Here is a 57,149-nt window from a genome sequence, read left to right as displayed (position 1 = left end):
ATGCGGGGGTTGCCGCTCTCGGTGCGTAGGAAGTCGCGCAGGGCGCCTCGGGCGTCGCCGGTCAGGGTGAGGAGCCGGTCGGTGACGACCAGGGCGCCGGCGTTGACGAAGGGGTTGCGGGGGATCCCCTGCTCGCGTTCCAGCTGGGCCAGGGAGTTGAAGGGCGAGCCGGAGGGCTCCTTGCCCACCCGGGTCCACAGCGCGTCGCCATCGGCGGCCAGCACCAGGGCCAGGGTGAAGACCTTGGAGAGGGACTGGATGGAGAAGGGCTCCCGCCAGTCGCCGGTGCCGCGGGTCTTCAGTCGCGGGTTGGCCTCCGCGATGGCGAGGCCGAACCGGCTCGGGTCGACGGAGGCCAGGGCCGGGATGTACTGCGCGACCCGGCCGTCGGTCAGGGCGGGCTGGACGGCATGGGTGATGTCCTCGAACAGCATTCGGTAGTCCATGCCACCCCCGGAGCGTGCCGCCGTCGTCACCGCCTGGGTCCAGCATCGGGCGGAGCGCGGGATGCCGGAAGGGCCAGGACGCGGGGTTCATGCGCACGCTATGGTTACGCTGAGAGCTTTCTGCACAACCGAGAGTGATAATGGGATGATGGACCAGGTCAGCCCGGATGACGACGCCACCCCCACCGGACCGCCGGGCGCGCCGACCGCTCAGGTCGCGGACGAGGTGACACCCAACTCCGCAGTGGTCAAGTGCATGGGCCGCACCTACGGGACCATCCCCTTCCAGGGCGCGGTGGTCGTCACCGACATCACCGACATCACCTGCCCCGTGCCACTGGGCGACGCCCTGCCGAACAGCGACGGCGCCTGGGAGGTCCGGAGCGTCGGCGGGAGGAGCCTCGCCCCGGCCCGCGACCTGCTGCACGCCGTCGCCGTCCTGCACGAACTCGGCCGCCGGCCCCGCAACCGGCGCTGACCCGGCAGCGCCGGCCGGGTCGCAGTTCCGTCCGGCCCCTCTCGCTCCGACGCGTTCCACAGCCTGCCGGACCCGCACGGCGCATTCCACGGGAAGACCCGCCCGGGATCTCCCAGTCCGGACCGGAGCGCGCCCGGAGGCGGGGCCCCGCCGGCGTAGTGGCTGAGTACCAGGGCCTGCTACTTCGCGCAGAGCCGGTTCAGGTCCATGACGTCGATCTTGACACGTGGCGTGTCGGCGCGGCGCCTTGAGCTTCAGTTCACCCGAGCAGGTGGATCTGGATTGTCTGGACCCCCTCAACAGCCGACCGCGTCCCCCGACATCGGTGCCAGGCAGAACGAGCATCGGATGCCGGTGACAAGTGCGGCGAGCAGCCGGTGAAACCCAGCGCGCTCCTACCGCCGGTCTCGCCCAGGTCGTCCGCGGACCAGCGGCCGCCCCGAACCGGCTCCGGCCGTCAGGCCGTACGGGTGTCGCGGTTGCCCGCCTTATCGCATCTCCCTCCCCGATGGCGGCCATAGTGGGCATTTCCGTCATTTACGGATGGGAGGTGGCTGATTTGAACAAACAGCTCATCACCGATGGTGACCATGTGGGTACTGTGTGCATCGCATCGCGGTAGGACGTATACGGGCCTTGGAAGCTCCGGCCCGCGTCATCGCTCCGCCCGAAGCGCTCCTCCCGCCAGTTCGCACCAGCACTTCCAGTCATGCCGCCGACGGCCCCTCGCCCACGGGCGGCAGGAAGGAACTCGCATGCCCCTCCCCTCGACACTGCGGCGCTGCGGCGCCGCAGTGGCGGCCGCGGCGCTCTTGCTGCTCGTCCCGACGCCGGCGTCGGCTGTCGACTTCGGCCTCGGCGGCAACGTATCCCTCGACTGGTCGGTCCCCAACGCTCCCTCAGGGCATCTGACCAACATCACCTTCCCGATGGCGATCAACCCGGCGAGCGAGCAGACCGGCCTCTACTACGCCCAGCAGTTCGGCGTCGCCAACGGCAAGACCGGCTATACGGGCCTGCAGCCCCAGCCGACCAGCGGCAACACCCAGAAGTTCCGCGCCGTCTTCTCGGTGTTCGCCTCCGGCGGCGCCGGCACCCCCGCAGACACCTCCAGCAACGACGCCAACTGCAAACCGGGTGCCGACGGCGGCGCCGGCCAGTCGTGCTCCGTCCTCTTCAACGCCGAATACGGCCACAGCTACTACCTCGCGGTGAAACGGGAGGCCAGCACGTCCACCACCAGCACCTGGACCGGCGACGTGTTCGACGACAGCAACCTCCGGTCGTTCGTTGCCCACATCGGCAGCTGGACGGTGCCGAGCGGTCTGCTCAACTCCTCGGGCAGCGGGTTCGTCGAGTACGTCTACTACGACGCCGCCGGCCGCTGTGATCAGAACACGGTGTCCGATGCCTACTTCGGCGGCCCCAGCAGCACGGACGCGGGCGGCCTGTCCGGCGTGGTCAACAACGTCCGCGAGTACGGCAGCTGCGCGGGGCAGGCCAACTTCGCCAGCACCCCCTGGGCGGGCTCGGGCCAGCACATCGTGCGCGGCTTCACCAGCACCAGCCCCATCAAGGGCTCGGCCTCCGGTCTCTGTCTGAACTCGCCCAGCCAGGACCCCGAGGGCGCGCAGGCGAACATCGTGGCCTGCGACGGCACCACAAAGCAGCTCTGGAACTTCCGGCCCAACTCCCGGAGCGCGTCCTCCTCCCCGGTGACCTACAGCCCCCTCAGCCCCGAGGGCTTGACCCAGGGCTTCCTGCGCTTGGAGGCGACGGACCCCTTCTACCACTACATGTGCCTGGACAACAACGGCGAGAGCGCTCCGGGCGGCAAGGTGACCATCCGGAGATGCCGCTCCCGTGACACCAACCAGCAGTGGCGGCTCGCCCCCGACGGCACCCTCCGCACCACGGACTCAGACCTGTGCATCGATGTCGCGGGCGGCGCGACCGGCAGCGGCAGCCTGCTCGTCCAGCAGACCTGCAACGGCGGCAACAGCCAGAAGTGGGTCCGGCAGGCCAACCCCTGATCCCGGATGATCCCGGAGCGGCCGAAGCCTGACGGCGTCGTCGACGCCTGAACCGCGCGCGTACGCATAGACGGCGCCCTTGCCCTGATGAGGGCGGGGGCGCCGTGGTGTGCCGGGGAGGGGCGTCTACGCCGTCGATCACCGCCGTCCTCCTCGTCCCCTCCCCGCTCCCCACCCTGGACGGCCACTGGCACGTCCACGACGGCCACCTCCCCACCGCCATCACTGTCCTGCGGTAACCGGTCACCGAGAAGCGGTTCCCACCACCGGTCGCACGGGAAGTCCTTCAGGAAGAGCGGAACGGCGTCGCGTTCGTCCGGGAACACCTCTGCCCGCTTCCGGCGAACGCCGCCGGCCCTCGTCACCCGCCGACTCACCCCTCGCACCCGGGAGATCGCGATGACCGACAACCCGTCCGCGCAGCACGGCGTCCCGTCCTCACTCGACCCTGACCCGCTCCGTGACGAGCACCCCGGGATCGTGGACGGCGCGGCCGTCGACGGGAACATTCATGTCGGGTACTGGGACAGCCCGGCGGACCGACGGTCGCTCGACCAGGCCACCGACCGGCTCACCGACCTCGTGGCGGGGCGGCTGGCCGCCGCACCCGGCCGCAGTCTGCTGGATGTCGGCTGCGGAACGGGACGGCCCGCGCTGCGCATCGCCCGGGCCACCGGTGGCCAGGTGTCAGGAATCTCGGTCAGCGCCGAAGACATCGCCCTCGCACGGACCCGGGCGGATGCCGCCGGGCTCACCGACCGGGTGGATTTCCGGTACGCGGACGCCTGCGCGCTGCCTTTCGAGTCCGCGTCCTTCGACGGTGCCTGGGCGATCGAGTCCATGATGCACATTCCCGACCGGACCGCCGCCCTCACCGAGATCGCCCGGACTCTGCGGCCCGGCAGCACGCTGGTCGTCACCGACGTGCTGCTCCGGTCGCCGGTGACCGGTGAGGCCGCGGAGACGGTCCGCCGGACCTGCCGGGCGTTCGGGTCCCCTGCGCTCCCCGAGCCGGCGGAGCTCCGCACGGCCCTCGACCGCGCCGGTCTGGAGGTTCTGGAGTTCCAGGACATCGGGGAGCACGTCCGGCGCACCTACCAGGCGTTCGCCGATGCCTTCGCGAGTGTCACCCCCTCCGTGGACGACCCGCACTACGAGTTCTTCGACTTCGCCCGTTCCCTTCCCCGGTTCGGTGCCCTCGCGGAGATCGGCTACGCCTTCGTGGTCGCGCGCCGCCGGTGAACGGAGGCGCCGGCCGGTCCGGCGGGGCCGGAGGACGGCATCGCCAGGACGCGAAGGGCGGCCGATCCGGCCAATACAGTTCCATCACGATCCGTCAGCGGTGGCAGGAAAGAATCGCTCAAGAATCCGCTGCCGGAGCCCCGTCGCCATGCAGCAGGCGGACCGGGCCGATACCGGACCGTGCGCGGACAAGGCCCCGCCCCGGCGATTCCGCCGGGGCGGATCCGCGGCATACACCGGGAGGCAATCCCTCAGCACGCGACCGTTCGCCGTGTCAAGTGGAACTCAAGGCGCCCCGAAGAAGTTCGTCATCGCACCTGTTCTCCGGGATTCGGCTAACCTCGCGGAGTGGAGATGCAAGCTTCAGGTCGTTCATTCTCCAGTTCGAATCCAGACCGCTTCGTCCCGCCCCGACCCCGCCGTTCGGACCGCTCGACCCCCCGCCCTTTCGACCGTTCGTACGGGAATACTGATTCCGAGCCCCCGTGCCCGTCCGAGCGCGACGGGGGACCCTCATGACCGGGGCAGCCCCGCCCCGACCGGTGGTGGGCGCACTGATCCGTGATCCGGCCGGCCGGATCTTCGTCCAACGCCGCTCGGCCGACCGCTCCCTCTTCCCCGGTTGCTGGGACGTGGTCGGTGGAGCCGTGGAACCAGGGGAGTCCCTCCTGGACGCGCTCCGCAGGGAGATATCGGAAGAGACGGGGTGGCGGTTGCGCCGCGTTCTCGCCCGGGTGGCACACACGGAGTGGACGGGGGACGGCATACGACACATCGAGTCGGACTACCTCGTCGAGGTGGACGGAGACCTCTCCTCGCCCGCACTCGAACGGAACAAGCACACCGAGTTCGCCTGGCTGGCCGCCGAGGACGTCACGCTGCTCGACGAGAACACACTGCGCAGCGGCAGCACCTTCATCAAGGACGTCGTGACCGCGGCACACGCTTGGCGCGCCGACCCTTCGGGGAGCCGCACGGCTCTCTGAACCGTCTGCGGACACGTACGTCCGATCCGGGCTGAACAACCCTTTCCCGACTTCCCACGTCATCGTCGAGCGGTGTTCTGCGAGGGGAATATTCTGCATGCCCGGCGACAGGCTGAAGGACATCCGTCCGCGACCACGAGTGCTGATGATCGGATTTGCCGGGCATCAAGGAAAGGAGTACCTGCCAATCGTACAGGAGATTGCCGATATCGTCGGCGGCGTCGACTCCGCCCCGCCCGCCGGGCCACTCGCCGACGAATGGGGATTCCCGTACTACGGGAGCCTCGACGACGCACTGAAAGCCGTCGACTTCGACGCCGCAGTGGTCACCGTGCCTCACGGCGAGCATTTCCCGGTCTGTACGCGGCTGCTGGCGCACGGCCGGCACGTCATCAAGGAGAAGCCGTTCGCGGTCACCGAACCTGAAGCGCGCCAGCTGATACATCGCGCGCAGCAGGCCGACCGCAGCGTCTTCACACTGCTGCAACGGAACTTCGACCCGGTGTTCCGGTTCGCCCGGGACAACCTCGCGCGGATCGGGAGGCCCTACTGGTTCTCCTACGACTACCACTTCAACCTGGCTCGTCCGACCACAGGTTGGCGCGCGTCCCGGGCGCAGGCAAGGGGTGGTGTGCTCCTCGACATGGGCTACCACCTCGTCGATGTGCTCAACGGGATGTTCCCCGAAACCCCCCGGGTGCACTCGGCCTTCGTGCACCAGTACCAGGAGACGCGGGATCGCCGGCTGGAGGATCTGGTCGCCCTCCTGTGCAGCTACCCGTCGAGGGGGCTGGCGGGCTCGCTGCGCATCTCGCGCCACAGCCTCGCGAAGACCGAACAGCTCTGCGTGCTCGGTTCGGAAGGCGCGTTGACCGTCGCCCCCGGGACGGCCACCCTGCATGCCGTCGGAGGGGCCCCGTTGGAACGCTACGCCCCGGAAGGATCCAGGACCGACATCACGCGCTCCATGTTCATCCACTATCTGGACCGCCTGGAGGACCGCGACTACCGCCGGGACCACCTCCTGCGTCAACTCGCCACCGTTCGCACGATCGACGGAATCTACCGGGCCCGATCGGGCGGGACGAGCGGACTCACCGACCGATGCGCCTGACCCACCCCGCAAGGACAGGAAGAGAGCACATGAGCACCGACGAACGGCTCGCCCTTCTCGGGGGCGCACCCGCCATCTCGCGGCCACGGCCCCACGAGGTGTGGCCGCCCCCCGCGGACGAGGCGGAGCTGTCCGAGCTGGCCGCGCAGCGGAACACCGACATCTCCATCAAGGGCAACAGCGGCCCCATCGGCCGGCTCGAAGCCGACTTCCTCGCCTTCCTGGACGGCGGCGCCCGCTACGCGGTCACCTTCAACTCCGGCACCAGTGCGCTCCTCGCCGCCTACTTCGCCCTCGGCGTGCGCGAGGGGGTGGATGTCGTGGGACCGGCGCTCACCTACCACGCCGCGCTGAGCCCCGTCTTCGCGCTGCGCGGTGACGTGGTCCTCGCCGACATCGACCCCGACACCCGCGGCCTGGACCCCAAGGCACTCCAGTCCGCGCTGACCGAGCACACCAAGGTCGTCACCGTCGTCCACCAGTGGGGCCACCCCTGCGACATGGACGCGATCCTGCCGATCGCCGAACGGCACGGGCTGCGCGTCCTGGAGGACTGCTCCCACGCCCACGGCAGCCGCTACAAGGGCCGGCCGGTCGGCACCTTCGGCGACGCCGCCGTCTTCTCCCTCCAGGCCAACAAGGCCGTCTACGCCGGAGAAGGCGGCATCCTCGTCACCAACGACCCCGGGGTCCAGGACCGCGCCACCCTCCTCGGGCACTACCGGGACCGCTCCCGGGACGCTGTCCTCGACGAGGACCTGCGGGCCCACTGGGTCACGGGCTTCGGACTCAAGCTGCGCATGTCGCCGTTCAACGCCATCGTCGCCCGGCATGCCCTCGCCGCCTTCCCCGCACGCAAGGAGGCCCGGCACCGGTGCCTGCGGCACCTCGGCGAGCAGCTCGCCGACGTGGAGTACCTGCAGCAGGTCCATGTCGCCGACCACGTCGACATGGGCGCCTGGTACGGCTACAAGCCGCTCTACCGGCCCCAGGCGCTGGGTGGCGTTCCGCGTTCGGTGCTCATCCGGGCGCTGCGCGCCGAGGGCATGGAGGTCGGCGCCCCCTCCGGCCCCCGGCTGTCCACCCTGCCGCTCTACGCCCGCACCGAGAACCCTCTCTTCCCCGGAGTCCCGAAGAAGGCCACCACGCCGGGGGCCGACTCGCAGGCCGAGTACGTCGAGCAGCACGCGCTCTCCCTGCCGACCTTCACCGCCTGGCCCGACGACACGGTGCTCATCGACCAGTACGCCGAGGCATTCCGCAAGATCGGCCGTCACCGCGAAGCGCTGGTCCGGTACGCCGCCGAGCTGCCCCGATGACCGGAACCGCACCGCCGAAGAGGGAGTGGGCATGACTGTCGAAGAGTCGCCGGAGGACGTGGCGAGGGCCCTGCAGCACGCTCTCGCCGGTGACGACCTGCCGGACACCTTCACCCTGCTGGGACGGGAATGGAGCCTGCACCGGGGTGTCTGGCCCAGCACGCTGAGCGCGGCCACCGAGGTGATGGCCTCGGTGGTGCCCTATCCCCGGGACGGCTCGTTCCTGGAGGTCGGCTGCGGTACGGGCGTCATCGCCGTCACCGCCGCACTCAGCGGCTGTGCCTCCGTCACCGCACTGGACATCAACGAGAAGGCCGTCGCCAATACCGTCGCCAACGCCGAGCGGCACGGTGTGGGCGACCGGGTCCGCGTCCTCCACAGCGACATGTACTCGGCGCTCGATCCCCTGAGCCGCTTCGACACGATCTTCTGGAACGTGCCCTGGACCTATGTGGAGGACGGCTTCGCCCTCTCCAGCGACATCCACACCGCCGTCTTCGACCCGGGCTACCGGGGCCAGGCCCGCTACCTCGCCGGGGCGCACGAGTACCTGACCGACGGCGGCCGGCTGCTGCTGGGCACCGCCCACCTCGGGGACCGTGAACGGCTCGACGTGCTCGCCGGTGAGGCCGGTCTGCGGATCGACATGCTGCGCAAGGTCCGCCGGATCGAGGAAGTGGGCGTCATGGAGTACCACCTGCTCGAACTGCGGACGAGGTGATCCGGTGACGCCGCCCGTGCCACCGGAGGACGACCTCGAACTGGCCCTCCGTCTGGGCGACCTCGCCGACGGGCTCACCGTCCGCCGCTTCCACGCCCTCGACCTGCGGGTCCGGGAGAAGCCGGACCGTACACCCGTGACCGACGCGGACACCGCCGTCGAGACGGCCGTCCGCGCGGAACTGCGGTCCGCCCGCCCCGATGACGCGTTCGCCGGGGAGGAGACCGGCGGCTCCGTCTCCTCCGGACGCACCTGGCTGGTCGACCCCATCGACGGCACCAAGAACTTCCTGCGCGGCGTACCGGTCTGGGCCACGTTGATCGCCCTGCTGGAGGACGATCGCCCCGTCGTCGGCGTGATCAGCGCCCCCGCCCTGCACAGCCGCTGGTGGGCGGCGGCGGACCGGGGCGCCTGGCTGCGCCGGGGACCGGCCGGCACCACCCCCGTGCGCTTGGGGGTCTCCGGCCGCACCCGCCTCGACCAGGCATACCTCTCCACCACCAGCACCCGGACCTGGGACGTCTTCCACTCACGTGCGGCCTATCTGCGGCTGGCCGAAGCCTGCTGGGAGGACCGTGCCTTCGGCGACTTCCTCCAGCACTGCATGGTCGCCGAGGGAACGCTCGACATCGCGGCCGAACCGGTCGTCAACCCCTGGGACATCGCCGCGGTACAGGTTCTCGTGGAGGAGGCCGGCGGCCTCTGTACCGACCTCCTGGGCACCTCGCCCCGGAACGGCACCGGCGCCCTGTCCGCCAACCCGCGGTTGCACCGACTCGCCCTGAAGGCCCTCTCCGCGCCGCCCGCAGCACCCGGGCCGCCCGGACCCTGAGCCCGCCCCGAACCGTCGGACGCGGAACCCACCGAGAAACGGACCATCATGCTGATTCTTTCCCTCAAGGAAGGCCATGACGGGGCGATCGCGGCCGTCGACGACGGCAGGCTGCTCTTCTCCCTGGAAGCGGAGAAGGACTCGTTCCTCCGCTACAGCAATCCGACGGCCGAACTGTTCGCGACGGCGGCGGACCGGCTGGACAGGCAGCCCGACGTCGTCGCCGTGAGCGGCTGGATCAAGGGCACCCAGTGCACCGACCAGGCTTCGCGCGCCGGGTACTTCGGTGTGGGCGCATCCGCGATCACGGACGAGGCCGGCCGGTTCTTCGGCAAGGCCGTGCGCGTCTTCTCGTCCACCCATGAGCGCTCCCACATCATGACGTCCTACGGCATGTCGGCGCTCCGCCGGGACCAGCCCTTCTACAGCCTGGTGTGGGAGGGGAACATCGGCTCGTTCTACCGGATCGACCAGCACGGGAAGGTGACCCATCTCAAGGAGGTGCTCAACTACCCCGGCAACAAGTACTCCTACGGCTTCGCGCTCGCCGACCCGAAGTTCAGTCCGCACCAGGAGTTCGTCCGGTTCCAGGACGCGGGGAAGCAGATGGCCCTGGCCGGATTCGCCGAGAACCGGCCGGCGACCCGGGCGGAACAGGACGTGATCGACTTCGTCCTCGGCCAGAAGGAGGTCATCACCGGAAGCCTGAAGGACCGGATGACCGATTCCCCCTTCCACAACGTCGGTGTGGAATCGAGCGCTTACAAGAACCTGGCGGCCCGGCTCTCGGACGCCATCTTCGACCGCTTCCACGCGTACGCCCGGGAGTACCTGACCGAGGGAATCCCGCTGCTCATCTCCGGGGGCTGCGGGCTCAACTGCGAGTGGAACCGGCGCTGGCGCGAGTGCGGGCTGTTCCCCGCCGTCTTCGTTCCACCGTGTCCCAACGACAGCGGATCCGCGATCGGCACCGCCATCGACGCCCAGCACTTCTACACCGGGTCGGCCGACCTGGAGTGGGATGTCTACGCGGGCGGCGAATTCGTGGAGGACATCGAGTTCGACCCGCAGCGCTACGAGATCCGCCCGCTGGACCACGGCGAGGTCGCCCGCCACCTCCGCGACGGGAAGATCATCGGCTGGGCGCGGGGCCGCTGGGAGATCGGCCCCCGCGCCCTCGGGAACCGGTCGATCCTGGCCGCTCCCTTCACCGAGGAGACCACGGCCAGGCTCAACAGGATCAAACAGCGCGAAAGCTACCGCCCCATCGCCCCGATCTGCCTGGAGCAGGAAGCGGGCCGCTGGTTCGGCGGTGGCCTCTCCGACCCCTACATGCTGTACTTCAGCCGGGTCGAATCCGCCGACCTGCGCGCGGTGACCCACGTCGACGGAACGGCCCGCACCCAGACCGTCGACCCGACCGCGAACCCGGCCATGGGCGCACTGCTGACCGCCTTCGGCGAACTCACCGGATTCAGCGTCCTCTGCAACACTTCGCTCAACTATTCGGGACGCGGGTTCATCAACCGGAGCAGCGACCTGATCGCCTACGGCGAGCTGCACGGACTGGACGGGTACGTCGTGAACGACGTCTTCGTCACACCGCGACGCTAGGGCCTGTGTGATGTAGTGATCAATCTTCGGGTTCTGCCCCCTGCTCCGGGGCAGAACCCGGTAGGAATGTTGGCTGTGACGCGCAGACAACTCACCGACGAGCAGTGGAGTTTGATCGAGCCCTATCTGCCGATCGGCAGGTTCGGGCCCTCGAAGTGCTGTTCGGTCCGGCGGTGTGCCGTTCCAGGGCGCCCGCGGATGCTGTAGGAGAAGGCTGGCTCCTCTGTTCATGGGGTCGGTCGGGTGGTGTCACGGCCGTATTCCGGGACTTCTCCGTCACGCGAGCCGGGCCCGCCACCGCCGGCGAGACGGTGGCGGGCCGGTGCGCGGTGGTGCTGCCCCGGTGGTTCAGCTCCAGGGCTGGGCGACCAGCCAGCTGGTGTCGGCGGCCCAGCTGGTGCCGCTGTCCCAGCTGTTGGTGCCGCCGTTGCTCGCTATGTAGGCCGTGTAGTGGTAATGGCGGAGGTACTTCGTCGGGAAGTTGACGGACTGGAAGGAGGTGCCGACCCCACTGTTGCCCGTGGTGGGGCAGAAGGTGGCATCCAGGGCGAAGGCGCCGGCCCCGTTGTCGGTGTCCAGGTAGAGCTCGTAGTTGTAGTGGTGCAGGAACTGCCCGGACTTGTTGACGGACTCGAAGGAGAGGCAGGAGCTGTTGGCCAGGCCGGCGCGGACGATCCAGGTGGCGTCGGCCTTGTCGGTGGCCGAGCTCGAGGAGTCGGTCCCGGAGATGACGACCTTGTTGTCGGCGTCGTCGTGGCGGAGGTAGTGCGAGGTGCAGCAGGGTGCGGTGGTGGCCCGCAGTGAGATCCGGGAGCCCGGGGTCAGCGTGCCGGTACCGGTCGAGCCGCTGTCGTAGCCGGCGGCGGTGATGTTGGCCTGGACGGCGTTCTCGGTGGCGTCCGACGGGTAGCCCTGGGTCATGACCCCTTCGTAGAAGGTGCCTTGGGCCCACTTGCTGTTGTCACCGCCGATGCCGAGGATGATCGCGCCTTCCTTGTGCATCGGGTTGTAGCCGGTGGCGTTGGGGCGTGCGCCGTTGTAGAAGGTGGCGAGACCGCCCGACCGGGCGTCGCCTCCTCGGAGGGCCCACTGGTTCGGGCCGCCCTTGAGCATGGCGGTCAGGAATCGGTTGTTGACGCTGGGGTCATTGGCGTTGGCTCCGCGGTTGACCCCGGAGAACAGGCCGTTCTCCAGGTCGGCCATGACCCAGGGGCCGTTGCCGCTGCCCGAGCCCCAGGCCTTGTTGTTGCCGAAGTAGAGGGCCTCCATGTGGCCGTTGCCGGTGTCCAGGTTGTTGGTCTCGGCGTTGCCGTAGTCGAAGCAGCAGCCGTCGTTGAAGTGCGTGCCGTCGAAGATGGCGTACATGCCCTCGGGCTGGTCGCCGGTGGCGATGCCGTTGGTGTTGTTGTTGCGGTAGCCGGTCCCGGGGGCGACGTAGACGCCGTACGCCTTGTGGCCGGCGACGGTGACCGGCGCCTCGAAGGCGTTGGCGAGGTTGTCCGGCCCGCCGGCCGCCCCGCCGGCAGGCGCCTGGGTGAGGTGGTTGCCCTTTCCGGACTGGTCGTAGAGGACGGTGATGACGCAGCTGGTGCCGGCGCAGAAGGAGTCCTGCGCGGCGGCGTCGGCGTAGCCGCCGGCACTCAGCAGGCCGATGTCCCTGGTCGCGTTGTCGACCGCGCGCCTGACCTGGTACAGCGGGCCGTTGTACGCCCCGTACAGGGCCCGGGTGGTGCTGTGCGCCGCCACGCACGGCGTGCCACCGGCGAGGTAGATGTCGCACGGGCCCTGGGCGGCCGCCTGCGAAGTCCCGGCCGTGGCGGTGAGCAGGCCGGCGGAGAGCGCGGCGGTCGCACCGACCGCGAGGAGGGCGCGCCTGAACCTGCGGATCGACGATTTGATCATGAAGTACTCCGTTCACAGGGTGGGGTGTGAGGTGAGCGGTCCGGTCCGGTGCGGCTCCGTCCGTCGTCGCCACCGAAAGAGATTGTTAGCGTTAACAATTCTGTCGAAGAGAGGGTCACAGGAGCGGAGCAGGACGCCCTGGCCACACCGGAACCGGCCATCACTATGTCCACCTGCCGATGCACCGTCAAGACATCGCGCAGGAAGGCGGCGGGGCCCGAACGCCCGTGCGGGGGTGTGCGGGGCTCCGCGTACTGGGGCCGGCCGGTCAGGCCGGGTACGCCAGCTCGGCCTCGGTGGTGCCGGCCGGCCGGGTGTGCAGGGGCGCCGTCCGGGCCGCCGATGCGCAGCTGCCAGGGGTGTGGGCTGTCGGTGGTCACCCGGAGGCGGTCGCGGTGCGGCGCAGGTGGAAGAGTGCGGTCTCGCCGGAGTTCAGCTCCCAGAAGTGCCGTCGAGGTCGGTGGCGCGCTGGTTGTCGGAGTAGGGGTAGCTCACCTCCCGCAGCATCAGCGGACTCGTCGCGGACGCGGCCGGGTGGCGCACCACCTACCTCGCGGTCGCGGCCGCCGCCGCCCTCTTCGCCGTACTGCTCCGCCGCGCCATCCCGCCGCTCGCCCCCAAAGCCCACCGGCCCTACCCGCGACTGCCGCTCTCGGTCTGGCATGCCTCCGGCAGCACCGCTCGGCACCCCGGACCCTCCTGCTCGGCGCCATCGCCTTCGGCGTCTACCCAGTCGGTCAACTGGGCGGAGACGACCGGCTCCGCGAACTCGGTCGGCGTCTCCGTCTCCGCGAGCTACAAGTTCTCGCAGGTCTTCGAAGCCTCCATCCAGGCGACTTACAACCACACGTGGAAGACCTCGAACACCCTTCGGCGAAACCGACGCGGTGACCATCACCCCGGGCGGGTCGGGTGGATCGAGCGCGGCACCGCCAAGCAGGAGGCCACCGGCTGGTACGAGATCCACTTCGGCACCGCTACTACGGCCACTACATCTGGTACGTCCACGACTACACCGAGTCCGGCCCAACGCGAACGCGCCCAGGGCTACGTCAACACCCAGCCCCGCCCGACGTCCTCCGGCGAGCGCTGGGCCCACTGCCACCGCTGAGCAACACCCCCGACCGCCTGCCGCCCGCCCAGCCCTCCCCGGGGCGGGCGGCAGGCCCTCCTGATGTAGAAGGCCATGACGGCACGAACGAGGGCGCGGTGCTGCGGCTGGACGCTTCGGCCACCCGCGAAGGAGGGGGAACCCCAGCCGACGCACGGCTGGGGTTCCGCTGGGCGGTGAGGGTCGGTCAGCGGGTGGAGTTGCCTGCGGCGTGAACCGCTCGTCCACGCGTCGGCAGGCCGCACCTGATCGCGGTCACCGTGGATCAGGCAGGGTCAGCGCTGGAGGGTGAGGACGCCGGGCCGCCACGGCAGTTGGTCGTAGGGGCCGGTCGCGGTGGGGGACTTGCCCTGGTAGAGGAACTGCAGGTTGCAGGGGTCGATGGTCATGGTCTGGTCGGGGTTGTCGCGGACGAGGTCGCCGTGGCTGATGTCGTTGGTCCAGGTGGCGCCGCTGTTGGCCTTGCCGGCGAAGGGGTTGCTCTCGGTGGCGGCCTGCGGGGTCCAGGAGCCGTTCAGGCTGGTGGCGGTGAACGAGCGGAAGTAGCGCTGCTCGTTCGCGCCCCGGGCCTCGACGATCATGAGGTACTGGTTCTGGCCCTGGACCTTGTAGACCTGCGGCGCCTCGAACAGGTTGTTCGCCGTGTCGCTCATGACCGTCGTGTAGGAGGAGCCGAAGTTGCCCGGGAAGTTCCCGATCGGCATGCTCGCCCGGTAGATGCTGCCGTTGTCGCCGGCGAAGAACAGGTACATGTTCTGGCCGTCGGCGATCAGGGTCTGGTCGATCGGGCCGGTGCCGGAGCCGGGGATGCTGCCGGTGAACAGCGGCTGCGGCGCGGACCAGCCGTTGGGGTTGGTCGGGTCGCTCGAGGTGCGGTAGACGAAGGGCCACTGACCCCACTGGTACGCGAGCACCCAGGTGTTCTTGGGCGCGAAGTAGAACAGCGTGGGCGCCACCGCGTTCTGGTTCATCCCGGTCTGGGGGGCCGAGGCCATGTCCGACCAGTTGGTGAACGGGGCGAAGGCCATCGAGCCGTACGAAGACCCCGACACGTCCGACGCGTAGACCAGGTGCTTGCCGTTGTAGACGACGTCGGTGAAGTCCTTCACCGACGCCCACCCGTTCGCCGGCTGCGCCAACGCACCCGTCGACGACCAGTGGTACGTCGACGGCAGAGCGCACTTGCCGCCCGTCGTCGGCGCGGGCGAGCTGAAGTTCCAGTGCTGGTTGGCGGCGCCCCAGGAGTCCCAGATCTGGACGGCGGTGCCGTTGGCGGTCTGGTTGCCGGGCGTCTCCAGGGCCCGGCCGCTGGCGACGTTGGTGAGGGTGTACGAGCCGTCGCTGTTCCGGGCGGCCTTCCAGTGCTGGTTGGCGGCGCCGGTGGAGTCCCAGACCTGCATCCGCGTTCCGTTGCCCGTCTGGTTGCCCGGCTCCTCCAGGACCCGACCGCTGGCGACGTTGGTCAGGGTGTAGGAGCCGTCGCCGTTCCGGTCGGCCCGCCACTGCTGGTTGGCGGCGCCGCTGGCGTCCCAGACCTGGAGCGGGGTGCCGTTGCCGTTCTGTCCCGCGTACTCGTCGAGCACGCGTCCGGCGGCACCGACGGCGGAGAGCGTGTAGACCGCACCGGAGGTGATGCCCGCGCCCGGCGTGCCGCCGCTGCCACCGCCCGGCTTACCGCCGCCGGCGCTGCCCAGGGTGGTGAGCACCGAGCCGTAGGCGGGTTTCTTGTTGCCGTTGCCGTCGAACAACAGCGGGTTCTCGCCGCCGCGCCAGGAGTCGCTGTCGCGGATGCCCCACAGGGTGATGCCGGTGCAGCGCGCGACGTTGAGGCAGTCCTTGACAGCGTTGGTGTAGGCGGTGGTGGACGCCTGGGCAATGTCGAGTTCGGTGATCTGGACGTCCACGCCGAGCGCGGCGAAGCTGGACAGGGTGGTCTGGAAGCTGGCCGGCGGGCCGCCGGCACCGAAGTGGCTCTGGAAGCCGACGCAGTCGATGGGCACGCCGCGGGCCTTGAAGTCCTTGACCATGGAGTAGACGCCCTGGGTCTTGGCGTCCGTCCAGTTCTCGATGTTGTAGTCGTTGTAGCAGAGCTTGGCCGAGGGGTCGACGCCCCGGGCGGTGCGGAAGGCCTCCTCGATGAAGCCGTTGCCCAGCACGTCCTGGAACACCGAGCTGCGGTGCTGACCGCTGCCGCCGTCGGCGAAGGCCTCGTTGACCACGTCCCAGGCGTAGATCTTGCCCTTGTAGTGAGACATCTCCTGGGTGATGTGGTTGTTCATCACGCTGCGCAGCGTGTTCGCGTCGGTGGTCGAGCGGACCCAGCCCGGCAGCTGGGAGTGCCAGACCAGGGTATGGCCGCGCATCTTCTGGCCATGGGCGGAGGCGTGGCTGACGATCGTGTCGCCGGGCCCGAAGTTGAACGACCCGCGGGACGGCTCGGTGCTGTCCCACTTCATCTCGTTCTCCGGGGTGACCATGGTGAACTCCCGGTCGAGAATGCCCGAGTACGTCGGGTCCCCGAGCCTTCCCGCGGCCACCGCCGTACCGAAGTAGCGGCCGCTGCCGGCCGCCGCCGCACCCAGCGTGGTCGGTGCGCTGGGATTCGACGTGAACGCGGCCTGGGCCACCAGCGGTACGGCCGCGCCCACGGCGGCGAGCGCCACGGCGACGGCGATCACGCGGCGGGTGGGCGGACGGCGGCGATGAGAGCGGTTCTGATCTGGCAAAGGCTTGTCCTTCTGGCGAAGGGGGCCCTGGTCTCGGCCCCGGTTACCCGTCAGTTGCCGCCGCGCCCAGGAAGGTTGCCGTTCGGGAAAGGAGATCTTTTGTCGAGCGGATGGGCGTGGCCCTCATCCCGTCGGGGCGAGGCCGGCCCGGGCCGCGAGGGCGCCTGCGGCGGTCCCGGCGTCGGCGCGGTCGGTGTCATCCTCGGCGTCCCGTCCGCTGGTGGCGTGGTCGTACCCGCCGGCGAGGACGTGCTGTCCGGGCGGCACCACACGGCCCGGCTTGAGGACCCAGCGGTAGACCAGCGCGCCGATCTCCTCCCGCACGGCGACGGTGAAGTCGTCCGTGGGCGGGGCTTGCCGGGCTTGCCGGCTGCCGGCGCACTGCACGCCGCCGGTCGCGTCACGCCTCCCTCATGCCCGGCGGAATCGGCGACGATGACGTGCGTGGACAGAGCCACTTGATGAACCGGAACCGGCTACCGATTGGTACGCTGCCGCTCCCCCGCTTTCGGATGTGAGCGCCAGCAACGCACTGAGAGGTTGCCGACGGACATGCTCTTCGATGATGCGTCCGCGGACTTCCATGGATTCTTCGAACGCCACTACGCCGAACTTGCCCGTTTCGCCCACCTTCTGACCGGCGAAGCGGATACGGCCGACGACCTGGCGGCCGATGCGCTGCTCGCCTTGTGGCGGCGATGGGACCGGCTGCGCGCCGCGGCCGACGCCGGCCGAGAAGTCCGCAGGCCGGCCAGGAGAACGACTGTGGCCCCACCGAAGAGGTGGGGCCACGGTCGTAGATTCGCCTACTTGAGCGCTGTACCGCCCGAGTTGTGGTACGCGATCGTCTTGTTGATCAGGTTTCCGCCGTCGGTCTCGGGCGTGGTCTGTTCCTGCTGCCCCGAGCCGAACAGCAGACCGGCGATGTGCGCGTTGGCCACCTGGTCCATGTGCGCGAAGAACCAGTCGACCTTGTCGTCCTTGTAGTGGTTGAGGGTGTTGTTCTGCGCCATGTTGCCCACGGGGATCTGCCACAGGACCACCGGCTTGCCCACGGACTCGGCCATCGTCTTGTAGAACGCCAGTTGGGCGGCGGCCGTCTGGTCGGTCCAGAACTTGTTGAGGCCGCCGTGGGCGGGCTGCGCGTACCAGCCCGCGTCGCGGTCCGACACGTCGGTGGCCAGGAAGTCGGCGTTCTGTGCGCCGAGGTGGGCGTAGTCCTTGACGCACTGCGGGGTGTTCTGCTGCCAGTCGAAGCACGACAGGTGCATTCCCACGGCGGTGTTCGGCGCGTACTTGTGCGCCATCGAGATCAGGCACTGGGCCAGGCCGGCGGCGCTGTTCTCCTGCGAGCCGCAGTCCGTCGGGTTCGCGGCCTTGACCTGCGCGGCGACCTGGCGCGGGTCACCGAGCGACCGGACGTAGCCCCAGAAGTCGGGCTCGAGGTCGATCATGTCGTGCGAGGTGCCGATCTTCTGGAGGAAGAAGCGGTAGTCGTTCAGGTACCGGGTGAGCAGGTCGGCCCTGTTGATGGCCTGGACCTCGCCCGGACCGTCGCCCTGGCCCGCCGCGTCACCGAGGTCGCGCAGCGAGTACCAGGTCCAGAGGAACTTCTGCGGGCGCGGCTTGCCCTGGTAGGTCTCCTGGGCCGCCTTGGCGTCCCGGTAGGTCACGTACGTGCCGGGCGCCGTGGTACTGCCGGTCCAGCAGCCCCACCAGCCCGACCACCCGTCCTGGCAGCGGGCCGCCGTGTAGTAGTCCGACGAGGGCGCGGGCTGGCTGTGCACGTAGGCGTACTGCGCGTCGAACGGCGCGGCGCTCGCCGAGGCGTCGGACATCGAGCCGCCGACGAGGATCGTGCTGCTGCCCATGAAGCTCTTCGCCGAGCCGCCGCCGCCAGCCGTCGGGGACGCCGGCGGCGCCGACGTCGGGCGGGTACCGCTCGTGGCCTGGCTCGTCGGAGCACTGCCGCCCGGCGTGACAGGGGTGGTGGGCTTGGCGGGCAAGGTGGGCGCGGCGCTGCTGCCGGAGCTCCCCGTGTTCCCGGTGCCGCTGATGCTGCCGGCCGGGACGAGCTGCCACTGCTGGTTGGCGCCGTTCCAGTCGTGGTACTGGGCGATCTGGCCCCCGTCGGTCTTGGAGCCGAGCGGGACCTCGACGGCCTTGCCGCTGAAGGTGTTGATCAGACGCACGTAGCCGTCCGACGACTTCTCCAGGTGGAACTGCTGGTTGGCGCCGTTCATGTCGTGCCACTGCCCCACCTGGGAGCCTTCGGTCTTCGACCAGCCGTAGTCGTCCAGCACCTTGCCGGAGTACCGGTTCTGCAGCCGGTAGCTCCCGTCACCCGCGTCGATGAACTTCCACTGCTGGTTCGCCTCGCCGGTGCGGCTCCACTGCACCACCGCGGCGCCGTCGTGCGCGCCGTAGCCGTAGTCGTCCAGCACCTGGCCGGTGTTGTGGTTGACCAGCACGTACCAGGAGCTCGTGTCCACGGACACGATTCCCGCCGAGGCCGTGTTGACCACGACCACCGAGCCGCCAACGACCGCCAGACCGACGGCCGCCCAGAAACCCCGGCGCTGGTACAACTTACGGCTGCGGTGCGTCCGCTGCCCCGGAATGGCCGAGCGGGACAAGGCGCGACCACGGCGGGCGCGGCCGCCGGGCGACGCCTCCGGCGCCGCGGATGGGCGAGGGAACATGTCGGTGCTCTCTTTCAGCCGGTGTCTCTGACCGGACCACTTGGCCGGACACCACTGAGTGGCCGCCGAGGACGAAAAGGTTGCCGTGAAGGCCACAGATTCTTCCGCCTTGACCGCCTTCCGTCCGCCGCGGAGCACCGTCGGGCGCTTCCTGCCCGACCGGTACATCGTCGCCACGGTAGGCCCACTCCATCTCCGCACCCCAGTCCGGGCGCATCGGCAACGGCATCATCACGCACCGCCTCGCCGAAAACGTCCTCGCTGACCTTCACCGGCAGGACGGAGGTGTCCAGCGCCACCACCTGGCCCGGCCGCTGCACCACGGGGAACGCATCGGCGGTATCGGCGCTGCGCGGATCAAAAGTGGACGGCGCCGTCGGGCAGCTCTCCTTCCGGGACCAGCGGCAGTTCGAGGGAGTCGAGCATGTCCCTGTAGCGCTCCGCGAGCTGCGGAGGGTGGTTTCTGCTGTAGGCGACCAGCTCGCGAAAGAAGCCCGGCCCGATTCGGCGTGCGTGTCCGGCCCAGCGGAGCGGCACCGCGTTCTCCGGGGTGATGGTGAGGCCGATGCCCTCGACCGCGAACAGGAGCGCGGCGGATACCTGACCGGTCCTTGCGACGGCCCGCGGGGTGAACCCGAGACGGGCCGTGACCCAGTCCACCACCTCGCTCATGCCCTGCTCCGACTCGTAGAGCACCCAGTCGGCCTCCTTCAGCTCGGTCGGCTCCGCGGACTCGCCCGGTGCGTGTTCGTCGGGTCCGACGACCACCATCTCCTCGAATCCGAGAGAGACCACCGGACCTTCCCACGCGGTGGGCCGCGGTCCCACGGCGAGGTCTCCCTGGCCGTTGCGCACTGCGTTCTCCAGCTCGCGCCGGTGGGAGAAGTCGTGCAGCCGCAGCACCGTGGAGGGGAACAGGGAGTGCCAGCGGGACGCCGGCGCGGGCAGGATGCCCGAGGCCACGGATCTGACCGTGAGCACGTGGACGTCCCCGCTGCGACCCTCGACCACCTGTCGTACCGAGTCCCCGGCATCGCGAACCGCCTGAACGGCGCGCTGCGCCTGGGGAAGGAAGATCCTTCCTGCGGGTGTCAGGGTGATGCCGTACCGGCCCCGCTCGAGCAGCGCCGCTCCGAGTTCCTTCTCCAGGGCCCGTACCTGCTGGGACAGGGACGGCTGTGTGACGTAGAGCCGACCGGCTGCGGCGCTGAACGATCCGGCCTCGCAGATGACGATGAAGTATTCCAGCTGGCGCAGCTGCATCGGTCGTAGTTCTTCCGTCGTTCGGGGACGCCGCGGTGCGCTGCCGGCGCGGCGCTGCGGTCCGGTCAGGGCGCGAGGGTGAGCCGTGGGTCCTTGCGGGCCAGGCGCGCGAGCAGGTAGTCGACCTCGCTTCGGGCTCTGGCTGACAGGCTAGCTCCTGGGCTCCGCTGGGCGTCGCAGCGCAGCAGGCCGCGCCGCTTCATCACGTACTTGCGCACCGCGAGGCCGGTGCCGGGCTGCTGCTCGTACCGTAGGAGCGGCAGGTGCGCGTCGAAGGCGTCGTGGGCCGCGTCGCGGTCGCCTGCCGCGGTGTGCCGGACGACGTCCACGAGCATTTCGGGGACGCAGTATCCGGTCATGGCGCCGTCCGCTCCGCGTTCGGTTTCGAAGTCGAGGAAGAGGCCGCCGTTTCCGCAGAGGATGGACAGGCGGGGCATCTGGCCGCTCGCTTCCTTGTGGCGCAGGCTGCTGATCTTCTCTAGGCCGGGCCAGTCCTCGTGCTTGAGCATCACGCATCCCGGCAGGTCGCCGGCGATCCGCGCGATGACGGCGGGTGACATCTCCACGGAGAACGACAGCGGGTAGTCCTGGATCACGAAGGGCACGTCGCCGCCGATGGCCGCTGCTGCGCCCTCGTAGTAGGCGACGATCCGGTCGTCGGTGCGCAGGGTGTTCGGGGGCGCGATCATCACGCCGGCCGCGCCGGCGGCCATCACCTCCGCGGACAGTGCCTTCATGGCGGCGTAGCCGGGTGCGGACACCCCGACGACGACGGGTAGTTCGGTCCGCTTCAGGACGTGTTTGACGATGTCGACGCCCTCGGTGTGGGACAGCTTCGGTGCTTCGCCCATCTGGCCGAGCAGCGTCAGTCCGGTGACGCCGGCGGCGGCGTAGAACTCGGTGAGGCGGCTGAGCGAGTCGAGGTCGACGGCACCGGAGTCGTCGAAAGGGGTCGGTGCGATGGCGAACACGCCCTTGGTGGTTCGAGTCAGCAATGCCATGCGGCAACCTTCGTCGTTGGGGCTGTCGGTCAGATGCCGGTGATGAGGCCGCCGTCGACGCGGACGACGGAGCCGGTGATGTAGGCGGCGGGGACGCCGGCGAGGAAGGCGACGGTCGCGGCGTACTCCTGCGGCTCGCCGTAGCGGCCTGCGGGAATGGACGCGAGGCTTTCCTCGACGGCCTGTTGGGCTGTTTTCCCCTCACGCGCGGCTTTTGCCTCGTCCAGGAAATTCACCCGCGCGGTGCTGATCCGTCCAGGGACGACGACGTTGCAGGTGATTCCGTCGGCGGCGATTTCCCGAGCGAGTGTTTTCGACCAGCCGAGGAGACTGGCGCGGAGTGTGTTCGACAACCCGAGTCCCGGAATCGGGGAGATCACTCCCGAGCTCGTGCTGGTGATGATCCGGCCCCAGCCCCGGCTCTTCATCGACGGGGCGACGCGATCGGTGATCGCCATGACCGACAGCACCATGGACCCGAAGTGGCTGAGCCACACCGCGTGGTCCTGTCCGAGCACGGGGGATGGTGGCGGGCCACCGGTGTTGTTGACGAGGATGTCGACGGGGCCGAGCGTCTCCTCCACCCGCCTGACGTGCCGGTCGATGGATTGCAGGTCGCCGAGGTCCCACTCGATCGCGAGGGCACGTGCCCCCGCCGCTTCGACGGCCTTCGCGGTCCTGGCCGCCGCGCCGAGGTCGATATCGGCGACGGCGACGTTCGCGCTCTCCCCCGCGAGGGCCCGGGCCACGGCGCCGCCGATTCCCCCGCCACCTCCTAGGACGAGTGCTGTCTTTCCTGAAATTCCCAGGTCCACGGTGTCGCTCCTCGGTGCGGCGGGTGCCTGAAAGAGAGGCGGTGCAATTGTTCGCATGACACTTTCAGGACGGGTCGGTGATTTGCAAATAGGACTTCCTGCCGCCGCCCATAGGGAACTCCTATAGAACGTTCGGGGAGCGGGCGGCGTGAATGTGGCAAGGATGTTTCCGGGGCGCGTACAGCGCCTCCCCGATCCGTCGCGCCGCGTCGGCCCGTTCGTGGGGAGACTGGAATGCCGTTGCCGGAGACCATGCAGGCGGTTGTGCTGGGCGAGCCGGGCACCATCGCAACGACCACGCTTCCCCTGCCCCGGCCGGGGCCGGAGGACGTCCTGGTCCATGTGCGGCGCGCGTCCCTGTGCGGCACCGACCTCAAGATCCGCAGCCGGCGCTTCTTCCCCGACGGCGGGCCGCAGCCCGGCACTTTTGTGCCCGGGCACGAGTACGCGGGGGTCGTCGTCGCCGTGGGCGAGACCGTCGACGAACTCCGGGTCGGGGACCGCGTCGTCACGGAGGCGCACCGCGGCTGCATGCGGTGCACCAACTGCCTTTCGGGCCGCTACACCGACTGCCTGAACTACGGCCGGCGTCACACAGGGCACCGGGCGCAGGGCATGACGGTGAACGGCGGATTCGCCGAGTACGCGCTCAACCACGTCTCCACCCTCCACCGCCTCCCCGATTCCGTGGGCTTCGACGCGGCCGTCGTCCTGTCGACCGTCGGCACCGTCATGCACGCCTACGACACCCTCGACTCCCTGCTGGTCGGCGCCGACGTCGCCATCGTCGGGCCGGGTCCGATCGGGCTGCTCGCCACCCAGGTCGCGAGTGAACTCGGAGCCCGCAGCGTCGCCCTCGTCGGCACACGCGAGGCCCGGCTGGCGGTGGGCGCTCGGTTCGGCGCGGACCTGGTGGTCAACTCCCGGCGCCAGGACGCCGTGACCGCGGTGCGAGAAGCGACCCGAGGAGTCGGCGCCGACGTCGTCCTGGAGTGCTCCGGTGCTCCCAGCGCAGTCGACGACGCGCTGCGCATGGCCAAGCGGTCCGGCAGGGTCGTCCTGGTCGGATTCTTCGAGGAGCCGGTCCGCGCCGACCTCAACCACGCCGTGATGAACGGCATCTCGATCGACACCGTGCGCGGCGAGGGCGCCGGGTCGCTGGCCCGCGCCATCGCCCTCGCGGCCCGCGGACGCCTGCGGACCGAGGAACTGGTCACGCACCACTTCGCGCTGAAGGACGTCAGCGAGGCCTTCGACACGTACGCCGAACGCCGGGACGGCGCCATCAAGGTCATGCTCGACGTCTCCGAGGACGGGGGTGAGCTCGGGTGAGCGCCGAGCACGAGGACGGCCCGAAGCCGTCCGCCGCTCCGGGGAGGAGGAGCGCGGCATCAGCGATGGCCGCCGCGGCTACGACCTGGCTCGGCGCGCTGAACCCCGACCAGCTGCGCCTCGCTCTGGACGACTCCCCGCTCAACCCCGATGCCGAGGCCGAGAGGCTCAGGTGGTTCTACACCCCGACCGACCACGGCGGCCTCGCCCTGAGCGCGCAGGGCCCGGCGCAGCAGAGGCTCGCCATGCAACTGGTGGCGACCGGACTGTCGGAGGCCGGGTACGCCACCGTCGCCACCGTGCTCGGCCTGGAGAACGTCCTCGACCAGGTGGAGGGCTGGCGGACGGACTGGGGCCGCGAACGCGGACGCGATCCGGGCCTGTACTGGCTGAGGGTGTTCGGGCGACCAGGTGGCCCTGTGTGGGCTTGGCGGTTCGGGGGTCACCACATCTCCCTCAACAACCTCGTCGCGGCAGGCCGGCTCGTTTCGACGACGCCGTGCTTCATCGGGGCCGACCCCGCAAGGACCGCCCTGCTGGGCGGCTCCCTCCTTCCCCTCGGCGGAATCGAGGCCGAGGCGCGGGCGCTGGCTGCGGCACTCACACGAAAGCAGCTCTCCGCGGCCCTTCTGCACCAGTCGGCGGTGTCGGACATCGTGTCGGGCAACCGGCCGCAGGTCGGCGACGGCGACACCATGATTCACATGCAGGATCTGTGGCGCGGCCGGTTCGATGACCCTGCCCTCGCACGGCTGGTCGATGCGATCGACCGCCGCGCCGAGGACGCGAGCGGATACACCGACGAGGACCACACGCGGGTGGCGATCACGTTTCCCCCGCGGGGCATCAGCGCCCGCGACCTGACCGAGGACCAGCGGCGCGGCCTGCGGCGCCTGCTGTCCCGCTACACGGGCCGCGCCCCGGGCGACCTCGCTGCCGCGTACGACGCCCACTTCGCCGTCGACGGCGCCCTGGACGCGGTGCATTTCGGCTGGGCGGGCAGCCTCGAGCCGGGGCAGGCGCACTACTACCGGATCCACGGTCCGCGCATCCTCGTCGAGTACGACAACACGCAGCGGCAGGCGAACCACGCCCACTCGGTCTGGCGCGACCCGGTGTCCGACTTCGGACTCGACGTCCTGGCTCAGCACCGCGCCCAAACCCTGCACTGACCACCGGAGCGCGGTGCCCCGCCACGGGTGGAGGAGTGCCGCGGCCGGCCTGCGGGAGCCGGGCCGGGCGCTCAAGTTCTTGATGTTGTCCGGCGAGCTGACCATCCCGCCCAGGTACATCGCGGCCAGTGCCGCCATGACCAGGGTGACAACGATCGAGGGCATGACCCATACGCGGGGGCCCATCCGAAGGCCGGTGCGACCTGTGTCGTTCACCATCGCACTACCTCATAGCGGAGTGCCGCCCCCGGCGTGGCCGCGCCGCGCGAAGCCCGTCGGCCGGGGCTGGAGAGCGGGCGCCTGCAGCGGCCGGTGAGCAGGCCCCGGCGCTCGGCCGCGGCGCCTGTCGCTCCGATGCGGAGGCCGCCGGCGGCGGGTCGTCGGGGGCAATGGCGGTCAGCGCTTCCCGTGCCGCCGTCGAAAACGGATACGATAATGCCGAAACTTCCTGTTCGTGACCGAAAGGGTGGCCGCCTCATGGCTTCGGAGGTCCAGCCCGTTCCGGGAAGTCCCGCGTGGTGGGCGAGCCGGACCCCGCCTCCCGAGTACAAGCGCGGGCGTCCCCCGATGGATGCCGGCCGGATGGTGGACACTGCCCTCAAGCTCATCGACGAGGTCGGCATCCAGGCCCTGACCCTGCGGATGCTGGCCGACGAACTGAACTCGGGCACCGCCACGCTCTACCGGCACTTCAACGGCAAGGACGAGCTTCTGGCCCTGGTCACCGACAGGATCCTGGGCGAGGTCCGCGTCCCGGCCGAGGACCTCGCCGGCCTTGACTGGCGGGCGGCTGTCACCGTCGCCGCGGAGGCCTTCTACGACACCCTGCGCCGGCACCCCCACGCGATCTCGCTGCTCGCGGCTCAGGTCCCGGTCGGCCCCAACGGGCTGCGCGCGAGGGAAAGCCTCATCACGCTGTTCATGCACCACGGATTCCCCGTGGCCCTGGCGGCCCGCGCGTTCACGGCGATCGGCCACTACGTGATCGGGTTCGCCATACAGCAGCACGGTCCTGCCGCGCCGCGCCCCGAGGAGCAGACACACCTGCGGGACTACTACAACTCCCTCGACCCGCAGGTGTACCCGGCGACGACGGGCGCGGCCGAGGAGCTGACATCCGTGCCACTCGACGAGGAGTTCCGCTTCGGCCTGGACCTGTTGCTCGACGGGCTTGAGCGGGCCCGGCTCGCGGCGGCCGCGCCGACTGGCGAGCGTGCCGGAGGCTGACCCTCCCCGGGGTGACGGCGGCTGGCGGCCTCGGCCGTTTCGGCCGCCCTTCGGCCAGAGGTGAAGGTGCAGCTGCCCCCGGAGGCGTTGCCGGCTCCGGGGGCAGCTGGGGCGGGAAGGGTGCCCGCTCGGCGGGGCGGTCAGCGCCAGCCGATCCAGTCGGCCACGGCTTCGCCCATGACCAGGTCGAGGTCGCGGCCGCGCAGCCACGGCAGCTCCTCGGTGAACATCGTCACCGACTCCCGCCACGAGCAGGGAAGACGCGTGATGTCGGTGCCCCAGAACATCCGCTCGGCGCCGAAGGCGTCGAAGACCTGCCGCAGCACGTCGTGGGTGCTCGCGAACGGGTACCCGTCGGTGGCCATGCCCGGTACGCCGGTCGCCTTCACGGCGATGTTGGAGTGCCGTGCCAGGGCGAGCAGGGCGTCGAGGTGTGCGGCCGCGTCCGGCAGCTTCTCGAACGGATTGGTGGCCAGGTGGTCGATCATCAGGCGCATCCGCGGGAACCTGGCGGCGATGTCCGCGACCGCCGGCAGATACGGGGGAAGCACCATGAGGGCCACGGCGATCTGGCGACGGTCCGCGGCAGCCCACAGCCAGTCGAGGCCTCCGGAGGCGATCCGGTCGGCCATCTCGGGTGCCGCCAGCATGAACCGGAGCCCGAGCATTCCCGGTTTGTCCAGCCACGCATCGACGACGGAGGCATCCGCGGTGCCGTCGAGCGGGAACCAGCCCATGGTCGCGAAGCGGTCGGGATGTGCGAGTGCCGCCTGCACCGCGTAGTCGTTCGCCTCCAGGTCCCAGATGGCCGGGCAGTTGACCGCGCGGTCCACGCCGGCCTGGTCCATGTCGCGCAGGGCGGACGCGATCGTGTAGGGAGCCCGCCAGTGATGGGGCGGTGCGATGGGGCCGGCCCAGAGGTGGATCTGTGCGTCGATGATTGTCATGGGTGGTGCGCCTCTTCCTTGTCAGTTCGCCGTCTCGTGCCGAGTGCCGCGGCCGGCGAGGCGCTCTCGCATCCAGTCCGCGATGAGCATGTCGCGGTCGTGCTTGTGGTTGTAGACGCAGTGGTTGCCATCGGAGAAGACGACCATCTGCTTGTCCTCGGTCGGGGCGCCCTGGAGAAGCAGCTCCGCCAGGGGCGTGGACACCATCGGGTCCGCCCCGCCCTGGACCACCAGCAGCGGGTAGCCGGCGTTGGGGCCGTCGGCGAGCGGGGTGACGGTCGCCCAGGCCGTCGCCGCCAGGTCCGCATCGACCGTGCCGCAGGCGGCCACCATTTTGGAGAAGAAGGTGCCCATGGTGGGCGGCACGAGCCAGGGCGCGTGGATGCCGCCGTTGTCGACACACGCGGCGATGCGGTTGTCCTCGGCGGCGACTGCCATGGCGAAGCTGCCGCCCATGCTGTTGCCGACCACACCGATCGGCCTGTCCGGCGTCCGGTCCTCCAGGTAGTCGACGGCACGCCGGTACGCGATGCGCCACTGGGGGGTGAGGTAGTGCCGGTGCGTCAGCCGCGTCTCGCCCTGCCCGGGCGCGTCGAGCATCAGGGTGTCGACGCCGCGCGCGGCGAGGGCTTCGCCGATGCTGTCGAAGTCCATGGCCCAGCCTTCGACGCCGCCGACGACGACGGCCGAGCCGATCGACCCGCCGCGGGCGGGGACAAGCCATCCGGCCAGGGTTCCCAGTTCGGTCCGGATCGCCACCCGCTCGCGGTCGCCGGCCAGTTCCGCGGCCTGGGCGTAGAGTTCGGCGGCCCGCTCGAAGATCGCCCGACGGTCGGCGGTGTCGGACAGCATCATCATCTGGCTCATGCGCATGAGTGCCGACGCGCGCCGCAGGTAGGCGACGGTCGTGATTCGGCCTGCCGCGCCGACCGCCCGGTCGGCGTGGCCCAGGCACGTCTGGGCGAGCTCGGTTGCGGCCGCGCACCAGTCCTGCCCGTCCACCACGCGCGCGCGCAGCTCGACGGCGTCGGCGTAGTCGACGCCGTAGCCCATCGCGCGCTCCAGCGAGAACTGGCGCAGTGCGGCCTGGGACTCGCCCGACAGCGTCGACGTCGTCTCCTCGGTCTCAACGCGGCTGCCGAAGAAGCTGTGGGTCACGACCAGGGCCCGACCCTCGGCGATCCCTTGCTGTGATGACATCCCTGATTACTCCTCTTTGAGTTGGCGCCCTCGGCTCGCAGCGGCTCGCCTGGGGCTAGGGGTTCGCCCCGCGCGCCTTGGGCGGGCCCCCAGCGGCACGACCCGGTCGGAGCGTTGAACCGTGCGCCTGGCCAGGGGTGCACCGGCTCCGGCGGGGCGCCGGCGGTGGGCGGGGCTGTGGCGCGCGAGCGCCCGAAACCTGCTCACCGACGGACCGGCCGGCGCCCGGGCCCGGCTGGACGGAGCCTTGCGTGTCGGCCGGGCATCATCCGGCCGCACCGCCGAGGCTCTCGGGGCCGACGCAGCGGGGACCCGCAGGAGGGGGCCTGGTTCCCGGCGGCGCCGATGAACAGATTTATGAATACAACGTATCCGTAATGTTGCCCGGGTGCAATAGGCCCCGAGGGCGTCTCGCCACGCAGGCGGAACGCGTCCGTACCGCCATCGGCGGGGGCCGGGCAGCAGTGCGCCCTGCCCCCGCCGACGGCGGTCGCGGGCTTTCTCCCGGCCGCCGCCGGAGCCCGCCGTCCTCGCTCCTCGAGAACGCTCATGGTCACCGCGGGGTGATGCCCTCGATCGCGGTGGCGAACGAGTCGGCCCAGTCGCTGGTGATGACGCTGGCGATGTACCCGTCGGGCCGGATCAGGACCAGGGCGTCGCCCTCGACCCCGTAGATGCCGGCCAGCTCGCCGCCGGTGTCGGAGAGGTAGCCCTCGTCGATCCCGCGGCCGCTGCGCACGGCATGGCGGCGCAGCTCCGCGCCCGCGGTCGGCCACGCCAGGTCGGGCAGGGCCTTCGCCGCAGCCGGGCCGAAGGCCAGGACGGTGAAATGCGGGCCCTGCAGAGCCTCGAACAGGCGGCTGGTCCCGGGCGCTGTGCACGGTGCGTCCGGCGCCCGGTCGCCCGCGTGCAGGGTCTTGGTGGCGGGGGTGCCGGCGGGGGCCAGCGGGCCGCCGCGGTAGGTGAGCCTGAGCTGCCGCTCCTCGTCGCCGCGCTTCAGGCCGCCGACCTTGTGGTTGCTGAGGCTCTTGTAGAGCTCGCTGGACTTGCCGAGGACCGCGGCGGCGATGGGAAGCCGTTCGGCCTCGTAACTGTCGAGCAGGGACTCCGGCGCGCCGGCGAGCACCTGGCCGAGCTTCCATCCCAGGTTGTAGGCGTCCTGCACACCCGTGTTCAGGCCCTGGGCGCCCGCGGGAGTGTGCACGTGCGCCGCGTCGCCCGCCAGGAACACCCGGCCGAGCCGGTAGTGCTCCACCAGGCGGACGTTCGGCCGGAACACCGACGTCCAGGTGATGTCCCGCAGCTTGAGGCCGGTGAGCGAGTAGAACCGGTCCGTCAGGGCGCCGTGGTCGAGGTCGGGCACGTCGCCCGGCGTCAGCCGGACCATCACCTGGAACTGGTCGGAGTGCGGCAACGGGCACGCCCCGGCCTGCGCCCGCGGCCACATGTGCCAACGGTCGCGCGAGAGCCCGTCGATGGTGCAGTCGATGATGAGCGTCTTGTCCGAGTCGTCGGTCTCGCCTGCGAAGTCCAGGCCGGTCTCTATCCGGACAGTGCTCGCGCCGCCGTCCGCGCCCACCAGGTACTTGCTGCGCACCTGCTGGCCAGTGGACAGGGTGGAGGTCACTCCGGTGGCGTCCTGCTCGAAGCTCTCCAGGCCCACCCCGTACTCGATATCCACCCCATGACGCTCGAGGAGCCGGTGCAGGATGGCATCCGTGCGGTGCTGCGGCAGGAGGAGGATGTTCGGGTACGGGACGTCGGGTGTCGGCTTGCTCCGCTGCTGCATCCGCCACGGGGCGGTCATCGGCCCGAGGTGGATCCCGGCCAGCGGGTAGGGACCGCCCTCCGCGAGCGCCTCGTGGAGAACGCCGAAGTCCTCGAGCACCTCCTGGGTGCGCGGCTGGACTCCCTTGGCGCGCGACCCCTCGAATGCGTGCGGGGCCTTGTTGATGACGCGGACGCGCACGCCCCGGCGGACCAGGTCGGCCGCCAGAGTGGAGCCGGTCGGGCCGGCGCCGGCGATGAGGACGTCGATGTCGCGGTGGTCTGTCATGGTGATCGACCTCGGGGACTTTCTCGGGCAGCGCGGCCAACTGCCGCGCTGCACTGGGGTATCGGGGCGCTGCGGGTCGGGCCCCGCGGATGCGTATGTCGATGAGGGTCCGGCGGCAGCCGGGTCGCATCTGTCGCGGGCGCCGGCCGGGACCGTGGAGTGGTCCCCAGCGCCAATAATGGCTACGATGTAACCAATGTCTTTTGGATACACCGTAGCCGTTTATTGCGGGTGGGGCAAGCGCGCGTCGGGAGGGCGACTGGCGCAGAGGGGTCTGCGAACAGTCGAGAGCTCCCCCGGCCGCCGCGGCTCATGGGCCGCCAGGGTGCCGGCGGCGCCGATTCGCGGGGCGCGGACCCCGCATCGCGCCGCGGTGAGGCCTCGCGCCGCCCGGCCGCCGCCAGCTCCAGGCAGGGAGAGTGCGGCGGCCCCGGCGCCACCGCCCCGTCGCCTCGACCCGAGCTGCGCCGACCTGTGGGCGCCGGCGCTTCCCCATGCGGCAATCCAAGTGCTGACCAGCACGTATTGGTCCTGCCTATGCCCTGCGCGCGGTTTTCGACCTGGACGCCGGCAGGGCGCCGGTGGAAGTCTGCGCGATGCCCTCGGCGCAAGGCAGGGGCCAGCAGAATCCGCAGGCCAGGCCCCGGCCCCAGCCTCCGGGGCAGCGCGCCTCGGCGGCCCGGCGGGATGCCTGGCGGCATTGCGCGGGAACGACCACGCCCGTCCGGTGCGCGTCGTCTCCGTCCGCTCCTTGCGACACCACGCCCACTGGATGAGGAGAACGGCAGTGACACGGTCGCGACTCGAACTCGGCGCGGGGCTCAGAGCCTTCGTGCCAGCCTTCTGCTGTCTGATCATCTTCTTCGACGGGTACGACGTCACAGTCTTCGGCGCGACCGTTCCCGCACTGCTGAAGTACCGGTCGTGGGGCCTCGGCGAGGCGGATGTCGGGCTGATCGCGAGCCTCGGCCTGGTCGGCCTGCTGCTCGGGGCGCTCGTGGGGGGTGTCGCGACGGACCTGCTGGGGCGCAAGCGCATGCTGATCCTGTGCACCACGTGGTTCTCCGCGTGCATGCTCGCCTGCGCCGCCGCGCCGACGAGCGGGGTCTTCGGCGCACTCCGCTTCCTGGGCGGCCTCGGGCTCGGCGGCGTGATGCCCGTCTGCATCGCCCTGGCGGTCGAGTTCGCGCCCCCCTCCCGCCGATACCTGTTCAACGCGGTCGGCAACGCGGGCTTCGCCGTGGGCGCGATCGCATCGGCCGTGCTCGGAATGGCCGTCATGCCGGAGTGGGGGTTCCGCCCGATGTACGCGGTCGCGGGTCTGCCGCTGCTCCTCATGCCGATCGCGGCCGTGACGCTCCCCGAGTCGGTGGACTTCCTTGTGGCCAAGGGGCGCCTCAGGGAAGCCGAGGAGGTGGCGCGCCGCTTCGGCCTCCCCGTTCCGGCGCCGCGGGGCAGCGACTACCAGCTGGAGGCGGAGAGCCGGCGCCCGGCGGGTCCGCGGTCCCTGGTCCGGCGGCCGCTGTTCGCGAACCTCATGATCTTCGGCGCGGTGGGGATCGCCGTGCAGGTGTTCATCTACGGGCTCAACACCTGGCTGCCGCAGATCATGGTGCTCGCCGGGTACGGCGTCACCTCCTCCCTGGCCTTCCTCGCGACGATGTCGGCAGGCGCCGTTGTCGGCAGCGTCACCATGTCGCTGTTCGCCGACCGCCTCGGGCCTCGCCCCGTCCTGCTCGCAGGTCTCGGGGTAGGAGTGATCGCGCTGGGGGTCCTCAGTTCCGCCCCGCCCTCGCTGGCCGTCTACGCGGCGGTGGCCCTGGCCGGCGTCGGCGGTACGGGAACCGCAGCAATCGTGAACGCCTTTGTCGGCACCTGGTTCCCCGCGCCGGTCCGCGCCTCGGCGGTGGGGTCGTACTTCGCCATCTCCCGCCTGGGCAGTGTCCTGGGGCCTCTGCTGCTCGGCTGGATCATCGCCTCCGGCATGCCGGTTCGGTGGACCTTCTACACCTTGATGGCCCCAACTGCACTGGGTGTGCTTCTGGCACTGTTCCTGCCCCGAGCCCACACGGGCCGTCCTGCGGGGCTGGCCGCCGGCCCGCGGCCGACGGCGCAGGACTGACAGCACCGGCTGCGTGGCAGGGGTGTTGAGTCCCAGCCGCTCGTGTCGAAGAGGACCGCGTGCCCGGCTCAGCCGCTGGCGAGGGCTCGGAAGCGTGCCCGGGCCTGGGCGGCGCCGTCAGGTGTCGGCGCGGACGTCGGACAGGCGCCGCAGCTGAGCGGTCCCGCTCGTACGGCTCGCGGGGCTTGCCGAGTTCGGTGGCGAAGGACAGGCCCAGGTGCACCGGCTCGGCCGAGTGCCCGGACGCCTTCTTGGAGAGCATCCGCAGCCGCAGGCCCGGGTCGATCCGCAGGACCAGCTCGTTCGGGACGGGGTGCTCGGGCCGGTCCAGGAAGACCAGCCGCGGCGGGCGCTCGAAGACCACCCGCACCTCGGTGGCCCGCGCGCCCTGCGCCTTGCCCGCCCGGACGAAGAACGGCACCCCGCTCCAGCGCCAGTCGTCCACTCCCAGGGCGAGCTCGACGTAGGTCTCGGTCGTCGGGTCGGGCTTGACCCCGGGGACACCGAGGTAGCCCGCGTACTGGCCGCGCAGGCAGCGGGACGGATCAACGTCGGACATGGCCCGGAAGACATCGACCCGCCCGGTCCCACAGCGCATCGGAGCCCGGGCAGACCGGCGCCTCCATGGCGATCAGGGCGTTGGTCGACGAGATACCCCTGGGGCCGAACGCCATGGCGCTGCGGGAGCACTGTGTCGCGGCGCTGCTCGACAGCGGCTTCCCGCCGCGACTGGCCGCGCACGCTTTTGCCACCCTCGCCCGCTACGTCCTCGGATTCGCCATACAGGTCAACGGTCATGGCGGCGGCGGGCAACTCGACGGCGCACAACTGTCCGCCGTCTTTCAGAGCGTCGATCCAGCCTTGTTCCCGGCAACGGTCACCGTCGCCGGGTCGATGCCCGTTCCGATCGAGGACGAGTCCTCCTTCGGACTCGAACTCCTTCTCGGCGGGCTTGCCCACCTGCGCGACGACGCCTGACCAGCCAGGACGACGTGAACCTGAGCCGCCCGCCTACGGAGTCGTCTCGGCCGGCGCACAGGCGTCCGGGGGCAACCGGTCGCCGGATGGTCAGGCCCACAGCTGTCGTGACCCGCGGGGTCGGCGGTTCGTCAGCGGAAGGCGAAGTGCTCGGCGTGGAGGTGCCGGCGGGGGACGCCCTGGCGGTGGAGGGCGCGGGTGAGGTTTTCGATCATTGAGGCGGGGCCGCAGAGGAAGACGTGCGTGTCGGGGGTGATCGGTCCGGCCTCGGCCTGGATTCTTTCGGCGGTCAGACGGCCGTGGCTGCGGCTGAACGTCGGGTGGAGCCGGAACTCGGGGCGGTGTGCTGCCGCTGCGGTGAGTTCCGGGAGGAACGGGGCGTCTTCGGCGGTGGGGGCGCAGTAGAAGAGGTCGGTTTGGGCCGGCGCCGCACCGGGGTGGGTGAGCCAGCCGAGGAACGGCGCGATACCGATGCCCCCCGCGATCCATATCTGCCGGGGTCCGCCCAGGGTGTGGTCGAACATGCCGTAAGGACCCTTGAGGGTTGCGGGGTGTCCTTCGCTCACGTCCGTGTAGAGGGCGCGTGTGCCGCGGCCCAGGGCACGGATGGTGAGGCGTACCGAGCCGTCGGCCTGCGTTCCTGCGACGCTGAAGGGGTGTTCGTGCCAGCCGCCGACGCGCAGGTAGACGAACTGGCCTCCGGTCACGGGAAGCGCCGTCTTGCCGGTGGGCGTGAGGGTGAGGTCGAGGATGTCGGGTGTCGGCCGCTCGACGCGGTGGATGGTGTAGTCAGCCCGGGGCTCCCTGCGCCGTAGCACCAATTCGTCGTAGGCGTAGGCGGTCATGCCGATGGCGGCCACGGTGACGTAGATCGCCAGGAGGGGCGTGGATCCGTTGATGACGAGGTCGAGGAACCAGCCGTGCACCAGTGCCGACAGGAGCAGCAGGCCGGTGAGGCGGTGCAGGAACAGCCAGCGCTGGTAGGGCAGTCGGAGGATGCGGCCGACCTGGCCGAGTGAGATGAGGACGAGCAGCAGCAGGCCGATGGCGGAGACGGCGCCGAGGAGATGGCCCATCCCTACCGACGCCGTCTGGTGGGCGTAGCCGTACTGGCTCCCGTCGAACCCGGAGAAGAAGTGGAGGAGCAGGTGGGGGGTGAGCAGGAGCATGGACCATACGGCGTACCGCTTGTGCTGGCGGTACATGCGGTCCAGGCCGCCGAACCACTGCTCCAACCACATCAGGCGGGTGGCCAGCACCAGGGTGCAGGACATCAGGTAGGCGGACAGGACGCCGGCGAACTCGCCGACGAAATAGACCGCGCTGAGGCCCTCGGGCCTGAGCCAGTCCCAGGCCAGGTAGAGCATGACCGCTCCGGTCGTGACCGACAGGGGCCCGACGTGGCGCTTCTTCAGGCGCGCGTCCAAGGGAGCGCGCGCGATCCGGACAGCGTAGATCGCTATCACGATCAGGACGGGCATCGTCTACCCCGTGGGAGTCGGCACTGTGGAGGAAGGGGCGCGGTGAAGTCGGGCGGACCGTACGGTCGCGGCTTGAGCGCCATCGAGCCCAGGTGGCTGCGGTTCCTGCCACTCTAATATTGGCTACAACATATCCGTTTATCTGGTTCTGGTCCAGTGGTGTATTCGGATGCCTGTTGACCGGCCCTGGATCCGCCCTGCGGGACATGGCGACCCGAAGCCCTCGTCGGCGGCCTTCAGGGCAGAACCGCCCGGAGCTGCCCATCCGTGGAGGTGCGGACCCGATCCGTGGCGTTTCAGGCGAACAAGGCCGCAAGGTATGAGGCGACAAGCACCACGCACACGGCGGCGGGCACGAGTTTGGCAAACGGGTCGCCGTTGCGCAGGTGTACGACCACGGCTCCGGCGAGCAGCATGAGAAGCCCGACCCCCGCGAGGGCGCCGAGCGACGGCACGGCTGGGCCGAGCGCCACGCCGGCGACTCCTGCCAGTTGCAGTACGCCGATGCGGCGGTAGGCGGCGACGGAGAAGCCGGTCTCGGCGGCCAGCTCGCGCGCCTTCGGCAATGCGAGTGCGTTGAGCACTCCGCTTGCTCCGAAGATCAGGACGATGCAGGCGAGGGTGATGGTGAGGATCATGAGGTGATTCCCGGGTGTCGGCGTCGTGGCGGGCGGGGGTGTCAAGAGCGACGGCCCGATGGCGCGCAGGTCGTCACGAGACTGTTCGTGGATGGGTCGGGCTCGATCAGGTTGCCGCGGGCGCATCGCCGGTCGACCGGACGGGCGATCAGCGTGCTGCGGGATCCCGGCGTGCCATCAGGGACTGATAATGGATACAGTGTTACCGATACGGTGGTCGTGTCAAGCGGACGCCCTCGTCGCGGGCGCGGCGCCCTGCCCCGGGCCGACTCCTGCACGACAACCCCGAACGCGACGACGCCGAAAGCAGTCGACCAGGTCACCGAGGATCTGCTGCGGATGTCTGGCCTTCCCGGCAACCAGGCCCACGAGATCTGCGGCAGCCACTGCCCGACCTGGAAACCGCGGCCGGCCGGCGAGGCACCGTCCCTGGAAGCCGGGAACCGTGACCACCCCGAACGAAAGGTGATCAGTACATGACACTCCGACGCGTTCTCAGCGGACTGGGCGCCGCAGCGACCCTCGGCGCCGCCGCGGCGATCAGCGCACGTCGCCGCGCCCTGGCGGCAGTCCCCCGCGAGCTACGGCACCCAGCGCTCCTCCTCCCGCTGAACTTCGGCAACCCGGTCACTCTGGCCGTCGCCCGCCGCGTCGTGCCCTTGGCGGGCGCCGCATTGAGGCCCGGCGTCCGCGTCGAGCGGCGCACACTGCCGGCCACGACCGACGACCCCTCCGTCGAGGTGCTCACCTACCAGGCATCAGGCCAAGCGCCGCGCGCAGCACTGCTCTGGATCCACGGCGGAGGAACCGTCATGGGTGCCGCTCGGCAGGAGAACACCTGGTGCAGCCGCGTCGCCGACGAACTCGGCGCTCTGGTCGTCAGCGTCGACTACCGCCTCGCACCCGAGAATCCGTACCCCGCAGCTCTGGACGACTGCTTCGGTGCGCTCCGCTGGCTTCACGCCAGTGCCGCCACCCTCGGCATCGACCCCACCCGCATCGCCGTCGGCGGCGAAAGCGCCGGAGGCGGACTCGCCGCCGCCGTCGTCCAGCGCGCCCATGATTCAGGAGTGCCGGTCCGGTTCCAACTCCTCATCTACCCCATGCTCGACGACCGCACGGCTCTACGTGTCGACCCTCCCAGCAGCGCCATCCACATGTGGACCCCGGACTCCAACCGCTTCGCCTGGACCTCCTACCTCGGCCACCCGCCACAGGACCGCGACGATCGCCCCTATATCGCGGCGGCGAGGCGCAGGGACCTCGACGGGCTGCCGCCCGCGTGGATCGGCGTGGGCGACCTCGACCTGTTCCACGACGAAGACGTCGACTACGCCCGACGCCTGAGCGAGGCCGGCGTCGCGTGCGAGCTGCGGCTCGAACCAGGCATGTACCACCTTGCTGATGCCTTGCTCGACGGCAAAGCACCTTCAATGACCGCTTTCCGCACCGCCGCCCTCGACGCACTGCGAACCGCCCTGGCAAAACCCTGACCGCCCTGGCCTGTCCAGCCAACCTTGCACGGGCGGCCCTCAAGAGACCACGCGGCCGTTCTTGCCGAGATCGGCCGCCTTCATCGGGGACGTCCTGCCGGTCCCCGAGTCGATCCCTGCGACGGACAGTGCCGCGGGAGAGGACCGCGCCCCTACTCCTCGGCGGCGACAGCGGGTGCGCTGCCAGATCATCTACCCAAGTGACAGGCAACCTCGGCAACGGAGCACATCCAGAACCAGCCCGAGTTGACACCTGTTCAGGACCCGACACTGCGGCAGTGACCAGTACCTGCGGCAGTCACACGTGGTACGAGATCATTCCCGCCCGGGCGGCGTAGGCGGTCGAGCGATCCGACGGGCGGTAGTGCGGTGCGGCGGACTCGATCGAGCGACGAAGCGCGACCTCGTCCGCCCTGCCTTGCCGACCGTGCTTGACACCGATCACCGGCGGCGTAGCATCCGCTCCGGCTCGTCATGCATTCGCCGGCGCCACGAAGCTCGCGCCGAACATGGCCACCACGTGCTGGGCGCCGGGCCCCGCCGTCCGGGGCCAGGAGAGTCGTTCGTCCGGAGCGACGACCGCTCCCGGTGCGGGCGTACGCCCGTCACCGTGCAGCTTCCAGCGCACGCCGAGATCCATGTGGGGGTTCGCTTTCTCTGTACTTCCGGGGGATTGTCGCCACCCTTGTCCCGGCCACCGCCCGCCCCGGCCGTCACCGCTCCTCCCCCGACCCGCGCCTCGGGCGCAGCGGCGTGGCGGCCCTACCCGGAGGTGATCCGGCGGCCGTTGGTCTCGTCCGGGCGGATGCGCACCCACAGGTCGCGGCCGCCGCCGGCCCAGGGGGTGCTCCCCGGCAGTTCCTTGAGCCGGGCGATCTCGTCGGGGTCCTCGACGTACTGGGCCCGGCCGAGGATCAGCACGCTCCAGCCCCGGCTGAGGCTCTCGTCGATGTGGTCCACCTGGAACGAGACGGGCGAGCCGTCGGGCGGGGCCGAAGTGCCGTGCGCGGACGTGTGGTAGACGATCGTGCGGGCGTCCACGGTGTAGTTGACCGGGAAGACCGCCGGCGCCGGCCGGGTGGGCAGGCCGATCCGGCCGATGCCGTGGGTGCCGACGCGGTCCCAGCACTCGGGTTCGGTCAGGTGCAGGAGCAGCGGGCGCGCGCCGGCGCCGCCCTGCCCCGGCGGGGCGTCGGCGCGGCCGGACAGCAGCTCGCCGTAGGTGGTCCGCAGCACGGCGGCGATCCTGACGAAGGCGGCCGGGTCGAAGGCGGGGCCGGCCTCCATCAGGTGCCGGAGGTAGCGGGTCGCCATCGCGGTCTGCCGGGCCAGCGCCTCCTCGGTCAGCCCGAGCTGTCGACGGCGGTCATCGATCCGCCGGGCGACGAGGGCCGGATCCACCCGCTGGGCGGCGTCAGGTCCGGGGTTCTGGTCCACATCGACTCCTCGGTGCCAGGGGTCACGCTCCGTGGTCGTCAGCGACCTGGTCACCCCCGTCGGGCGTGGGTGCCGGGCGGTTCCCCGCCCGGCCTTCCCTTCCAGCGTTGCCCCGACGGCGGGCGGCCGCCATAGGGGCCGCCCGGCCCGGCTGGCGTGGCGCGCCCGAATCACTGATGGTGGCAGGGGGAGTGCCACAGCTGTCGGAGGCATGCGATGGACCAGGAACTCGACCGGCGGAGCCGGCCCGTCACGGGCTGCCACGGCCGCGGCGGGTCCGTCGGAGCCCTCCTCGGACGGGTGGGCCGGGAAGCTGATGGCTCCGCACCCGGCCCCCGTGCGGAGCCATGAGCCTCCCGGCCGTCGACTACCGCGCGGTGTTCCAGGCCCTGCCCGGCATGGTCGCCCTCCTCACCCCGGACCTGGTGTACGTCGACGTCAACGAGGACTTCGTACGGATGTCCGGCCGTACCCGCGAGCAGCTCGTCGGCCGGTACCTCTTCGACGTCTTCCCCGACAATCCGAACGATCCGGACGCCACCGGCAGCCGCAACCTCGGGGTCTCCCTGCAGCGGGTCCTGGCGACCGGCGAACGCGACACCATGGCCCTCCAGCGCTACGACGTCCAGTCCGCCGGCAGCGCCGGCGAGTGGGAGGAGCGCTACTGGAGCCCGGTCAACGCTCCCGTCCTGACCCCGGGCGGCGAAGTGGTGCTGCTCGTCCACCGGGTGGAGGAGATCACCGAACTCATCCGGGCCCACGGTCTGCCCGAGGGCAACCGCGCCCGTGTCCTGGAGGCGGAGCTCTACACCCGCGCACGCGAACTCCAGGAGGTCAACGAGCGCCTGCGCGAGGCCCACGACCGCGAACGGGAGGTCGCGCTCGCGCTCCAGGAGGCCATGCTCCCGGGCCCCCGGCCGCTTGAGCACCACCTCGCCGCGGTCCGCTACCGGCCCGCCGTCGGGGCGCTGAACGTGTGCGGCGACTGGTACGACCTCGTCGAGCTGCCGGGCAACCGCGTGGCGGTCGCCGTCGGCGACGTGGTGGGCCACGGCCTCACCGCGGCGGGCGTCATGGGCCAGCTGCGCAGCGCCCTCAGCGCGGCCTCCCGGGTCGCCGTCGGGCCCGCCCAGGCGCTGGAGGTCCTGGGCCTCTACGCCCGCTTCGTCGACGGCGCCGAATCCACCACCGTCGCCACGGCCTTCATCGACTGCGACGCCCACACCGTCACCTACAGCAGCGCGGGCCACCCGCCGCCCGTCCTGCTGCACGGCGAGGGCACCGTCGAGTTCCTCGACCGGGCCACCGACCCGCCGCTCGGCGCCCGCCCCGAGCACCAGGCCCGGCCCCAGGCCGTCGCCGGCTTCACCCACGGCGACACGCTCGTCCTCTACACCGACGGCCTCGTCGAACGGCGGCGCGAGGACATCGACACCGGCCTGAACCGGCTCGCCGACGCGCTCGTCCGCCACCGCCGGCTCGATCCCGACGCCCTCGCCGACCTCGTCCTCACCGAGCTGCTCCCGCCCGGCGGCGCGACCGACGACACGGCGCTCGTCATCGTCCGCCTCTGACCCCCGGCCGGCGGGGTCGCGGCCTGCCACGCTCGGCCCGAGCCGGCTCACCGCGAGCCGGATCGGCCCGGGGCGGCCATGATCGGAGCAGGGCCGCCGACGCCTGCCTCCCTCCCCCCGGGGGGCAGGCCGGCGCTCCTCCGCAGGTGGGCGGCCGGGAGCGCGGCCGCGGTCGGACAGGAGGACCGGATGGGCCAGGACCAGGCGCGTCCCGTGCGGCGCGCGACCCCCGAGGAGCGGGCGGCGGCCGGCCGTGCGGCACGCCGGTCGACACCGCGTTCCGCCCACGCCGAGTACCGGCCGGGCCCGGAGCGGCCCGACCCGCTGACGATCCTGGCGGCCCAGTCGGCACTGCGCGTGCCGGAGCTGGTGCCGATCCGGTACGCCCGGATGGCCGAGTCCCCGTTCCGTTTCTACCGGGGCGCGGCCGCGGTCATGGCGTCCGACCTCGCGGGCACCCCCGACTCGGGCATCCGGGTCCAGCTCTGCGGCGACGCCCACATGCTGAACTTCCGGCTGCTCGCCTCGCCGGAGCGGCGGCTGGTCTTCGACATCAACGACTTCGACGAGACGCTGCCCGGCCCGTGGGAGTGGGACGTGAAACGGCTGGCGTCGAGCCTGGTGATCGCGGGCCGGGCGAACGGCTTCGACGGGGCGGAGCGCGCCGACATCGTCGCCACGGCGGTCCGCTCGTACCGGGAGGCGATGCGGCGGTTCGCGGGGATGCGCAACCTGGATGTCTGGTACGCCCAGCTGGACTCGCAGCGGCTGCGGGAGCTGGCGGTGGGCCGGGTCTCCAAACGGGCCCGCCGGGGGCTCGACGAGGCGATGTCGAAGGCCCGCACCCGCGACAGCCTCCAGGCCTTCGGCAAGCTCACCGAGGTGACGGACGGCCTGGTCCGGATCGCCGCCGACCCGCCGCTGCTCGTCCCGATCGCCGACCTCCTGCCGGAGGTGGAGCGGACCGCGCTGATGGAGCTGTTCCACGGCCTGGTGCGGCGGTACGCGAGCACCATGCCCGCCGACCGGCGCACCCTGCTCTCGGCGTTCCGGCTGGTGGACGCGGCCCGCAAGGTCGTCGGTGTCGGCAGCGTCGGCACCCGGTGCTGGATCTTCCTGCTGCTCGGCCGGGACGGCGAGGACCCGCTGTTCCTCCAGGCCAAGGAGGCCGGCGAATCGGTGCTGGCGCCGTACGTCGGCGCGAGCCGGTACGACAACCAGGGCGAGCGGGTGGTCTCCGGCCAGCGGCTGATGCAGGCCACCAGCGACATCTTCCTGGGCTGGGAGCGGGTCGAGGGCATCGACGGCAGGCGGCGGGACTTCTACATCCGTCAGCTCCGCGACTGGAAGGGCATCGTCGTGGCCGAGCGGATGGTGCCGCGCGGCATGCGGGCCTTCGGCGAACTGTGCGGCGCCACGCTGGCCCGGGCGCACGCCCGGTCGGGCGACCGCATCGCCATCGCCGCCTACCTGGGGAAGCGGGACGCCTTCGACCGGGCCCTGGTGGAGTTCGCGGAGGCGTACGCGGACCGGAACGAGCGGGACCACCGGGCGCTGGTCGAGGCGGTCGCGGCGGGCCGGCTCCCGGCCGAGGCCGGCTGACCCGTGGCGGCCGCCGGGTCGCGCCGCCCGGGCCCGCTGATCAGCCCTCGGCCGGCCGCGAACGGCCGTCGGCCCGGAGCCCCTCCCCGATGGCGCGCAGGAGCGCCTCCCGGTCCACCGCGACCGGTTCGGCCGCCGGCCGGGCGGGATCACCGACCCGGTGGACCGGCATCCGGGCCCGGACGAGGGTCCGGCCGTCACCCGTCGGGGGGAGCTGGACGATCTCCAGCTCGGCCGCGACGACCTCCTCCCCCTCCCGCCCGGGCCGTAGTCCGACACAGAGGTGGAAGTCGAGCGACTCGTCGTCGGCGATGTCGACGGGGTACTCGGTGACCCCGGGGCCGACGGGCTGCCCGCGCTCCGACAGGTCCTCGAACTGCGGGGAGACCTGCTTGAGGTAACGCACCCCGCCGTCGTCGTACGTGGTGATCCGCAGGGCGAGGTCGCGCAGCCCGGCCCGGCGGGTCCGGTCCACCAGGGAGGCCAGCTCCCGGTGGAGGCCCGGTCTCCCCGTGGGCGACGCGGGGGCGGGCACGATGTCGAGGGTGCCGCCCAACGCGGAGGTGACGGACCGGACCTGGGCCACCGACCACCGCTCGCCGATGCCCCGGGCGTGGCACGGGAAGCGGCCCGCGCAGGAGGCGAGGGCGGCGGCCAGGTCGTCGGCGCTCTCGGCCGCCGCCTCCAGGTCGGTCAGCAGGATCGCGGTGCGCGCCGCGTCGGCGTGGCCGGCGAACAGGCGGTCGGCCAGCCGGATCCAGCGGCCGAACGCCGCCGCGCCGACCGGCTCCAGCCCGGCCAGCGCCGCCCGCGCCCCCGCCTTGGCGGCCGCGGTCGCCCGGACCAGCCGCTGGGTGTCGGGGTAGAGCATCCGCGCGTACGCCGACCCCGCGACGACGGCGAAGGAGGCGTCCTCGTCCAGGCCGTCGATGACGGCCGCGACCGCCGCCCCGACCGCCCGGAAGTCCGCCTCGGGCAGCTCCGGCGACAGTCCGACCAGGAGGACGAGCGCGCGGGGCGCGCCGGCCGCCGCACGGTCGGCGGCCCCGCTCGGGCCGGTCACCGTCAGGATCGTGTGCGCCTCGGTGGCACCCGGGGCGAGGAACTCGTTGCGGTGCAGCTCCAGCCCGAGACCGGCGGAGTGCACCACGGCGGGAACGGCGGTGGGTACTGCGGTGGGAACAGTGGCCGGAACGGCGGGCGTCCGCGGCTCCGGCGCGGACGGGCGGCGGCCGACCGCCCGGAGCCGCGCCACGACGGCTCCCGCGTCGGCCGGGCGGTCCGCCGGATCCTTGGCGAGCAGCTCCGCGACCAGCTCGTCGAGCTCGTCGGGGACCTCCGGCCGCAGCGGGGCGAGACGCGGGGCCGGGGTCTGGAGGTGCTGGACCATCAGGGTCCAGAGGCCGCCGCGCGCCGGGAACGGCGGCCGTCCGGTGAGCAGCGCGAAGAGCACACAGCCCAGCGCGTAGAGATCGGCCCGTCCGTCGACCCGGGGACTGCGCCACTGCTCGGGGGCCATGTACTCGGGCGTGCCCATCACGCTGCCCTCCCGGGTGAGACCCGAGTCGGCCCGGACGTACCCGGCGAGTCCGAAGTCGCACACCTTGAGCGTGCCGTCGGGGAGCAGCACGAGGTTGGCGGGTTTGATGTCCCGGTGGACGATGCCCAGCCGGTGCGCGTAGGACAGGGCGCCCGCGAGTTGCGCGGTCAGCTCCACCGCCTCGTCGACGGGCAGCCCCGACGGCCGCCCGTGCAGGACCTCGCCGAGGTCGCGGCCCCGGAGCAGCTCCATCACCAGGTAGAGCCGGCCGCCCTGTTCGCCGCTGTCGAAGATCTGGGTGATGCCCGGGTGCTGGAACCGCGCGGTGACCTGCGCCTCGCGATGGAACCGCTGCGCGGCCACCGCGCCGGCCGCCGGCTGCGGGGCGAGGAACTTGATCGCGACCCCGCGGTCCAGCCGGGGATCGTGGGCCCGCCAGACCTCGCCCATCCCGCCGCGCCCGAGCAGTACCTCCAACCGGTACCGGTCGGCGATCCGCGTCCCCACAGCGTTCAAGGCGCCTCGCAATCCCCCGTGTCGCACGGCCCCCGCCGCTTCCGCCACTCTACGAGACCGGTCCGACGGCTGTGCATTCCACGGGGCCCCGCGTCCGGGCCGTCCCGACCGGCGGCCGACCGGCGGCGGCGCCCGCGCGGGTAGCATCCGAGCCGTGGCCGCCCGGCCACGACCGGTAGCCCAGCAGTGCGCCACCTCCGACACCGTCCGCTCCGTCGCCGTCCGCTCCGACACCGTCCGCTCCGTCGCCGCCGCCCGGCGGCGGCCCGCTCGACACAGCCCAGGGACCGACATGGCCTCCCCCTTCGCCGACCCGGCGTTCTACCGCGACCGCTACCCCGCCTACGCCGCCCTGCGCGAGGCCGCCCCGGTCCTGCGCGTCCCGATGGAGGGCGGCGGCCCCGGCACCGCGACCGTCGTCACCGGCTACCACGCGGCCCGCCAGGCCCTCACCGCCCCGCTGTCGAAGGACACCGGCGCGTACTTCGCCGACAAGCCGTCCAAGCGGTCCCTGCACCCGGCCGTCGCCCGCACCATGCTCGCCACCGATCCCCCGGAGCACACCCGGCTACGCCGCCTGGTCACCAGGGCGTTCACCACCGCCGTGGTCGACGGACTCCGCCCGTACGTCCGCTCACTCGCCGAAGAACTCGTCGACCGCTGGGCGCCCGGTAGCGAGGTCGACCTCGTCGAGGACCTCGCCGGGCCCCTCCCGGTCACCGTCATCTGCCAACTCCTGGGCGTCCCGCCGGAGGACCGCCCGGCCGTCCGCGGCTGGTCCACCGACCTGTTCGCGACCGGCGACCACGAGCGGATCGACTCGGCCTCGCACGCGCTGGCCGACTACCTGGCGGAGCTGATCGCCACCAAGCGGTCCGGGCCGGACGGTTCGCTGCTCTCCGAGCTGATCGCGGTCCGCGACAGCGACGCCGACCGCCTCGGCGAGGAGGAGCTGCTGTCGCTGGCCGTGCTGCTGCTGGTGGCCGGGCACGAGACCACCACCGCGGCGATCGGCAACGCCGTCCTCGCGCTGCTCCGGCACCCGGACGACCTGCGGCGCCTCGTGGCCGACCCGCACCGCATCCCGGCCGCGGTCGACGAACTGCTGCGCTACGACGCGCCGGTGAGCATCGCGACCTGGCGCTGGGCTCCCGAGGCGGTGCGCCTGGGCGACCGCGAAGTCCCCGCCGGCTCCCCGGCGTTCGTCTGCCCCGGCGCGGCCAACCGCGACCCCGCGCGGTTCGCCGACCCCGACCGGCTCGACCTCGACCGGCCCGACGCGGCCGGCCACCTGGCCTTCGGGCACGGGATCCACCGCTGCGTCGGGGCACCGCTCGCCCACGCCGAGATCGAGGTCGTCCTGCGGGTCCTCCTGGAGCGATTCCCGACCCTGCGGCTGGCCGTCCCGCCCGACCGACTCTCCTGGCGCCACTCCCGGCTGGTGCGCGGCCTCGTCGCCCTGCCGGTCCGCCTGTAGGCGGCACCGCCGCGCTGTCCGCCGCTCCCCTGTGCCGGGGGCGCACGGCACCGCGCACCCCGGGTCACGCACGTCGTTGTGGAGAGGTGGTGCCCGCCGGCGCCCCGAGCGGCACCAGCCGCTACGGAACGCGAAGTTCCAGCTGTCGGGAAGAGGAAGGCGACCTGCCGGCCGGGGTTGTCGGCGACGAACGGGTCCGGCCTGGTCGGGTTGTTCCCGTTGCGGTTCCGCACCCGACCCGGTACCGCCCGGGAGGCCGTCGTCAGTCGCCGGACAGCCGGGTCGGGGCCGCCGTCAGTCCGTCCAGGGTGAGGTCGAGGAGGCGTTCGGCCTGCTCGCGCTGGTCCGGCCCGGCCGAGGTGAGGGCGATGCCGGCGAGCGCGGCGAACACGTCGCTCGCGCTGATGTCGGACCGGATCGTTCCGGCCGCGTTACCGGCGTCCATCAGGGCGGCGAGGGCGCCCTGGATCATCTCGCGGCTGTCGGCATAGGGGTCGCTGCCCGAAGCGACGACCGCCCGCAGGGCGTCGGCCATGCCGAACTTGGCGGTGGCGTAGTCGATGAAGCGGCGGGTCCACGCCCGCAGGGCCTCGGCGGGCGGCATGGTCGCGAGGAGTCCGGGGACGGCGTCGCAGAGCCGGGCCACCTCGTTGCGGTACGCCGCCTCGACCAGCGCCTCCCTGGTCGGGAAGTTGCGGTACAGGGTGCCGGTTCCGACACCCGCCTCGGCGGCGATCCGCTCGAAGGTCGCGTCGAGCCCCTCCTCGGTGAACACGCGCACCGCGGTGGCCAGGATCCTGTCCCGGTTCCGCTGCGCGTCGGCCCTCAGCGGGCGCCCTGAAGCTCGGGTCATCGGCGGCCTCTCCCTCCTCCGTTGCTAAGTGGAGGGCCCTCCGCTTAGTCTGGGCGAAGTGGCGGACCCTCCACTTTCAACTCTAGGGCACGGCCCGGCCTGCCCCCGCCCCCTACTCCCCTGTTCCGGAAGGACGGTCCCGTATGTCGGGAATCGAAGGCAAGGTCGTGGCGATCACCGGCGCCGGCAGCGGCATCGGCGAGGCGACCGCACTCCTGCTGGCCGCGCGCGGCGCGAAGGTCGTCCTCGGGGCACGGCGCACAGAGCGCCTGGAGGCCCTGGCCGCCCGTATCGAACAGGCCGGCGGCGAGGCCGCCTGGATCCGCACGGACGTGACGCGGCAGGGCGACCTCACCGGCCTCGTCCAGCTGGCCCGCGACCGGTACGGCAGGCTCGACGTCCTCGTCGGCAACGCCGGGGTCGGGCTGATCTCCCGCCTGGACGACCTGCGCGTCGAGGACTGGGAGCAGATGATCGACGTCAACCTCAAGGGCGTCCTGTACGGGATCGCCGCGGCCCTGCCGGTCTTCCGGGAGCAGGGCTCCGGACACTTCGTCAACACCGTCTCCACCGCCGGCCTGCGCATCGTGCCGCTCCAGTCGGTGTACGCGGCGACGAAGAACGCCGTACGGACCGTCTCGGAGGGCCTGCGCCAGGAGGCCGGCGACAGCCTGCGCGTCACCGTCGTCTCGCCCGGCGCCGTCCGCACGGACTTCGCGGAGCACATGGACCCGTCGGTGAAGCCCCAGATCGACAAGCTGGTGGAGATCGCCCTCCCGCCGGACGCGGTGGCCCGCGCCATCGCCTTCGCCATCGAGCAGCCGGACGGGGTCGATGTGGGCGACATCGTCGTCCGCCCCACCGCCCAGGGGTAGGTCCGCGCAGCCGGTGCGGCCGGCCTGGCCGGGGCCCGGGAACCACCTCGCCGACCGGTGCGGGCGGCGCACCGGTCGGCGAGGGCGTGGTTCAGGCCTGCGAGCGGCGGCGCGAGGCGACGACCGCGCCGGCGCCCAGGAGGACGGCCGCGCCGGCGGCGGCGGTGAGCTCCCCGAGCGGAGCGGTCGAGCCGGTGGCGGCCAGCGTGCCGGTACCGGTGCCCCGGACGGCCGCGGTGGGGGCGGCGACCGAGGTGGCCGTCGTGGCCGTCGCGGCCGTCGTACCGGAGGTGACCGCGGCGGGAGCCACCGCGGGGACCGGCTGGGTGGTGCCGGACGTGCTCTGCACCGCCCCGGCGGCGGGCTTCGCGGCAGCCTCGGCGGCGGCCTTCGCGGCGGCCTCGTCCTTGGCATGAGCCGTGAACCGGCCCTCGGCCAGGAAGGCCCGGACGTCCGCGGCGGTGCCTTCGAGCGCGGCGAGGCCGGCCTTCCGGACCTCGGGCGTCCCGGTCTCGACGAGCTGGGAGACGCGGATCCGGTCGTCGCTCTCCCGCAGCGGCTCCAGCTGCGCCTTCAGGAAGCGCTCGATGTCCGCCGCGCTGCCGGCGAGCGCCCTCTCGGCCGCCTCCCGGACGTGACGGCCGGTACCCGCGTCGGCGAGGATCCGCCGGACCTCGGCGCGGTTCTCGTCCTCGGCCCGGGCGACGAACTGGCCGACCTTGAGGAAGGCACGGACGTCGTCGATGGTGCCGTCGAGCGCGGCGCCGGCGGCGGCCCGCACCGCCGGGCCACCGACGGCCATGATCTGGCCGAGCAGGACCCGGTCGTCGTCCTCACCGGCCTTCTTGAGGCCTACCGTGAGGAACTGCTCGACATCCGCGGCCGTCCCCGCGAGCGCCTTCCGGGCGCCCTCGCGCACACCCGGCCCGCTCTTCGGGTCGTCGAGGATCCGCTGCACCTCGGCACGCTTCTCGTCCTCGGCCCGGGCCTCGTACTGGCCCTGGTTCAGGAAGGCGCGGAACACCTCGATGTCGTCCAGGTCGAGCACGGCGTTGGCGGCCTTCTTCACGACCGGACCGCCGGCGCTCATGATCCGCAGGATCGCGATCCGCGCGTCGTCCCGGCGGATGCGGTCCACCTCCGACGCGAGGAAGCGCGCCCGGTCCTCGGGGGTGCCCGCGAGGGCCGCCGCCGCGTGCTCGCGCAGGTAGCCGCTCGGCGCCGTCAGCAGGTAGCTGTTCGGGTAGACGAGCAGCTTCTCGATCGCCGCCCGGTTCTCGTCGTCCGTCTTCGCCCCCGCCGGGTCCGTCTGCTCCTGCCCCGTCGGGGTGCTGTCGGCGAACGCCGGAGTGCTGCCCAGGGCGACGGGCGCGGCGGCCGTGGCGAGGAGGACGGCGGTAGCGAGCGAACGACGGATCTTCAACGGTCACCTCAGAATCTGGATACGGACGACCCCGACGCGGCTGCGCGGTGGTCGGCCGGGGGATCGTATCGCGACACCACCCCTCACACGCGAACACATTTCCGTCACGTCCTGGTCCTTGGGTCTCCGACGACCCGGACCGCGAGCACCGACCGCGTCCGCACCGGCAACTGACGCACGAAGGGGAGGCCCGGAGCGGCCGTGAACCGGCTCTCCGGGCCTCCCCCACCACGATCAGGACGTGCCGGTACCGGCCGATCCTAGTTGTGCCAGCCGTTCCACTTCCCGTTCTGGTCACGGTCGCGGGACCACAGGCGGTTGTCGTCGCCGCGCGCGGTGATGGTGAAGGCGCCGCCGAGGGTCTGCCGGGTGATCTCGACCTTGCTCGTGAAGGAGCCGCCCAGGGAGGTCCAGGAGCTCAGCTTGCCGGAGCTGTTGGTCGTCCAGCGCGTCCACACGGCGTGGTCGGTCCCGATCACGAAGATCTCACTGGTGCCGTCCCGGAAACCGAAGTACGTCACGCCGTCGCCGTAGGCGCCGCCGCACAGGTAGGTGCCGCCGAACTGCCGGTCGCTGCAGTGCCCGGGGACACCGATGTCACCCGCCGACGCGGGAGCCGCGCCCAGCCCGACTCCGGCGAGGGCGGCGGCGGCCACGACCGCGGCCTTGATCTTGTTCATGCGTCTGCTCCTGACTGGTCGGGACCGGGCCTCGTCGGCGCACCGGTCCACCCGGGCCACAGCCCACCCGGCGCCCACCCGCCGGGCCCTCACCGGTACCAACGGGAGCCGCACCCCGTCGAGTTCATCGGAGGGTCCCGTCGACCCGGAACAGCACCGGACTCCCCTGTCAGACCCGCGCGCGTCCTTCTGGCCCGGTCGGCACCGCCGGGGCCCGCGACTGCCGACGACAGTCGCGTTCCAGGGCTGACACGATGTCCGCCATGGACAGAGTGGTGACGACAAAGGAAGACCTCGCGTCGCACCGTCGGTACGCGGCTCTCCAACGGGTCTCCTTCGACGACGGTGACCTCGCATCGGTCTCGTTGCGGCAGTTGCGGTTCACGCGGTGCTCGTTCCGTGGGGCCGATCTGCGCCAAGCCACCCTGGACGGCTGCAGCTTCAAGCTGTGCGACCTTCGCGGGGCCGACCTGCGCGGCGCCTCCCTTCGCGGGGTCTCCCTGGCGGGCTGCGATCTGACCGGAGCCGACCTCCGGGCGGCAGACCTGACCGGCGCACGACTGGGTCTGGTCCTCACCGGCGCCCCGCCTCATGGGCTGACCGACGCCACCGGCGTCAGGCTGGACGACGCCGTCCTCCGCGACCTCGAGCTCGACCAGGTCATCGTCTGGCCCCTCACCGGGTAGATCGGCCGAATTGTCCCACCTGAGGGGAGCGTTCACCGGAGGATCCGCTGTCCGGTCGCGGGAAGAGGCAGCAGCGCCTGGCAACGCCGCCCGGGAGCCGGACGGCTCCGGCGAACTTGGCGTCCGGCCGCTGTCACATCTTCCCGCCGCCGTCCGTCGAAGCAGCAGTGACCGTGTGAAAGCCCCGAGGAGGCACTTATGGAAACGCGATCGATCACGGCAGAGGTCCCGATGGCGCCGCGGATGACCGAGGACCCGGCGCAGCTCGTGCCCGAGCTGGCGGAGGTGTCGGCCGCGCTGTTCAGGGCCACCGGCAACGGTTCGGTGCCGCGCTCCACCATCAGCCTGGTCCAGCTGCGGGCCGGCCAGATCGTCGGCAGCACCTACCTGACCGTGCTGCACACCGGCTTCCTGCGCAAGGCCGGGGAGTCCGAGGAGCGCATCACCTCGGTGGCGTCCTGGGCGGACTCGCCGTACTTCACCGGTGCGGAGCGGGCCGCGCTGGCGCTGGTGGAGGCGGTGCTCCAGCCGTCCGTCCACGGCGAGCGGGTCTCCGACGAGCTGTACGGCCGGGCGACCGAGCACTACGACGCCCGGGCGCTCGCCACCCTGATGTTCGCGATCGGCCAGGTGAACTTCTTCATCGCGGTGGCGCTCATCGCCAAGCCGGTACCCGGGCGGTCGTTCACCGACCCGTGGCAGTAGGCCCCTCCGGGGCGCCCGGCCACGCGTGCGGCGTGGATCCGGGCGCCCTGCCCCGCCGTTCACCGCGCAAGCGCCGCCCGGGTGGTCGTGCGGCCCGGCGCCGGGGCGCCGACGCCGATACTGCGGCCAGGACGGTTCACCGCGGACAGCTCGCACGACGCCCCCTGCTCAGGGCCGCCGCCCTGCGGCCGCCGCCCTGGCGTTCGCCACAGCCTGCGGCGCGGGCGCCACCGTCGGCGCGGCGGGGCCGCGTCCGCCCCGGGCGCCCGGCGCGGAGACCGCGACCACAGGCGGGGCCCCGGGCGAGGGCACGGACGAGGCCACGGGCGCCCCCTCCGGGCCGCAGGAGTGCGTGGACGCCGGACCGATGGCCATGGCGCTGACCTTCGACGACGGCCCCGGCCCCTACCCCACGGCCGAACTCCTCACCGTCCTACGGCAGTACGGCTCCACCGCGACCTTCTTCATGATCGGCGCCAATGTCGAGAAGTACCCCCGTCTGGCCCGCCGAGTCGCCGAGGAGGGCCACGTCCTGGGCAACCACACCTTGTCCCATCCCCGCCTCGACGATCTGTCCGAGCCGCAGATCCGGGCGGATGATCGAGCGCACCACCGAGCTCGTCGTCGGCGTCACCGGCCGACGGCCGACGGCCGACGCTGTTCCGGGCCGCCGGCGGCCACTTCACCCCGGGCTCCATGGCCGTTTGTCGGTGGACCTCGGACTGCGGCCGGTCTCCTGGTCGGTGGACCCGGAGGACTGGTCGAACCCCGGCGCCGACGTCATCGTGGACCGGGTGCTCGCCGAGGCTCGGACCGGTTCGATCGTCCTCAACCACGACGGCTGCCTCACCCCCGAGTTCCTGCCCGCCCGGGGCGGGCCGGCCGGCCGCTCGCAGACCGTCGCCGCCGTCCGGCCTTACCTGCCCCGGCTCGTCGACGCCGGGTACCGGTTCACCGGCCCGACTGCCTGACCGGCGGCCGTCACCCGGACTCCGCCGTGGGCGGGACGACGCGCACGTCGCTCGACCGCACGAAGGCGAGCCGGTGGTCGAAGCGGATCGCGTAGTAGGTGTCGCGGCCGACCACCAGGATCCGGCTGTCGGGCGTGTCGGTACGGATCGTCCGCTGCTGGAAGAAGTCGGCCGGCCGGGGTGACTCGTCCGCCGCGACGTACACCTGGCCCGCCGGGAGGGTGGCCCGCAGGGCGACCACCGGCGGCGGGTCGACGGCCGGGTGGTCGGCGTAGGCGGAGGCCTCCGGATAGGCGCGGCCGTACACCGGGACCGAGGCCGGTCCGGGGCGCGGGGTGAGCAGCGTCCGGCCGGCCGCTCCCACGCGGCGGGTGCTCAGGCCCGCGGGATCGGGGAACCAGCACTTCTGCCCGTCGTACCAGATCGCCGTCCAGTCGCCCTCGCGCCCGGCCACCACGTAGCGGGCGCCGGTGACGGCGGTGTCGCTCCAGTCGTCGGGCCTGGTGGACCCGTCGTTGACGAGCGGCGCGTCGGCGGCCGGCCCGGTGCGCAGCAGGACGGCGTTGCGCGCCTGCAGCTCCCGGGCCTGCGGCGGCAGCGGTCCGGTCGCCACGAGCGGCGCGACGACGGCCACCGTGTCACCCGGCCGCGGCGGACCGTCGGCCGGCCCGGGCGGCGCCCCCAGCAGTGCGAAGTAGTGCTCCCAGTCCCAGTACGGGCCCGGGTCCCAGTGCATGTCGGACACCGCCGCCTGGGTCGGCGCCGGGACTTCGTCGTGGCCGATGACGTGCTCGCGGTCCAGCGGCACGGCGAACCGGGCCGCGAGGTGGCGCACCAGCTCCGCGGAGGACCGGTACAACTGCTCGGAGTACCAGGTGGGCCGGTCGGTGGGGAGCGCGAAGCCTTCGTGCTCGATCCCGATGCTGTGCATGTTGACGCTCTTGTTGCCGGAGTGCCAGGCGATGTCGTGCGTGGCCACCAACTGGGTGACGTGGCCGTCGGAGGCACGGACGAGGTAGTGCGCGCTGGCCTGGGCCCGGGGGTCCTGGAAGTACTCGATCGCCCCGTCGAAGCCGCCCTCGGTGTCGTGCAGCACGAGGGTGCGGATCCGCAAGCCGTCGGCGGGGCGGTCGGCCGGGTTGTAGTTCCCCCATGACGTCGGGTCCGCGGGGTCGGCCAGGGCGTACGCGGCGGGCACGAAGTCGCAGCCGAGCTCGTCCGGGCACTCGGCGACCGGCCCGTCGGCCCGGCGCGAAGGCCGCGCCGAAGACTGCTCGGCGGGCCGGTGCGGCCGAGTGGCGGGCGGCACGAGGTCCGGTTCGGCGGCGAGCCTCACCCGCGCCCCCTCGGAGGTGGTCCGCTCCGCGCCCACGCGCAGGGTCTCGAAGACCCGGTCCGCGAACCGACGGCCCGGCTCGTCCTCACCCGCCCCGCGCCCGAAGCGCGTCACCGCTTCGTACCAGCCGCCGGTGCCGTCGCGGACCGGTCCCGGCAGCGCGTTCCGGTATCCCGCCAACAGGGCCGCGCCGCCGCGGAGGTTCTGCAGCGTGTCCCGCTTCAGCTCCTCGGCCGGGCGGTGGATCAGGGCGGCCGCCGCACGGAGCGTGTGGAGCGCCGGGGAGTCCGTGACCCGGGGTTTCGCGGCGCCCGCCGCGCCGCGCCGGGCCGGGTGGTCGGCGTTGGCGGCGTTGGCGGCGTTGGCGGCGTTGGCGGCGTTGACGGCGTTGGCGGCGTTGACGGCGGCGACGTCGACGTCGGTCAGCCCCAGCACGCCGTGGTTCCCGGTGGTACTCGGCCTGCCCTGGTGGGACTCCCAGCGGCTCTCCTGGTAGGCGAGTGCCAGGAGTACTCCGACCGGGACGCCGAACTCCCGGGCGGCCGAGGTGAATTGCCGCTGCAGGAGGCGCTCCCGCGCGGGCCCGCCGTCGGCGCGGGCGGCGGCCGGACAGACCACGCAGGCCGCGGTGGCCAGGGCGGTCAGCACGGCCGCGCCCCGGCGCCGGGCTGGACCTCCGGAGCGCGAAGGACGGCCCGGTGGCGCCGGGGCGGCGGGCCCGGCGGTGGCCGCCCACCGGCCGGTCGCGATCGCCAACAGCCGCCGGGAGAAGGAGTCGTGGGCCATCGGGCTCAGAGGACCCGGACGCTGTACAGCTCGCCGACGATCTCCTCGCCTGGGGTGACGGTCCCGGTCCGACGGGTGCAGTCCGGCCGGTCGTGCAGCTCGATGTCGTGACCGGTGAGATTGCGCACGGCGTACGCGGGTGGACCGGGCGACACGAGGGTGCGGCACTCGCCGGGGCGCAGGCCGCTCTCCACGGTCTCCGCGTCGGCCGCGCCGTCCGGCGCGCCGGTGGGGTGCTGCCAGACGAGGGTGCCGGCGACCGCGTCGGCGGAGTCCTGCTCCTTGCTCGCCGGTGCGGTGTCCCAGGGCTGCGGGTGCTCGACGGGGCGGACGGCGGAGGCCCGGTCGCGGTAGTCGCCGCCGGGCACGAGCGTGGCCGGGGCGAAGAGTTCGGGCACGGTGACCAGGGTGTAGCCGGCCCCGCGCAGCTGGCGGACGAGCTCGGGTACCACGGCGAGCGTCTCGCGCTGGTTCTCGGTGTCGTGCATCAGGATGACCGACCCCGGTCGCACACCGGCCTCGACCCGGGCGAGGACCTGCGCCGGATCGTGGTGGTCCCAGTCCCGCGTGTCGATGTCCCACAGCACCAGCGGGTGCCCGAACCGGCGGACCTCGGCACTGAAGGAGCCGTACGGTGGTCGCACCAACTCCGGCCGCTCACCGAGGACTTCGGCGATCGCCTGCTCGCCGCCCGCCAGTTCGGCGCGCACCTGCGCCGGCGTCGACGCCCCGAGGCGCGGATGGGTCATGCTGTGGTTGCCGATCACATGGCCCTCCGCCGCCTCACGCCTCAACCGGTCGGGCCACCAGCGCACTTGATCCCCGACGGCGAAGAACGTCGCCTTCACCCGGGCGGCGGCCAGATCGTCGAGCAGCTCCGCCGTCGCCGCGGAGGGGCCGTCGTCGAAGGTCAGCGCCACACAGGCCAGGCGCTCGCAGTCCGGCCCCGCCGGCGCCGAACCGCCGGTCGGCGCGGGCGTCGCGGGTGTCGCGGACACCGGCCCCGGCGCCAGCAGCGCCGCGCACACCCCCAGAACCACCGGCCACATCCGCACACCTCGTCGCATGCGCTCACCGTAGCCAGCACCACTCGCGCGGCGGCGCAGCGCGGACGAACCGCCATCCGATCGGCCCAACCACCGGAGCCGCCCCGCACGGACGCTCCGTCGACCGGGCCGGGGCGAGGGACCCGACAGACGTGCGAGCGGGGCGCCCCGTCCGCGGCCGCCCGTTCGGGCCTCCAGCCCGTGGCTGCGGGGCAGCGGCCTGCTACTCCTCGGGCTCGGCGACGTTCAGCGTCAGCTCCGCGGTGTGCAGGTGCCCGGCGGTCTGGAACTGCAGGAAGACCCGCCAGTTCCCGGGCGCCCCGAGCAGGGCCATGAAGGTCAGCGTCGGACCGCCGTGCTCGCCGTCGACCCGGTCCGTCGGGTGGAGGTGGGCCAGCGCCCGGTCGCCCTGGTGGAAGGCGGTGAGGTGGGCGTAGCTGTCCAGGTACGGCTGGAGGTCGGTGACCGGTTGGCCGTCCCGGCTGATGGTGGCGGTCAGCCGGTGCGCACCGGCCATCGGCTCGCTCCGGAGGTCGACGGTGTAGCCGTCCACGGTGGTGCTGCCCGCCGGAGCGGGCAACGGCACCGCCGTGGCCACGCCGGGCACGGTCACGGTGCGGCTGAGCACGAGTTCACCGGCGCGCGGGCCGGTGTTCGGCAGGAACGACGTGTACAGCCGCCAGTCGCCGGGGGCGAGGGCGGACAGGTCGGCGGTCCAGGTGCCGTCGGCGGCCATCGTCGGGTGCAGGTGCTGGAAGCCGGTGAGGTCGGAGCGGATCGCGTAGAAGTGCAGCTTCTTGCTCTGGTGCTCGGCGAAGTCGGTGACCGGCCCGCCGTCCGGGCCGGTGATGGTGAACGAGCAGGCCGTCGCCCGGCCGGCGGGCAGCTCGGCGCTGCTGAGGTCCAGGCGGTAGCCGTCCTGTTCGGCGGCGAGGCCCCGTGCGGTCGCGGGCGTCCCGGGCACCCCCGGCATCGCGGCGGTCCCGGCGGTCATCGCTCCGTGGTCCATCCCGGACATCCCGAACATCCCGGATTTTCCGGCTGCGCCCGAGGTGCCCGAGGTGCCGGACGCCACCGCCGGCCCGGCCTGCGCGGAGGGGCCGCACGCGACGAGCCCGACGAGCCCGGCGACCAGCAGCGCGGGCACGCAGGACGCCAGTGCCCAACCAGGGGAGAACGAACGAACGGCAGCGGACATCGGCGGGTCTCTCCGGGTGAGCGCGCCGGGACGGCGCTTGGACGAGCGGGTGCGGGGCGGGTTCGGTCAGGCCTGGGCGGCGGACAACGGGACGCCCGGTCGGCGCCGCCGACGGTGCGGCCTCTCACGGGGCGCTCCCTCCTCCTCTTCGGCCGACGGCACGGTGCCGTGCGAGCCGAGGGAACCGGCCGCACTGAACAGGAGACCGGCGGGGGGCGCCGGGATAACCGAAAGTTCGGCCCGGGTCCCGGACTGCTCGTCCGCGGGGAGGTGCTCCGCGCCCCGCCCCGACCGGGCGGTGGCGCGGACGCCGAAGAGCGGGGTGCGGAGCAGTTCCCTGAGCACCTCGTCCCACCTTCCGCCGGTGACCACGTCGACGATCCGGCCGAGGACGTTCTAGGCGGCGCTGGAGTAGGACATGGTGACGCCGGGCGGGCCGGTCAGGCCGACCGTCCGGGTCACGTCACGGTCGGTCGCTTCGAGGATCCTGTCCACCTGCTGGTCGACGAGCTACGACACGTCCCGGCGCAGGTCTTCCGACATGCCCTCTCGCTCGTGGTCACGGTGGCCCGGCGCGCGGGGGCGGCGTCGGCGGCTAACCCGCGTTCCCGGCCCGGCGGCCGACGAGGCCGGTCAGCGCGCCGACGGTCCTGCGCGGCGCCTGCCGCAGGTCGCGGTCCGGGTGGAGCACCGTGCGGAACGCGGCCCAGGCGAGCGCCCCCAGGACGAAGCCGTAGGCGGAGACCAGCCCGTGGCCGTTCTCCTGGGCGAACCACATCGCCAGCCCGAGCGCGGGCACACCGAGGGCGAGCAGCCGGTCGATGCGGACGGCCTTGCCGGCCGCGGCCCGGTCGCCCTCGCTCCCGGCCCGGCCGAGGCGCTGGTCGGCCCCGCCGTACAGCAGCAGGGCCGCGGCCAGCGTCGCGCCGAGGAAGTAGGTGGCGCCCGAGCTGCCGGCGAAGTTGCGCGGGTCGGTGCTGTGCGAGGTCTGGCCCCACAGCTTGTCGATCTGCTCGGGCAGCAGGATGCCCGCGGCGAACAGGCCGAGCGTCAGCGGCGCGCCCCAGAACCAGTCGGCGAAGGCCGCGACGACGGCGAGGGTGGCGATGTTCCAGGCCGCGCCGCCGATGCCGCCGTTCTGCAGGAAGACCGAGGTGACCACGCGCCACCAGCCGGACTTCGCCGGGTCGGCGTCGAACGCTCCCATCGCCCCCGACCAGCAGAGCTGGAGGGCGACGCCACCGAGCGCGATCGCGGTCAGCGCGACCGCCGCCCAGGGGATCCGCCGCGCGGTCAGCGTGTGCTGGCCGACCAGGGCGAGACCGCCCTTGAACATCAGCACCATCAGTGCCGCCGTGGTCACGTTGAACAGAACGATGTCCATCGTCACCACCCCCCTCCGAGCCGTGTGCGATTTACTGATCATGACAATAGCGCGACCCAGGCCGGTTTCAAACACTGTTTGAAACCGGCGGCCCGGGCAACGGATGAAC

43 protein-coding genes and 5 pseudogenes (1 of these 48 running past the window's edge) are annotated in these 57,149 nt (G+C 71.8%); 24 read left to right on the top strand and 24 right to left on the bottom strand.

Annotated elements, in window-relative coordinates; translation table 11 throughout:
• Positions 1 to 446, bottom strand: partial view of a glutaminase gene (locus ACFWA9_RS09600; RefSeq protein WP_380384968.1) — the 5' end (the start) only. 472 nt of this gene lie to the left of the window's left edge; 446 of the gene's 918 nt are visible here — the first part of the coding sequence; the start codon lies at positions 444 to 446; its stop codon lies beyond the left edge, outside the window.
• Positions 447 to 594: 148 nt separating this feature from the next.
• Here ACFWA9_RS09600 and ACFWA9_RS09595 point away from each other — a divergent pair, with 148 nt between their 5' ends.
• From ACFWA9_RS09595 to ACFWA9_RS09555, 9 genes are all read left to right on the top strand, one after another.
• Positions 595 to 924 (top strand): hypothetical protein, encoded by a 330-nt coding sequence (locus ACFWA9_RS09595; RefSeq protein WP_380384965.1) that lies wholly within the window; start codon positions 595 to 597, stop codon positions 922 to 924.
• A gap of 755 nt (positions 925 to 1,679) precedes the next feature.
• Positions 1,680 to 2,957, top strand: coding sequence for an RICIN domain-containing protein (locus tag ACFWA9_RS09590; RefSeq protein ID WP_380384962.1), 1,278 nt, complete (start codon positions 1,680 to 1,682; stop codon positions 2,955 to 2,957).
• A 399-nt stretch (positions 2,958 to 3,356) separates the two neighbouring features.
• A complete protein-coding gene (locus ACFWA9_RS09585) occupies positions 3,357 to 4,199 on the top strand; it encodes an SAM-dependent methyltransferase (RefSeq protein ID WP_380384959.1) in 843 nt (280 codons plus the stop codon).
• Positions 4,200 to 4,714: 515 nt separating this feature from the next.
• Positions 4,715 to 5,185, top strand: coding sequence for an NUDIX domain-containing protein (locus tag ACFWA9_RS09580; RefSeq protein ID WP_352286473.1), 471 nt, complete (start codon positions 4,715 to 4,717; stop codon positions 5,183 to 5,185).
• A 97-nt stretch (positions 5,186 to 5,282) separates the two neighbouring features.
• Positions 5,283 to 6,299, top strand: a complete 1,017-nt coding sequence (locus ACFWA9_RS09575) for a Gfo/Idh/MocA family protein (protein WP_380384955.1) — start codon at positions 5,283 to 5,285, stop codon at positions 6,297 to 6,299.
• 29 nt (positions 6,300 to 6,328) lie between these two features.
• Positions 6,329 to 7,618 carry a DegT/DnrJ/EryC1/StrS family aminotransferase gene (locus tag ACFWA9_RS09570; RefSeq protein WP_380384952.1) on the top strand — a complete coding sequence of 430 codons (1,290 nt, stop codon included), beginning with the start codon at positions 6,329 to 6,331 and terminating at the stop codon, positions 7,616 to 7,618.
• Positions 7,619 to 7,649: 31 nt separating this feature from the next.
• Entirely contained in the window at positions 7,650 to 8,339 is a 690-nt protein-coding gene (locus ACFWA9_RS09565) for a methyltransferase (protein WP_380384949.1), read from the top strand.
• Between the two features lie 4 nt (positions 8,340 to 8,343).
• Positions 8,344 to 9,171, top strand: coding sequence for a histidinol-phosphatase (gene hisN, locus ACFWA9_RS09560; protein ID WP_352286467.1), 828 nt, complete (start codon positions 8,344 to 8,346; stop codon positions 9,169 to 9,171).
• 48 nt (positions 9,172 to 9,219) lie between these two features.
• The gene (locus ACFWA9_RS09555; RefSeq protein WP_380384946.1) at positions 9,220 to 10,785 is read left to right on the top strand and encodes a carbamoyltransferase C-terminal domain-containing protein; all 1,566 of its coding nucleotides are present in this window, start codon (positions 9,220 to 9,222) and stop codon (positions 10,783 to 10,785) included.
• Positions 10,786 to 11,133: 348 nt separating this feature from the next.
• Here ACFWA9_RS09555 and ACFWA9_RS09550 read toward each other — a convergent pair whose 3' ends face one another.
• From ACFWA9_RS09550 to ACFWA9_RS09540, 3 genes are all read right to left on the bottom strand, one after another.
• Positions 11,134 to 12,687, bottom strand: a complete 1,554-nt coding sequence (locus ACFWA9_RS09550) for an alpha-L-arabinofuranosidase B (RefSeq protein ID WP_380384943.1) — start codon at positions 12,685 to 12,687, stop codon at positions 11,134 to 11,136.
• Between the two features lie 1,386 nt (positions 12,688 to 14,073).
• Complete coding sequence (locus ACFWA9_RS09545; RefSeq protein WP_380385002.1) at positions 14,074 to 16,476, bottom strand: non-reducing end alpha-L-arabinofuranosidase family hydrolase; 2,403 nt, start codon at positions 16,474 to 16,476, stop codon at positions 14,074 to 14,076.
• Between the two features lie 171 nt (positions 16,477 to 16,647).
• A complete protein-coding gene (locus tag ACFWA9_RS09540) occupies positions 16,648 to 16,848 on the bottom strand; it encodes a hypothetical protein (RefSeq protein WP_380384940.1) in 201 nt (66 codons plus the stop codon).
• Positions 16,849 to 17,076: 228 nt separating this feature from the next.
• Here ACFWA9_RS09540 and ACFWA9_RS09535 point away from each other — a divergent pair.
• A pseudogene (locus ACFWA9_RS09535) lies at positions 17,077 to 17,244 on the top strand (sigma factor); the annotation flags it as partial.
• Between the two features lie 86 nt (positions 17,245 to 17,330).
• Here the strand turns inward: ACFWA9_RS09535 and ACFWA9_RS09530 are convergent.
• The 4 genes from ACFWA9_RS09530 to ACFWA9_RS09515 form a co-directional block, all read right to left on the bottom strand.
• Positions 17,331 to 19,016 carry an RICIN domain-containing protein gene (locus ACFWA9_RS09530; protein WP_380384937.1) on the bottom strand — a complete coding sequence of 562 codons (1,686 nt, stop codon included), beginning with the start codon at positions 19,014 to 19,016 and terminating at the stop codon, positions 17,331 to 17,333.
• A gap of 567 nt (positions 19,017 to 19,583) precedes the next feature.
• A complete protein-coding gene (locus tag ACFWA9_RS09525; RefSeq protein ID WP_380384934.1) occupies positions 19,584 to 20,489 on the bottom strand; it encodes a LysR family transcriptional regulator in 906 nt (301 codons plus the stop codon).
• A gap of 65 nt (positions 20,490 to 20,554) precedes the next feature.
• Positions 20,555 to 21,490: a dihydrodipicolinate synthase family protein gene (locus ACFWA9_RS09520; RefSeq protein WP_380384931.1), complete on the bottom strand. Its 936-nt coding sequence runs from the start codon at positions 21,488 to 21,490 to the stop codon at positions 20,555 to 20,557.
• Positions 21,491 to 21,519: 29 nt separating this feature from the next.
• Positions 21,520 to 22,305: an SDR family oxidoreductase gene (locus ACFWA9_RS09515; RefSeq protein WP_380384928.1), complete on the bottom strand. Its 786-nt coding sequence runs from the start codon at positions 22,303 to 22,305 to the stop codon at positions 21,520 to 21,522.
• 234 nt (positions 22,306 to 22,539) lie between these two features.
• On the opposite strand from ACFWA9_RS09515, the gene ACFWA9_RS09510 reads away from it, so the two are divergent.
• The 3 genes from ACFWA9_RS09510 (at position 22,540) to ACFWA9_RS09500 (ending at position 26,036) form a co-directional block, all read left to right on the top strand.
• A complete protein-coding gene (locus ACFWA9_RS09510) occupies positions 22,540 to 23,637 on the top strand; it encodes a zinc-binding dehydrogenase (RefSeq protein WP_380384925.1) in 1,098 nt (365 codons plus the stop codon).
• Positions 23,634 to 24,809: a DUF3500 domain-containing protein gene (locus ACFWA9_RS09505; protein WP_380384922.1), complete on the top strand. Its 1,176-nt coding sequence runs from the start codon at positions 23,634 to 23,636 to the stop codon at positions 24,807 to 24,809. Before ACFWA9_RS09510 ends, ACFWA9_RS09505 begins: the two co-directional genes overlap by 4 nt.
• A gap of 582 nt (positions 24,810 to 25,391) precedes the next feature.
• Positions 25,392 to 26,036, top strand: coding sequence for a TetR/AcrR family transcriptional regulator (locus ACFWA9_RS09500; RefSeq protein WP_380384919.1), 645 nt, complete (start codon positions 25,392 to 25,394; stop codon positions 26,034 to 26,036).
• A gap of 140 nt (positions 26,037 to 26,176) precedes the next feature.
• Here ACFWA9_RS09500 and ACFWA9_RS09495 read toward each other — a convergent pair whose 3' ends face one another.
• The 3 genes from ACFWA9_RS09495 to ACFWA9_RS09485 all read right to left on the bottom strand — a co-directional run bounded on the left by ACFWA9_RS09495 (position 26,177) and on the right by ACFWA9_RS09485 (position 30,239).
• Complete coding sequence (locus tag ACFWA9_RS09495) at positions 26,177 to 26,983, bottom strand: amidohydrolase family protein (RefSeq protein ID WP_380384917.1); 807 nt, start codon at positions 26,981 to 26,983, stop codon at positions 26,177 to 26,179.
• A 21-nt stretch (positions 26,984 to 27,004) separates the two neighbouring features.
• Complete coding sequence (locus tag ACFWA9_RS09490) at positions 27,005 to 28,183, bottom strand: alpha/beta hydrolase (RefSeq protein WP_380384914.1); 1,179 nt, start codon at positions 28,181 to 28,183, stop codon at positions 27,005 to 27,007.
• Positions 28,184 to 28,736: 553 nt separating this feature from the next.
• Complete coding sequence (locus ACFWA9_RS09485; protein WP_380384911.1) at positions 28,737 to 30,239, bottom strand: FAD-dependent monooxygenase; 1,503 nt, start codon at positions 30,237 to 30,239, stop codon at positions 28,737 to 28,739.
• Positions 30,240 to 31,011: 772 nt separating this feature from the next.
• Here ACFWA9_RS09485 and ACFWA9_RS09480 point away from each other — a divergent pair.
• Positions 31,012 to 32,361, top strand: a complete 1,350-nt coding sequence (locus ACFWA9_RS09480; protein ID WP_380384999.1) for an MFS transporter — start codon at positions 31,012 to 31,014, stop codon at positions 32,359 to 32,361.
• Between the two features lie 175 nt (positions 32,362 to 32,536).
• Here ACFWA9_RS09480 and ACFWA9_RS09475 read toward each other — a convergent pair.
• Positions 32,537 to 32,959, bottom strand: a pseudogene (locus ACFWA9_RS09475) (glucose-6-phosphate dehydrogenase); the annotation flags it as partial.
• Positions 32,960 to 32,988: 29 nt separating this feature from the next.
• Here ACFWA9_RS09475 and ACFWA9_RS09470 point away from each other — a divergent pair.
• Positions 32,989 to 33,339: pseudogene (locus ACFWA9_RS09470) on the top strand (TetR/AcrR family transcriptional regulator C-terminal domain-containing protein); the annotation flags it as partial.
• A gap of 131 nt (positions 33,340 to 33,470) precedes the next feature.
• Here ACFWA9_RS09470 and ACFWA9_RS09465 read toward each other — a convergent pair.
• On the bottom strand, positions 33,471 to 34,820 hold the full coding sequence (locus ACFWA9_RS09465; protein WP_380384908.1) for a ferric reductase-like transmembrane domain-containing protein: 1,350 nt from the start codon (positions 34,818 to 34,820) through the stop codon (positions 33,471 to 33,473).
• Between the two features lie 296 nt (positions 34,821 to 35,116).
• Positions 35,117 to 35,458: a DoxX family protein gene (locus ACFWA9_RS09460; RefSeq protein WP_352286438.1), complete on the bottom strand. Its 342-nt coding sequence runs from the start codon at positions 35,456 to 35,458 to the stop codon at positions 35,117 to 35,119.
• 476 nt (positions 35,459 to 35,934) lie between these two features.
• On the opposite strand from ACFWA9_RS09460, the gene ACFWA9_RS09455 reads away from it, so the two are divergent.
• Positions 35,935 to 36,951, top strand: a complete 1,017-nt coding sequence (locus ACFWA9_RS09455; RefSeq protein ID WP_380384905.1) for an alpha/beta hydrolase — start codon at positions 35,935 to 35,937, stop codon at positions 36,949 to 36,951.
• A 484-nt stretch (positions 36,952 to 37,435) separates the two neighbouring features.
• Here ACFWA9_RS09455 and ACFWA9_RS09450 read toward each other — a convergent pair.
• Both ACFWA9_RS09450 and ACFWA9_RS09445 read right to left on the bottom strand, forming a co-directional pair.
• Positions 37,436 to 37,591 (bottom strand): annotated as a pseudogene (locus tag ACFWA9_RS09450) (nitrate reductase); the annotation flags it as partial.
• A 122-nt stretch (positions 37,592 to 37,713) separates the two neighbouring features.
• Complete coding sequence (locus ACFWA9_RS09445; protein WP_380384903.1) at positions 37,714 to 38,388, bottom strand: helix-turn-helix domain-containing protein; 675 nt, start codon at positions 38,386 to 38,388, stop codon at positions 37,714 to 37,716.
• A gap of 347 nt (positions 38,389 to 38,735) precedes the next feature.
• Here ACFWA9_RS09445 and ACFWA9_RS09440 point away from each other — a divergent pair, with 347 nt between their 5' ends.
• Positions 38,736 to 39,962, top strand: coding sequence for a PP2C family protein-serine/threonine phosphatase (locus tag ACFWA9_RS09440; RefSeq protein WP_380384900.1), 1,227 nt, complete (start codon positions 38,736 to 38,738; stop codon positions 39,960 to 39,962).
• A gap of 189 nt (positions 39,963 to 40,151) precedes the next feature.
• Positions 40,152 to 41,564 carry a DUF2252 domain-containing protein gene (locus tag ACFWA9_RS09435; RefSeq protein WP_380384897.1) on the top strand — a complete coding sequence of 471 codons (1,413 nt, stop codon included), beginning with the start codon at positions 40,152 to 40,154 and terminating at the stop codon, positions 41,562 to 41,564.
• Positions 41,565 to 41,604: 40 nt separating this feature from the next.
• Here ACFWA9_RS09435 and ACFWA9_RS09430 read toward each other — a convergent pair whose 3' ends face one another.
• On the bottom strand, positions 41,605 to 43,611 hold the full coding sequence (locus ACFWA9_RS09430; RefSeq protein ID WP_380384996.1) for a serine/threonine-protein kinase: 2,007 nt from the start codon (positions 43,609 to 43,611) through the stop codon (positions 41,605 to 41,607).
• Positions 43,612 to 43,912: 301 nt separating this feature from the next.
• Here ACFWA9_RS09430 and ACFWA9_RS09425 point away from each other — a divergent pair, with 301 nt between their 5' ends.
• Entirely contained in the window at positions 43,913 to 45,097 is a 1,185-nt protein-coding gene (locus ACFWA9_RS09425) for a cytochrome P450 (protein ID WP_380384993.1), read from the top strand.
• A gap of 262 nt (positions 45,098 to 45,359) precedes the next feature.
• Here the strand turns inward: ACFWA9_RS09425 and ACFWA9_RS09420 are convergent, their stop codons facing one another.
• Complete coding sequence (locus tag ACFWA9_RS09420; protein ID WP_380384894.1) at positions 45,360 to 45,950, bottom strand: TetR/AcrR family transcriptional regulator; 591 nt, start codon at positions 45,948 to 45,950, stop codon at positions 45,360 to 45,362.
• A 143-nt stretch (positions 45,951 to 46,093) separates the two neighbouring features.
• On the opposite strand from ACFWA9_RS09420, the gene ACFWA9_RS09415 reads away from it, so the two are divergent.
• Positions 46,094 to 46,825 (top strand): SDR family oxidoreductase, encoded by a 732-nt coding sequence (locus ACFWA9_RS09415; protein ID WP_380384891.1) that lies wholly within the window; start codon positions 46,094 to 46,096, stop codon positions 46,823 to 46,825.
• Positions 46,826 to 46,916: 91 nt separating this feature from the next.
• Here ACFWA9_RS09415 and ACFWA9_RS09410 read toward each other — a convergent pair whose 3' ends face one another.
• Both ACFWA9_RS09410 and ACFWA9_RS09405 read right to left on the bottom strand, forming a co-directional pair.
• Positions 46,917 to 48,248, bottom strand: coding sequence for an ALF repeat-containing protein (locus tag ACFWA9_RS09410; protein ID WP_380384888.1), 1,332 nt, complete (start codon positions 48,246 to 48,248; stop codon positions 46,917 to 46,919).
• Positions 48,249 to 48,508: 260 nt separating this feature from the next.
• Positions 48,509 to 48,928 carry a hypothetical protein gene (locus ACFWA9_RS09405; protein WP_352286422.1) on the bottom strand — a complete coding sequence of 140 codons (420 nt, stop codon included), beginning with the start codon at positions 48,926 to 48,928 and terminating at the stop codon, positions 48,509 to 48,511.
• Positions 48,929 to 49,191: 263 nt separating this feature from the next.
• Here ACFWA9_RS09405 and ACFWA9_RS09400 point away from each other — a divergent pair, with 263 nt between their 5' ends.
• The 4 genes and pseudogenes from ACFWA9_RS09400 to ACFWA9_RS09385 all read left to right on the top strand — a co-directional run bounded on the left by ACFWA9_RS09400 (position 49,192) and on the right by ACFWA9_RS09385 (position 51,290).
• Positions 49,192 to 49,614, top strand: a complete 423-nt coding sequence (locus ACFWA9_RS09400) for a pentapeptide repeat-containing protein (protein WP_380384885.1) — start codon at positions 49,192 to 49,194, stop codon at positions 49,612 to 49,614.
• A gap of 198 nt (positions 49,615 to 49,812) precedes the next feature.
• Entirely contained in the window at positions 49,813 to 50,319 is a 507-nt protein-coding gene (locus tag ACFWA9_RS09395; RefSeq protein WP_329485550.1) for a carboxymuconolactone decarboxylase family protein, read from the top strand.
• Positions 50,320 to 50,686: 367 nt separating this feature from the next.
• Positions 50,687 to 50,857, top strand: a pseudogene (locus ACFWA9_RS09390) (polysaccharide deacetylase family protein); the annotation flags it as partial.
• Positions 50,858 to 51,029: 172 nt separating this feature from the next.
• Positions 51,030 to 51,290 (top strand): hypothetical protein, encoded by a 261-nt coding sequence (locus ACFWA9_RS09385; RefSeq protein ID WP_380385004.1) that lies wholly within the window; start codon positions 51,030 to 51,032, stop codon positions 51,288 to 51,290.
• Between the two features lie 10 nt (positions 51,291 to 51,300).
• On the opposite strand, the gene ACFWA9_RS09380 is transcribed toward ACFWA9_RS09385, so the two are convergent.
• The 4 genes from ACFWA9_RS09380 to ACFWA9_RS09365 all read right to left on the bottom strand — a co-directional run bounded on the left by ACFWA9_RS09380 (position 51,301) and on the right by ACFWA9_RS09365 (position 57,040).
• Positions 51,301 to 53,412, bottom strand: coding sequence for an N-acetylmuramoyl-L-alanine amidase (locus tag ACFWA9_RS09380; protein ID WP_380384882.1), 2,112 nt, complete (start codon positions 53,410 to 53,412; stop codon positions 51,301 to 51,303).
• A gap of 5 nt (positions 53,413 to 53,417) precedes the next feature.
• On the bottom strand, positions 53,418 to 54,479 hold the full coding sequence (locus tag ACFWA9_RS09375) for a polysaccharide deacetylase family protein (RefSeq protein WP_380384879.1): 1,062 nt from the start codon (positions 54,477 to 54,479) through the stop codon (positions 53,418 to 53,420).
• A 202-nt stretch (positions 54,480 to 54,681) separates the two neighbouring features.
• On the bottom strand, positions 54,682 to 55,656 hold the full coding sequence (locus tag ACFWA9_RS09370) for a hypothetical protein (RefSeq protein ID WP_380384876.1): 975 nt from the start codon (positions 55,654 to 55,656) through the stop codon (positions 54,682 to 54,684).
• 595 nt (positions 55,657 to 56,251) lie between these two features.
• Complete coding sequence (locus ACFWA9_RS09365) at positions 56,252 to 57,040, bottom strand: hypothetical protein (protein WP_380384873.1); 789 nt, start codon at positions 57,038 to 57,040, stop codon at positions 56,252 to 56,254.
• Positions 57,041 to 57,149 lie beyond the last annotated feature (109 nt).

The sequence above is a fragment of the Kitasatospora sp. NPDC059973 genome (assembly GCF_042737525.1).
Lineage (GTDB): Bacteria > Actinomycetota > Actinomycetes > Streptomycetales > Streptomycetaceae > Kitasatospora.
The sequence above is the reverse complement of the archived record's forward strand: the minus strand, read 5'-3'. Positions and strand labels throughout refer to the sequence as shown.

Bases quoted from the DNA above. Each gene is read 5' to 3' on its own strand.
- ACFWA9_RS09595 (WP_380384965.1), top strand. From the start codon at position 595: ATGGACCAGGTCAGCCCGGATGACGACGCCACCCCCACCGGACCGCCG.
- ACFWA9_RS09590 (WP_380384962.1), top strand. From the start codon at position 1,680: ATGCCCCTCCCCTCGACACTGCGGCGCTGCGGCGCCGCAGTGGCGGCC.
- ACFWA9_RS09585 (WP_380384959.1), top strand. From the start codon at position 3,357: ATGACCGACAACCCGTCCGCGCAGCACGGCGTCCCGTCCTCACTCGAC.
- ACFWA9_RS09580 (WP_352286473.1), top strand. From the start codon at position 4,715: ATGACCGGGGCAGCCCCGCCCCGACCGGTGGTGGGCGCACTGATCCGT.
- ACFWA9_RS09575 (WP_380384955.1), top strand. From the start codon at position 5,283: ATGCCCGGCGACAGGCTGAAGGACATCCGTCCGCGACCACGAGTGCTG.
- ACFWA9_RS09570 (WP_380384952.1), top strand. From the start codon at position 6,329: ATGAGCACCGACGAACGGCTCGCCCTTCTCGGGGGCGCACCCGCCATC.
- ACFWA9_RS09565 (WP_380384949.1), top strand. From the start codon at position 7,650: ATGACTGTCGAAGAGTCGCCGGAGGACGTGGCGAGGGCCCTGCAGCAC.
- ACFWA9_RS09555 (WP_380384946.1), top strand. From the start codon at position 9,220: ATGCTGATTCTTTCCCTCAAGGAAGGCCATGACGGGGCGATCGCGGCC.
- ACFWA9_RS09550 (WP_380384943.1), bottom strand. From the start codon at position 12,687: ATGATCAAATCGTCGATCCGCAGGTTCAGGCGCGCCCTCCTCGCGGTC.
- ACFWA9_RS09525 (WP_380384934.1), bottom strand. From the start codon at position 20,489: ATGCAGCTGCGCCAGCTGGAATACTTCATCGTCATCTGCGAGGCCGGA.
- ACFWA9_RS09520 (WP_380384931.1), bottom strand. From the start codon at position 21,490: ATGGCATTGCTGACTCGAACCACCAAGGGCGTGTTCGCCATCGCACCG.
- ACFWA9_RS09510 (WP_380384925.1), top strand. From the start codon at position 22,540: ATGCCGTTGCCGGAGACCATGCAGGCGGTTGTGCTGGGCGAGCCGGGC.
- ACFWA9_RS09500 (WP_380384919.1), top strand. From the start codon at position 25,392: ATGGTGGACACTGCCCTCAAGCTCATCGACGAGGTCGGCATCCAGGCC.
- ACFWA9_RS09495 (WP_380384917.1), bottom strand. From the start codon at position 26,983: ATGACAATCATCGACGCACAGATCCACCTCTGGGCCGGCCCCATCGCA.
- ACFWA9_RS09490 (WP_380384914.1), bottom strand. From the start codon at position 28,183: ATGTCATCACAGCAAGGGATCGCCGAGGGTCGGGCCCTGGTCGTGACC.
- ACFWA9_RS09485 (WP_380384911.1), bottom strand. From the start codon at position 30,239: ATGACAGACCACCGCGACATCGACGTCCTCATCGCCGGCGCCGGCCCG.
- ACFWA9_RS09480 (WP_380384999.1), top strand. From the start codon at position 31,012: ATGAGGAGAACGGCAGTGACACGGTCGCGACTCGAACTCGGCGCGGGG.
- ACFWA9_RS09465 (WP_380384908.1), bottom strand. From the start codon at position 34,820: ATGCCCGTCCTGATCGTGATAGCGATCTACGCTGTCCGGATCGCGCGC.
- ACFWA9_RS09460 (WP_352286438.1), bottom strand. From the start codon at position 35,458: ATGATCCTCACCATCACCCTCGCCTGCATCGTCCTGATCTTCGGAGCA.
- ACFWA9_RS09455 (WP_380384905.1), top strand. From the start codon at position 35,935: ATGACACTCCGACGCGTTCTCAGCGGACTGGGCGCCGCAGCGACCCTC.
- ACFWA9_RS09440 (WP_380384900.1), top strand. From the start codon at position 38,736: ATGAGCCTCCCGGCCGTCGACTACCGCGCGGTGTTCCAGGCCCTGCCC.
- ACFWA9_RS09435 (WP_380384897.1), top strand. From the start codon at position 40,152: ATGGGCCAGGACCAGGCGCGTCCCGTGCGGCGCGCGACCCCCGAGGAG.
- ACFWA9_RS09425 (WP_380384993.1), top strand. From the start codon at position 43,913: ATGGCCTCCCCCTTCGCCGACCCGGCGTTCTACCGCGACCGCTACCCC.
- ACFWA9_RS09420 (WP_380384894.1), bottom strand. From the start codon at position 45,950: ATGACCCGAGCTTCAGGGCGCCCGCTGAGGGCCGACGCGCAGCGGAAC.
- ACFWA9_RS09415 (WP_380384891.1), top strand. From the start codon at position 46,094: ATGTCGGGAATCGAAGGCAAGGTCGTGGCGATCACCGGCGCCGGCAGC.
- ACFWA9_RS09405 (WP_352286422.1), bottom strand. From the start codon at position 48,928: ATGAACAAGATCAAGGCCGCGGTCGTGGCCGCCGCCGCCCTCGCCGGA.
- ACFWA9_RS09400 (WP_380384885.1), top strand. From the start codon at position 49,192: ATGGACAGAGTGGTGACGACAAAGGAAGACCTCGCGTCGCACCGTCGG.
- ACFWA9_RS09395 (WP_329485550.1), top strand. From the start codon at position 49,813: ATGGAAACGCGATCGATCACGGCAGAGGTCCCGATGGCGCCGCGGATG.
- ACFWA9_RS09380 (WP_380384882.1), bottom strand. From the start codon at position 53,412: ATGGCCCACGACTCCTTCTCCCGGCGGCTGTTGGCGATCGCGACCGGC.
- ACFWA9_RS09375 (WP_380384879.1), bottom strand. From the start codon at position 54,479: ATGCGACGAGGTGTGCGGATGTGGCCGGTGGTTCTGGGGGTGTGCGCG.
- ACFWA9_RS09370 (WP_380384876.1), bottom strand. From the start codon at position 55,656: ATGTCCGCTGCCGTTCGTTCGTTCTCCCCTGGTTGGGCACTGGCGTCC.
- ACFWA9_RS09365 (WP_380384873.1), bottom strand. From the start codon at position 57,040: ATGGACATCGTTCTGTTCAACGTGACCACGGCGGCACTGATGGTGCTG.